Genomic DNA, 56,318 nt, shown 5'->3' with positions numbered 1-56,318 from the left:
GCCCGTTCCGACGACGCCTGGCGGTGGCTCGCCCACGAACTGACCGTGGAGCGGCTGCGCGTGCTCCTCCCGGAGACCGCCGAACTGCCCGTCGTACGGCATGTCCTGCCGAATCTGCGGGCCCTGAACTTCGTGGTCGACAAGATTCTCGGCGAAGGCGTCGCCGCCCAGGCGCGTTTCGACCCGCAGGCCAAGGCGCTCGGCGAGTGGCTGCGCTCGCGGTACGTCGACATCCCGGAGGTGCTGCTGTGATGCCGGAGGTTGTGCTGTGACCGTGTTGGCGTCGGCCGTCGATCCGACGAGCCCCGAATACGCCGCCCACCGCGACGCGATGCTCACCAAGCTCGCCGAACTCGACGCCGAGCACGACAAGGCGCTCGCGGGCGGGGGCGAGAAGTACGTCGCCCGCCACCGGAAGCGCGGCAAGCTGCTGGCCCGGGAGCGCATCGAGCTGCTGCTGGACCCGGACACGCCGTTCCTGGAGCTGTCGCCGCTGGCCGCCTGGGGCAGCGACTACCCGGTCGGCGCGTCCATGGTCACCGGCATCGGCGTCGTGGAGGGCGTCGAGTGCGTGATCACCGCCAGCGATCCGACCGTGCGCGGCGGCGCGTCCAACCCGTGGACGCTGAAGAAGGCCCTGCGCGCCAACGAGGTCGCGTACGTCAACCGCCTGCCGCTGATCTCGCTCGTCGAGTCCGGGGGCGCGGACCTGCCCTCGCAGAAGGAGATCTTCATCCCTGGCGGGGCGCTGTTCCGGGACCTCACGCGGCTGTCGGCGGCGGGTGTTCCGACGATCGCCGTCGTGTTCGGCAACTCGACGGCGGGCGGGGCCTACGTACCCGGCATGTCGGACCACACCATCATGATCAAGGAGCGGTCGAAGGTCTTCCTCGGCGGGCCACCGCTGGTGAAGATGGCGACGGGCGAGGAGAGCGACGACGAGTCGCTCGGCGGCGCCGAGATGCATGCGCGGACCTCGGGTCTCGCGGATCACTTCGCCCTGGACGAGGCGGACGCCCTGCGCCAGGCGCGGCGGGTGGTCGCCCGTCTCAACTGGCGCAAGGCACATGCCGATCCGTCCCCCGCCCAGCCGCCCAAGTATGCCGAGGACGAGCTGCTGGGCATCGTGCCCGGCGATCTGAAGACGCCGTTCGACCCGCGCGAGGTGATCGCGAGGATCGTCGACGGGTCGGACTTCGACGAGTTCAAGCCGCTGTACGGGCCGAGCCTGGTGACGGGATGGGCGTCGCTGCACGGCTATCCGGTGGGGGTGCTGGCCAACGCCCAGGGCGTGCTGTTCTCCGCCGAGTCGCAGAAGGCCGCGCAGTTCATCCAGCTGGCCAACCAGCGTGATGTGCCCCTGGTGTTCCTGCACAACACCACCGGCTACATGGTGGGCAAGGAGTACGAGCAGGGCGGCATCATCAAGCACGGCGCGATGATGATCAACGCGGTGTCGAACTCGCGCGTCCCGCATCTGTCGGTGCTGTTGGGCGCGTCGTACGGCGCCGGTCACTACGGCATGTGCGGCCGGGCCTACGACCCGCGGTTCCTGTTCGCCTGGCCGAGCGCCAAGTCGGCGGTGATGGGCCCCCAGCAGCTGGCGGGTGTGCTGTCGATCGTCGCGCGGGCGTCGGCGGCCGCCAAGGGGCAGCCGTACGACGACGAGGCGGACGCGGGACTCCGGGCGATGGTCGAGGCACAGATCGAGTCCGAGTCCCTGCCCATGTTCCTGTCCGGGCGGCTGTACGACGACGGGGTCATCGACCCGCGTGACACCCGGACGGTGCTGGGGCTGTGCCTGTCCGCGATCCACACGGCACCGGTCGAGGGCGCGCGCGGCGGCTTCGGCGTCTTCCGGATGTGAGGGCCTGATGATTCAGACTGTTCTTGTCGCCAACCGGGGCGAGATCGCCTGCCGCGTCTTCGGTACCTGCCGCGAGCTGGGGATCGCGACGGTGGCGGTGTACTCGGACGCGGATGCCGGTGCGCTGCATGTGCGGGAGGCGGACGCGGCGGTACGGCTGCCGGGGGCGGCGCCGGCCGAGACGTATCTGCGCGGCGAGCTGATCGTGAAGGCGGCGCTGGCGGCGGGCGCGGACGCGGTGCACCCGGGGTACGGATTCCTGTCCGAGAACGCGGAGTTCGCGCGTGCGGTGGCGGATGCCGGTCTGGTGTGGATCGGTCCGCCGCCCTCCGCGATCGAGGCGATGGCGTCCAAGACGCGGGCGAAGGAACTGATGGGCCTGGCGCCCCTGACGGACGTGGCCGAGTCCGACCTGCCGGTCCTGGTGAAGGCGGCGGCGGGCGGCGGCGGCCGCGGTATGCGGATCGTCCGCACGCTCGACGCGCTGCCCGGCGAGCTGGAGGCCGCCCGCTCGGAGGCGGCGTCCGCCTTCGGGGACGGAGAGGTGTTCGTCGAGCCGTACATCGAGCGGGGCCGCCATGTGGAGGTCCAGGTCCTGGCGGACGCGCACGGGACGGTGTGGGCGCTGGGAACGCGGGACTGCTCGCTGCAGCGCCGCCACCAGAAGGTCATCGAGGAGTCCCCGGCGCCGGGGCTCGCCCCCGAACTGGTCGCCTCCCTCCACGATGCGGCGGTCTCGGCGGCACGGGCGGTGGGCTACCGGGGCGCGGGCACGGTGGAGTTCCTGGTGTCCGAGGACGGCCGGGCGCACTTCCTGGAGATGAACACGCGCCTCCAGGTGGAACACCCGGTGACGGAGGCGGTGTTCGGCATCGATCTGGTCGCGCTCCAGATCCTGGTCGCGCAGGGCGAGCCGCTGCCACCGGCGCCGCCGGTGGCGCACGGCCACGCGGTGGAGGCCCGTCTGTACGCGGAGGACCCGGCCACGGGCTGGACGCCGCAGGCGGGGGTGCTGCACGAGCTCTCCTTCCCCGCCCGCCCGCCCGTGAACGTGGAGGGTGGGACCCCCCACGCCCCCGGCGGCGCGCCCTGGGTGCGGGTCGACACCGGGTACACCGGTGGCGACACCATCGGGGTGCACTACGACCCCATGCTCGCCAAGGTCATCGCGTGGGCGCCCACCCGCGAGGCCGCCGTGCGCAGGCTCGCGTACGCCCTGCGGCGGGCGCGGGTGCACGGGCCCGTCACCAACCGGGAGCTGCTCGTACGGTCGCTGGAGCACCCCGACTTCGTGGGCGGGCGGCTCGACACCGGCTTCTACGAGCGCAACCTCGACGAGCTCACCGGGGCCGCGCCCGGTGCCGAGCCGGCCGCCGTCGCGGCAGCGCTGGCCGACGCGGCGGCGCGCACCGGACGGGCACCGGCAGGAGCCCCCGCCCTCGCCCAGCGCCTCGGCGCGTGGCGCAACCTCGCCTCCCAGGCGCAGACCAAGACCTACGGCGACCACGAGGTCCGCTACCGCCCCACCCGCGACGGCGGGTACGAGGTCCTCGACGCGCCCGGCGTGCGGGTCGTCGCCGCCCTGCCGCATCGCGTGGTGCTCGAAGTCGACGGTGTCGTACGGAACTTCGACGTCACCGCCTACGGCGACACCGTGCACGTCGACAGTCCTGTCGGCGCCCACACCCTCGCCGCGCGCCCCCGGTTCACCGATCCCGCCGAACGGGCCGAGCCCGGCTCGCTGCTCGCGCCGATGCCCGGGACCGTCGTGCGCGTCGGGGACGGGCTCGCCGAGGGCGTCCGCGTGACACAAGGACAGCCACTCGTCTGGCTGGAGGCCATGAAGATGGAGCACAAGATCGTCTCTCCCGCCTCCGGCACGCTCATCGCGCTCCACGCCGTACCCGGCCGTCAGGTCGAGGTCGGTGCCCTGCTCGCCGTCGTACAAGAAGTACAGGAGGACGAGGAATCATGAGCACCATCGAGAGCCAGGAGATCAAGTCCCTGCGGGACGCCGTCGCAGCCCTCGGGCGGCGGCACGGGCGGGACCACGACCGGCAGACGCTCTGGGGCGAGGCCGCCAAGCTCGGCTACCTCGGCGTGAACCTTCCCGAGGAGTACGGCGGCGGAGGCGGCGGCATGGCCGAACTCTCCATCGTGCTCGAGGAGCTGGGCGCCGCCGGCTGTCCGCTCCTGATGATGATCGTCTCGCCCGCCATCTGCGGCACCGTCATCGCCCGGTTCGGTACCGACGCGCAGAAGCAGAAGTGGCTGCCCGGCCTCGCCGACGGCAGCCTCACCATGGCCTTCGGCATCACCGAGCCCGACGCAGGGTCGAACTCCCATCGCATCACCACCACCGCCCGCCGCGACGGCGACGGCTGGGTCCTGACCGGCCGCAAGGTCTTCGTCTCCGGTGTCGACATCGCCGACGCGACCCTCATCGTCGGCCGCACCGAGGACGCCCGCACGGGCAGCCTCAAGCCGTGCCTGTTCATCGTGGACCGGGACGCCGAGGGCTTCGGGCGCTCGCAGATAGACATGGAACTGCGCGCGCAGGAAAAGCAGTTCGAGCTCGTACTCGACGACGTACGGCTGCCCGCCGAAGCGCTGGTGGGTGGGGGCACCTCCCACGCCGAAGGCTGTGGGGGAGAGGACGCCGGACTGCTCCAGCTGTTCGCCGGGCTCAACCCCGAGCGCATCATGACCGCCGCCTTCGCGATCGGCATGGGCCGCTACGCCCTGGACCGCGCCGTCGACTACGCGAAGACCCGCCAGGTCTGGAAGGCCCCCATCGGCGCCCACCAGGCCATCGCCCACCCCCTCGCCCAGGCGCACATCGAACTGGAGCTGGCCCGGCTGATGATGCAGAAGGCCGCCGCCCTCTACGACGCGGGCGACGACATCGGCGCGGGTGAGGCCGCGAACATGGCCAAGTACGCGGCGGGTGAGGCCTGTGTGAAGGCTGTCGACCAGGCCGTGCACACCCTCGGCGGCAACGGACTCACCCGGGAGTACGGTCTGGCGTCCCTCGTCACCGCCGCCCGCGTCTCCCGGATCGCCCCGGTCAGCCGGGAAATGATCCTCAACTATGTGTCCCACCAGTCCCTGGGTCTCCCCAAGTCGTACTGACGCACGACATTCTGGCCGTCGACACAGCGTCGATCCACGCAGGGCCGAGGGGGCCGTCATGGTGAAGCACAGCAGCGTGTTCCGCAGCACGTACGCGGATGTACCGGACGTCGTCGAGCCCATCCACGAGGCCGTACTGGGCCGCGCGGCCGAGTTCGGTGACACGGTCGCCCTCGTCGACGGGGTGAACGGCACCACCGTCACGTACCACCAGCTGGATCTGTTCCACCGCCGGATCGCCGCCTCGTTCGCCGCGGCCGGCCTGCGCAAGGGCGATGTGCTGGCGTTGCACAGCCCCAACACGGTGGCCTACCCCGCCGTGTTCTACGGGGCCACGCGCGCCGGCGCCTCGGTCACCACGGTCCATCCGCTCGCCACGGCGGAGGAGTTCGCCAAGCAGTTGCGCGACTCCTCCGCCCGCTGGATCGTGACCGTCTCACCGCTGCTCGAAGTCGCCCGCCGGGCCGCCGAACTCGCCGCAGGCATCAAGGAGATCTTCGTCTGCGACCGGGCCGACGGGCATGTCAGCGTCCTCGACATGTTCGTGTCCACCGCGCCGGAGGCCGAGGTCCCGATCGACCCGTCCGAGGACGTCGCGGCCCTGCCGTACTCGTCGGGCACCACAGGGGTGCCGAAGGGAGTGATGCTCACCCACCGCTCCATCGCCACCAACCTGGCGCAGCTGTCCCCGTTCATACCGATGGGCCCCGGCGACCGCATCCTGGCCGTTCTGCCCTTCTTCCACATCTACGGGCTCACAGCTCTGATGAACGCGCCGCTGCGTCACGGAGCCACCGTCGTGGTGCTGCCACGGTTCGAACTCGACACGTTCCTCTCGGCGATACAGGAACACAGGATCAACGGCCTGTACGTCGCCCCGCCGATCGTCCTCGCCCTCGCCAAGCACCCGGCCGTCGCCCAGTACGACCTCTCCTGCCTGGAGTACATCGTCAGCGCCGCCGCACCGCTCGACGCCCGCCTCGGCGAGGCCTGCTCGCAGCGGCTCGGTCTGCCGCCCGTGCGCCAGGCGTACGGCATGACCGAGCTGTCGCCCGGCACCCATGTCGTACCGCTGTCCGCGACGAACCCGCCCGCGGGCGCGGTGGGTCTGCTGCTCCCGGGCACCGAGATGCGGATCCTCGACCTCGACGGCTCCGGGGCGGACGCCGCCGCGGGCGCCGAGGGCGAGGTCGCAATCCGCGGCCCGCAGGTGATGAAGGGCTATCTCGGCCGGCCCGACGCCACCGCGGACATGATCGACGCGGACGGCTGGGTGCACACCGGTGATGTGGGGCGGGTCGACGAGGACGGCTGGCTGTTCGTCGTCGACCGGGTCAAGGAACTGATCAAGTACAAGGGTTACCAGGTGGCCCCGGCCGACCTGGAGGCGCTGCTGCTCACCCACGAGTCCATCGCGGACGCGGCGGTGATCGGCGTGTACGACGAGGACGGCAACGAGATCCCGAAGGCGTTCGTGGTCAAGCAGCCGTCCGCCACGGAGCTGACCGAGGACGAGGTGCTCGCGTTTGTCGCCGAGCGCGTCTCCCCGTACAAGAAGATCCGCCGCATCGAGTTCATCGGCGGCGTCCCGCGCGCCGCCTCGGGAAAGATCCTGCGGCGGGAGCTGAGGGACCGGGAGACCCGGCGCGCGCAGAGCGCCGGGGAGAAGGAGAACACGTGACGCTGGTCCTCACCGCACACGAACGCGGTATCACCACCCTGACACTCGACTCGCCGGCCAGCCGCAACGCCCTGTCGGCGCAGTTGGTCGGCGAGCTCGCCGAGCGGCTCGCCGACTGCGCCAAGGACGACTCCGTGCGGGCCGTGGTGCTCACGCACTCGGGTTCGACGTTCAGCGCCGGGGCGGACCTGAACAACCCGCCCAACCCGTACACGTTCGTCGCTCTGCTGCGGCAGATCGTCACGCTGCCCAAGCCGGTCGTGGCCCGGGTGGCCGGTCATGTGCGGGCCGGCGGGCTCGGTCTGGTCGGCGCCTGCGACATTGCGGCGGCCACCGCCGGTTCGGACTTCGCCTTCACCGAGGTCCGCATCGGGGTGGCCCCGGCGGTGATCTCGCTGCCGCTGCTTGCGCGTATGGCCCCGCGGGCCGCCGAGCGGTACTACCTCACCGGCGAGCGCTTCGGCGCGACGGAGGCGGTCCGCGCCGGGCTGCTGACGCTGGCCGCGGACGGCGAGGACGTGGACGCGGCGCTCGCGCCGCTGCTCGACGGGCTGCGCAGGGCGTCACCGCAGGGCCTGGCCGCATCGAAACAGCTCGTCGCGGCTAGGGTGCTGGAGACCTTCGACCGGGACGCGGAAGACCTGGTCCAGCGGTCGGCCTCGCTCTTCGCATCGGCCGAGGCGCGCGAAGGGATGACGGCCTTCCTCGAACGACGGGAACCCGCATGGGTGTTGTGAGCCCCACCGCCAAGGAGCCCAAGCAGGACCGCAGCCGGGTCACCCGGCAGCGGCTGCTGGAGGCGGCGGTCGCCTGCCTGGCCGAGGTCGGCTGGGCAGGCTCGACCGTCTCGGTGGTGGCCGAACGGGCCGGAGTCTCGCGCGGCGCGGCGCAGCACCACTTCCCCACCCGGGAGGACCTGTTCACGGCGGCGGTCGAGTACGTCTCGGAGGAGCGCTCCCAGGCGCTGCGCACGCTGCCGACCCAGGACCGTACGGCGGTGGTCGCGGCCCTGGTCGATCTGTACATCGGACCGCTGTTCCGGGCCGCGCTGCAGCTGTGGGTCGCCGCCTCGAACGAGGAGCAGCTGCGCGCGCGGGTCACGGAACTGGAGGCCAAGGTCGGCCGTGAGACCCACCGGATCGCGGTACGGCTGCTGAACGCCGACGAGTCACGGCCGGGCGTACGCGAGACCGTCCAGGGCCTGCTGGACATGGCGCGCGGCCTCGGGCTCGCCAACCTCCTCACCGACGACGCCGCCCGCCGTCAGAGGGTGGTGACACAGTGGGCGGCACTGATCGAGGAGGGGTTGAGCCAGGATGGGTGACAACTTCGAGCGGATCGTCGATGTCGAGGTTTCCCAGGAGGACGCCCCGGCGCTCGCCGAGCGGACGGTCGACTGGATGGTGGCCGAGGGCCTGATCACGCGCGAGATGTCCGGCGACGCGATGTACAGCCTCCGGGTGGAGGAGGGCTATGTGCCCGGCCCCAACTGGGCGCGGGCCGCAGAGGACTGGGGCGACCACATACCGGCGCCGGTGGCCGTGATCGTCGGCCGGAACTACCACGTCGGGGGTCAGGGCGAGGACACGGCGGACGCCGCGATCTGCCCGCGCTGCGACACGAGGACGGTCGTCATCGACTATCCGGAGGAGTTCGAACCGAAGGAGGAGGTCTGGCAGCCCTTCCGGGAGGGCATCGCCGCCTGGATGGAGACGGGCCGGGGGAGCGTGGACTGCCCCGCGTGCCGCGCCTCGGTCCCGGTGACCGAGTGGCGGTTCGGATGGGGCTTCGAACTCGGGGCGCTCGCGTTCGACTTCTGGGGGTGGCCACCGCTCACGGACGAGTTCGTCGCCGAATTCGGCAGGCAGCTGGGGCACCGCGTCGAGCAGCACGGGGGCAAGTTCTGAGATGGGCGACCACTTTCAGACCATCGTCGACCTCGACGCCACGGCCGAGGACGCCCCGGCGCTCGCCGAGCGTGCGGTCGCGTGGCTGGTCGCGGAGGGCATCGTGCGCGCCGAGCAGACCGACTGTGTGCTCGGGAAGCCGCTCGGGCATCCGCCGGGCCCGAACTGGGCCAGGACCGCGGCCCCCGAGGACGCCGACCGGGATCCGTCGGACGGATTGGACGTCACGACCGGCCGGACCGTTTTCTTCGGCGGTCAGGGCGACGCCGACTGGGCCGACTGCCCGAGCTGCGGGGGCCGCACCCTGTTCGGGCCCGGGGACGCGGACCGGTACGACCCGCTGGACGACGACCCGCTGGACGACGACACACCGCCCGGCGAGGGCGGCGAACCTCTGGACGAGGAGTGGGAGTCCTTCTCCCGGGCCATGGACGCCTGGAGCGCCACGGGCGAGGCGAGCGTGGAGTGCCGGCACTGCGGCGTCGACGTCCCGATCACCGACTGGACCTGGCCGCACGACTCCTACGCCTTCGGCTACCTGGGCCTGGAGTTCTGGAACTGGCTGGAGTTCCGCCCGGAGTTCGTGGCCGAGCTCGGCCGGGAACTGGGCGGTCACCGCACCGTCGTGGTGTGGGGCAAGTTCTGACAGCGGCAGCGGACACGGCGGGGGGCGGCGCGGACCGGCCGCCCCCACCGCCACCGGTGGGTCAGCCCGCCAGGTTCGCGATGTCCTCGTAGCCCGCGATCTCGCGCGGGCTGCGCGCGCCGGGGCCCACGTACCGCGCGGACGGACGCACCAGACGGCCCGTGCGCTTCTGCTCCAGGATGTGCGCCGACCAGCCCGCCGTACGGGCACAGGTGAACATCGACGTGAACATGTGCGCCGGGACCTCGGCGAAGTCCAGCATGATCGCCGCCCAGAACTCCACGTTCGTCGCCAGGACCCGGTCCGGGCGGCGGTTGTGCAGCTCCTCCAGCGCGGCCTTCTCCAGCGCCTCCGCGATCTCGAACCGGGGCGCGGCCAGCTCCTTCGCCGTACGACGCAGCACGCGGGCGCGCGGGTCCTCGGCGCGGTAGACGCGGTGGCCGAAGCCCATCAGGCGCTCGCCCTTGTCCAGGGCCCGCTTCACGTACGCGGTCGCGTCACCCGTGCGCTCGATCTCCTCGATCATGCCGAGCACACGGGAGGGCGCACCACCGTGCAGCGGCCCCGACATCGCGCCCACGGCACCCGAGAGGGCGGCGGCCACGTCGGCGCCCGTGGAGGCGATGACGCGGGCGGTGAAGGTCGAGGCGTTCATGCCGTGCTCGGCGGCCGAGGTCCAGTAGGCGTCGACGGCCTTGACGTGCTTGGGGTCCGGCTCGCCGCGCCAGCGGATCATGAAGCGCTCGACGACGGACTGGGCCTTGTCGATCTCCTTCTGCGGGACCATCGGCAGACCCTGGCCGCGCGCACTCTGCGCCACGTACGACAGCGCCATCACGGCTGCGCGCGCCAGATCGTCACGGGCCTGCGCCTCGTCGATGTCCAGGAGCGGCTTCAGACCCCAGACGGGGGCCAGCATCGCGAGCGCCGACTGCACGTCGACCCGGATGTCGCCGGAGTGCACCGGGATCGGGAACGGCTCGGCGGGCGGCAGCCCGGGGTTGAACGCGCCGTCCACCAGCAGGCCCCATACGTTTCCGAAGGAGACGTGCCCCACCAGTTCCTCGATGTCGACACCCCGGTAGCGCAGCGAGCCGCCCTCCCTGTCGGGTTCGGCGATCTCCGTCTCGAACGCGACGACTCCTTCGAGTCCAGGTACGAAGTCGGACATCAGGCGGCTCCTCAAGACGTGTACGACAGAAGCGGGCCGGTCACCCCGGTGATTCCCCCTACGGCCGGGGATCACCCAACCGTCGGGAGGCAGGCACGATATCCCCTGCTGTAGGGAGGCCACAGTGACCCGACGCAAGATTTTGGCGGGTGCTGATGATGCGGGGAAGCGTGACATCCGGCACACTGCCCCATTTCGGTCCAGGAGGATTGACGGCACTCCGCGCCGGGCAAACTCGACCCCTGCGGCAGGATGTTCTTGTGACCGATGACGCCGCACCGCAATCGTCCGAGCCGGATCCGGCCGCCGCCCCGGGATCGCGGGGCCCCGCCGACGTGACCGTCTCCGGTCTCGCCGTACCGGACCCCGCCGCGACCGACCTCGTCGTACCGGACCCCGCCGTCATGCGTGAGCAGTACCGCTCGACGCCGCTCGACGAGTCCGCACTGGCCGAGGGACCCATGGACCAGTTCGCCCGCTGGTTCGCCGAGGCCGCCGCCGCGGCCCTGATGGAGCCCAACGCCATGGTCGTCGCCACAGCCGGCCCCGACGGGCGCCCGTCGACCCGGACCGTCCTGCTCAAGCAGTACGACGAGCGCGGCTTCGTCTTCTTCACGAACTACGCCTCGCGCAAGGGACGGGAGATCGACGCCAACCCGTATGTCTCGCTGCTCTTCCCCTGGCACCCGCTGGCACGCCAGATCATCGTCACCGGAACCGCGTCCCGGATCGGCCGCGACGAGACGGTCGCGTACTTCCGCACCCGCCCGCACGGCTCCCAGTTGGGTGCCTGGGCCAGCGAGCAGTCCTCGGTGATCGCCTCGCGCGAGGAGCTGCTGCGGCGCTACGAGGAGCTGGAGGCCCGCTACCCGGAGGGCGAGCAGGTGCCCGTGCCGCCGCAGTGGGGCGGCGTCCGGGTCGTACCGGACGCGGTGGAGTTCTGGCAGGGGCACGAGAACCGGCTGCACGACCGTCTGCGGTACGTGCGTACCGACGCGGACGCCGAGCCGGGCAAGGGCGGCTGGACCGTGGAGCGTCTGGCGCCATAGGCCCTGTCCGGGCGATCTCGTCGGGCCCGCGGCGGCAACTGCGGCACCTCGCTGTGTTGTCGGAGTCGCCCGAGTACGTCCGGTACGAGGGCGATCTCCTCCGGCCTCCGGGCGGTACCCCTACCGCCTTGCGATGCGTCCCCTCGGCCCTGGCGGCCTGGGGAGACCCCATGCCTCGGCCCTGGCGGCCTGGGGAGACCCCATGCCTCGGCCCTGGCGGCCTGGGGAGACCCCATGCCTCAGCCCTGGCGGCCTGGGGAGACCCCATGCCTCGGCCCTGGCGGCCTGGGGAGACCCCATGCCTCGGCCCTTTCGGGCCTGGGGAGACCCCATGCCCAGACCCTGGCGGGCCTGGGAAGACCCCATGCATCCGACGCCGCAGGCTGATCCTCGAAGATCGCCCGGACAGGGCCTCGGGCCGAGTGGGACGCCTCTCGTACGGACTGCGGCGAGCACCGGGTGGATCCCCGGAGCCGAGGCACGAGGCTCCGGGGCCACAGGGCGGTGCGCGGTCCCGCGGGGAGGGGCCCGCACTCGGGGGCCGACAGGTGGGGCGGTGGCGCGCGGCGAGTGCCGACCCGCACGTCCTGCCTCTTCAGCCTGTCTCAGTCGTCTGCCGCGATGTCGGTTTCGGCGGCGTGCGCCGCCGATTCGGCGTCGTTCAGCAGCTTTTCCATCTCGGCGGCCGGCTCGGTGGGCGTGACGGTCGCCGGTGCGGAACCGCTCGGGACCGGCGCGCTGTCACCGGCCGCCGGTCCGGTGTCCTGACCGCATCCGGCGACCAGGAGTGCGATGGCCACAGCCGCCGCCGCGCGGCCGACGGAGCGAGGCCGGGCCGTTGCCCGCATCAGCCCTTGGCCCCGTCGCCGTTGGCCCGGCACCACGTCTTGACCTTGGCCAGGTCCTTCTGACGCTGCTCAAGCGTGGTGACGTGCGACGTGCGGGCGGTGAGCCGGTTGCGGAGGAAGGTCTCGATCTCCGTGTGGCCGGCGGACTTGGCCGCGGCCACGCGCTTCTCGAGGCGGGCGATCGAACCACGCGTGGCCGCATCGCCGTTCATGCGCTCCAGCGCGTTCCCGATACGCTTTTCGATCTTCGGCAGGCGCTTGCACAGCTTCTTGGCGCCGTCGCCGCTGCGGGTGGCGCCGGGTGCGGGCGTGCCGTCGTCGGCCGCGGCGCTGCCGCCGGCGGCGAGCAGAGAACCGCAGGCTGCAAGGGCGACGACGGCGTTCCTGAGTGTCAACATGACTGTTCCTCCATGCCGGTTCCGGCGGGGTTGCCGTTCCGGTCGGAACGCTAGGGGCCGTCTTTGTGGAAACTCTGTGGCCGTCTGCCCGTCGCAGCGGGGCGGCCCGATGCAGGGCTGCCGCCCGCGCCGTCCACGCGCCGTCGGTCCACCGGACGGTCACCAGGTCCGCTCCGTTCAGGGCCGGCGGCCAACCGGTACGGGCAGGCGGCGTCGACACGGGCCGGACACCCCGTCGACGGCTTCACCGCCTGCTTCTGCCGTATTCCGGATGCGTCGTCGGCGGGTGGTCCGGGGGCGCAGCGGCGACTCCTGCGGCTGTCCCGATCATCCAGTCCCGGCGCAGCGGCAGCGCGACGGCCTTCCCGTCACGTCCTTGCGCCGGCAGACGGACCTCGAAGCGGGTACCGGTGCCGCCGGGCCGGTCCAGCACCCGTACCCGGCCACGGTGCAGCGCCACTTGCTGGGCAACCAGCGTGAGGCCGAGGCCGGAGCCGGGGCTGCCGGGCCTGCGGTGGAAGCGCTCGAACACGGCGTCGCGGGAGCAGGCCGGTATGCCCGGCCCGTGGTCGTCCACCGTGAGGACCGCCGTCGCACCCTGTGGCTCCGGATCTGTCCGCAGGACGAGATCGACCCGAGCGGGCTCCGATCCGCGGCAGCCGTGGAGAACGGCGTTGGCCAACAGATTGTCGAGGACGGTGCGCAGTCCCGGCTCCCAGCCGTGCACGGGGAGGAACTGCTCGCCGGACACGCTGACCCTTGCTCCCGGGTGACTGCGCCGCAGGTCCGCGACCGAGGCCTCGGCCACCTCTGCCAGGTCCACCGGTCCGAACGCGTCGGCTTCGACCAGGTCTCCACGGCCCAGCTCACGCAGCATGACCAGCAGGCCCAGCAGGCGCCTGTGTTCGTGCCGGAGATCGTCCAGGATCTCTTCCCGCTCCGGCTCGGCCAGTGAGGGATGGTCGGTGAGGAGCTCCAGGTTCGTCTGCATGCTCATCAGCGGGGTGCGGAGTTCGTGCGACGCGGCCGCCGAGAAGGACCGTGCCGTGGCCAGCGTCTCGGCCGTGCGGGCGGCCTGCTCGTCGTAGCGGGCCAGTACGGTCTGCAGGGTGCGGGCCAGGTCGTCGACCTCGGTGACCCGGGTCGGGCTGTGATCGAGCCGGGTCGTGGTGGCCCGTGGGTCCAGGCCGCTGGTGCGCTGCTGCAGGCGCCGCAGTGGCCGGCTCGCGCGGGTGGCCACGGCTCCGGCGAGCAGTGCGGCCAGGGGTGCGGTCAGCCCGGCGACGGTGAGTACCCGGGCGCGTACGAGTCCCAGCTGTGCCTCGCTCGTCGTGTCCGGCGAGAACAGCCACAAGGTGCCGTCGACGCCCTGCCGCGGACCGGTGACCTGTACGGACATGGTCCGCCAGCTCGTGCTGCCGTCCCGCACGGTGACAGGTTCAGGGGCGCTGCGGGGCAACGGTACGTCCGCCTTCGGCTGCGGCCCGCCGGACGCCGTTCCCTCGGGGCCGATCAGCCGGATACCGACGTCGAGCGCGGAATTGTACAGGCGGCGCTCGCGGGCACGTTCAACGGCGGGTGGCCGGTCGGCGGCCGCTGCTTGCAGCAGACCGCGGGCGCCCCTGGCGACCGTGGCGGCGCGGTCACGCAGAAGCCGGTCCTGCTGGTCGTGGAGATCGGCCGCCACCAGCCGTATCAGCAGCCAGCCGGAACCGAGCACCAGCAGCACAACGGCCACGCCCACCGCCAGCGCGATCCGGGTGGACAGCTTCACCGCGCCTCCCGACTGCCGGCGGAGGCGCTGTCGTCGCGCAGGACGAAGCCGACCCCACGGACCGTGTGGATCAGCCGGGGCCGTCCACCGGCTTCCAGCTTGCGGCGAAGATAGCTCACGAACGTGTCGACGACACCGGTACGGACGTCGAAGTCGTATCCCCACACGCGGTCCAGCAGCTGATCACGCGTGAGCACAAGGCCGGTGTTGCGTACCAGCACGTCCAGGAGCTCGAACTCGCGCCGGGTCAGCGGGAGCAGGGCACCGTCCACCCGTGCCTCGCGGGCTGCCGGGTCCATCACGAGCGGCCCGATCCGCACCCGGCCGCCGTCGGCGGGCGGGCGCCTGCGCAGCAGCGCCTGGAGCCTGAGCACCAGCTCCTGAAGGGCGAACGGCTTGACCAGATAGTCGTCGCCTCCGGCCTGGAGGCCCGCTATCCGGTCCGAGGTCTCGTCCAGGGCGGACAGCATCAGTACGGGCACCTCGTTGCCGTCGCCGCGCAGAGCCCCGCACACCTCGATGCCGCTGAGGTCGGGCATCGATATGTCCAGCACGATCACATCGGGCGGGTCGTTCCTGACACGGTGCAGCGCGGCCCGCCCTCCGCCGGCGAGCTCCACCGCGAAACCGTTCAGCCGCAGCCCGCGCTCCAGCGACCGGCGGATCGCCGCATCGTCGTCGACCACGAGCACCCGCCCCTGTCGCGATGTCCCGCCCACTCGAACCTCCCTGCCCGCGGGCCCGGCGGACCCGTCCGTTCCACGGCGTCCACCGACAGTGCACCGGACAGCTGTGGAACCCGTGTGAGACCCGAGGATGCGGCATCCCTGCCGTGGAGCCCAGAGCCGTCAGAGCCGTGGCACTAGAGCCGTCGCGCGAGGTCGAGTGAGGTGCCCACCGCCGCCGGGATGTCCGTCACCGGGAACTGCACATGGCGCACCGTGCGCTCCCGGTCGACCACCAGCACCGCGCGCTTGAGCCGCAGGGCCTGGCCCGCCCGGAAGGTGGGCAGCCGCAGCGCCGCGGACAGGCGTGCGTCCATGTCGGACAGCAGCGGGAAGGGGATCTCCTCCGCCGCGGCGAAGGACCGCTGCTCGTCGGGGCGCTGCGTGCTGACCCCGCGGACGGCGACGCCGGCGGCCCTGAAGTCGTCGTAGGCGTCGGCGAACAGGCGGTTCTCGAGGGTGCAGCCGGCGGCTCCCGGGATGTCGGACCAGCCGTCCGGCAGCGGGCTCGGCCGCCCCGTGGCCGGATAGCAGAACAGCACGGTCGCCGCCGCGTCCGCATCGACGGGGTCCAGGCCGTCGCCGGTGTGCGCGGGCAGCGTGATCCGCGGCAGCCGGGTGCCGGGCAGCCCGGTCATCCGCCGTGCCTCGGCGCTGTGATCGTCGGCCGAGGCGGTGAGCGTGCCGTCGCCGAGGAGCCAGCGGTCGGCCCAGTCCTGCAGGGACACCAGTACGGGGAGCAGCGCGCGGCCGGCGGCGGTCAGCCGGTACTCGTGGCGCACCGGGCCCCGCTGGTACGGGACCTTCTCCAGGATGCCGCTGTCGACCAGGTGCGCGAGGCGCTCGGTGAGCACCTTGCGGGAGATGCCCAGCTCGTGCTGGAGCTCGTCGAAGCGGTGCCGGCCGCGGGCCGTCTCCCGTACGAGCAGCAGGCTCCACCAGTCGCCGACCACCGCTGCCGCCTGCGCCACGGCGCAGGCGGCGTCGCGCTCCGGTACTGCTCTCGCCATCGTCCGCTCCTCCCTGACATCGCAGGAACCATCTTGCGTCATGGGGTGAGTTCCCGATAGAAACTTACTTAGTTCCTAATGGGAACTCACTAGTCGTCGGATCTCAAGCTTGTCTCGGATCTCAAGGGGGAGAGGTCGTGCCCACAGCCCGGGCCACCGCATGGCGTACCTGGCAGATGACCAGACGTGCCTATCCATGGACCTACGCCGTCGGCACCGTGCTGCCCGCCGCGCTCACCATCTCGCTCGCGTACCTCGGCTTCCACGCCATCGGCGACGGAGAGGTCGGCGACGACTTCGGCACCGGCGCCGCCTCGTACCTCGCCTACATCGCCGTCGGTGCGACGGCCTTCCAGTTCGCCGTCCGCCTCATCCTCTGGTCGGCCAAGGCACTCATCACCGAACAGCGCCAGGGCACCCTCGCCGCCCTGCTCATCGCACCCGCCGGACGGCTGCCCTACCTGCTCGGCTTCACGGCCTTCGCCGTCCTCAGCAGCCTCGTCGAATTCCTCACCCTCGGCGTCGTTCTCGCCCTGCTCGGCATCGCCGTCCCGGTCGCCTCACCACTCGGCGCACTCGCCGGCGCACTTGCCCTCGTCTGCGCGGTCTTCGCACTGTCCGTCGGACTCGGCGGGCTGATGATCGCCGCGGGCGAGGCGCACATCTCCCAGAACACCGTCTTCATCGTGCTCGGGCTGCTGTGCGGCTTCACCTTCCCCCGCGACTACCTGCCCGCCCCGGCCCAGTGGCTCGCCGAAGCCCTCCCCACCACCGCCGCCATGGACGTCCTGCACGGATCACTCACCGGCGGACACTCCTTCGCCGAACTGGCCCCGCGGCTCGCGGTCTGCGCCGCGCTCACCGCCGTCTACCTGCTCCTCGGCCTGGCGTACCTGCCACGTGCCGAAGCCCGAGCCGTCGAGAGGACCTACTGATGACCACCGGGATCCAGGTCCGCGCCCTGCGCAAGGACTTCCCCGTACGCGACAAGGGCATCTTCGGCCCCCGCACGCTCAAGACCGCCGTCGACGGACTCGACCTCGACATCCCCCCGGGCCGTATCACCGGACTCCTCGGCCTCAACGGCGCCGGCAAGACCACCACCATCAAGACCATCGCCACGCTGCTGCGCCCCACCTCGGGCACGGTCACGGTCGACGGCCTCGACACCGTCGCCGACGCCCGCGCCGTACGCCGCCGCATCAACCTCATCGCCGGCGGCGAGCGCATGGTCTACACCCGTATGACCGGCCGCGAGAACCTCTGGTACTTCGGCCAGCTCTACGACGTGCCCAAGCCGGACCTGCGCCGCCGCATCCACGAACTCCTCGCCCTGGTCGGCCTGACCGACGCCGCCGACACCATGGTCGAGCGCTACTCGCGGGGCATGACACAGCGCCTCGCCATCGCCCGCGGACTGATCAACGAACCCGACTACCTGCTCCTCGACGAGCCGACCCTCGGCCTCGACGCGCCCATCGCGCGCGACCTGCGCCGCGTCGTCGCCCGCCTCGCCGCCGACGGCACCGGTGTCCTGCTGACCTCCCACTACCTCGCCGAGGTGGAGGAGCTCTGCGGCCATGTGTACGTGATCTCCGACGGCCGCCACCTGGCCGAGGGCAGCCCCGCCGAGCTCAAGGCGGCGACCGGCAGCCACCGCACCGTACGCATCACGGTCACCAACCCCGGCGAACGCGTCACCGCCGTCGCCGACTCCTTCGGTGCCACCCGCGAACCCCGCCCCGACGGCAGCGAGGTGATCACCCTGCGACACCCCGACGACATCGCCGGCCCGCTCGCCGCGGCGCTCGTCGGGGCGGGCGGCTCCATCGGCGGTCTCGACATCGCCGAAGCGAGCCTCGAGGACGCCGTCCTCAAGCTCGCCGACCGCACGCACGAGGGCCGCGCGGACGCGGGCCGGGCCCCCGCCGAGGCGGCCTCGGTATGAGCCGCCCGAGCCACGCCTTGCGCGTCTTCGCCGCCGAAGCGCTGAAGCAGCACCGCAGACTCTTCGGCCAGCCCCTGGTCGTCTTCTCCATGCTGGTCTGGCCGGTCCTCCAGCTCGCCACCACCTACTACACGCTGCGCCCGGTCGCGACCGCGTCCCCCGCCGCGGACAACTGGCCGGCGGCCGCCGATCCCGACCGGCTGCTCGCCTTCCTCGCCACCGGCACGCTCGCCTACGCCTTCTTCTTCTCGCTCGTCCAGTCCGCCTGGCACTTCTCCTTCGAGCGCAGCACCGGCACCCTGGAACTCCTCTTCCTCTCCCCTGCGGGCCGTCTGACCCTCATGATCGCCAACGGCACCGGCGCCCTGCTCCAGAACGCCTGGCTGCTGACCTGCTTCACGATCGTGGCCCTCACCGGCTTCGGCGCGCTGTCGGTCGCGGCCTGGTGGATGTGCGGGGTGGTTCTGCTGGCGCTGCTGATCCCCGCGGTCGCGTGGGGAGCGTTCCTCAACAGCCTGCTGGTCTTCTCCCGAGACTCGGCGTTCCTCTACACGATCCTCGACGAGCCCCTCTGGTTCGTCTCGGGCGTGCGCCTGCCGAACTTCGCCCTGCCTGCGGCGATCCAGATCGTGGGCGCGGTCTTCCCGCTGACGGGCAGCCTGCTCGCGGTCCGCGGCGCACTGCTGGAAGGGCGGACGGTCGCCGAGCTGGGCCCGACCCTGGCGGCTCTCGGCGCGCTGAGCGCGCTGCTGCTGGCCGCGGCTGCGGTGATCCTGAAGGCGGGGGAGGCACGGGCGCAGCGGACGGGGAAGCTGAGCCTGGCGTGAGGGTGCCGGGGCCGGGAACGCAGACGACCCGTGGGCCTTTGGTTCCTGCCGTACGGGACGGAGGAAGCCGGCCGGACTTACCGGCGGCCCACGGGTCGGGTGACTGCTTGGTTTCGGCAGACGGCCTGCCGAGGTGCACAGAGTGCGACGGCAGGCCCTAGCCCGCAGTCACCTCGCTGGTCCGGTAAGAAATCACTTCCGGATCACCTCCTTTCGGCGTGCGGCCCACACTAGGAGCCTCTCCGGGGATGCTCAACCCTATTTTCGGGACGAGTGGTGCGGGAGGTGACCGTGCCGCCGCCTCACAGGCCGGCCTGCGCCAGCAGCTCCTCCATCGCCTCGACCGGCAGCGCCGGGGAGCTCGCCGCCGCTGTGACCACGGACTCCTCCTCGTCCCCGTCCGCCAGCAGGGCTCTGAGGGCCGCGACCGGCAGGTTCGGGTGCGGCGCGACCTCGCGGCGGACCAGATGGTCGTCGTCGGCGGCCAGCCGGGCGGCGAGCGCGGGGGGCAGGTCCGGGTCGCGGGGGGCCAGGGCACGGATCCGGGGGTCGGCGTCGGTGGCGAAGCGGCGCAGGGTTTCGGGCGGGAAGGTGGTGTGGTCGGCGGGGCGGCCGCGGACCTTGCTGCGCCGGTGCCGGCGCTCCACACGCTCGGCGGCCTCCGGGGAGAGGGCCGGGGCATGGGACGCCATGGTGTGGCGGACGCTGTTGTCCTCGTCCTCCAGGAGACGGTCGACGGCCTCGGCGGGCAGGTCGCGGCCGGCCGCTGCCGAGCGGCGGAAGCAGGCGTACGGGGAGTCGGCATGCGGGAGCGGGTCGGCCTGTATCCAGGAGATGTTCCGGAACGTGAGCCCGGTCAGGGCGAGTTGGCAGAGAAGATCCTCCTCGGTGACCGCGAACGCGGCGTCGCCGCGGTCTGCGCCGTCTATCAACTCCTTGTAGATGGACGCTCGTTGCTCCTCCGGCGTGTCCTCGCGCACGAAGATCTCGGCACGGACCAGCGGCGACGCGTCCTGGGCGAGCGCGTCGCGAAGGCCGGCCGGCAGGCCGGGGTGGGCGGCGAAGGCGGCGCGTACGTCGTCGTCCGGGTCCTCGGCCAACTCCTTCGCCAGAGCCGCGTCCAGGGCCACATGCCGGACCGCTCCCGCCCTGGTCACCGGGTCGGCGAGCAGGGCGGCGTGCAGGTCGGCGGGCGGAACGGGGTGCGGGGTGCGGCGGAAGTACGTCGAGCAGGCGGCCGCCCGGACCTTCGGGTCCTCGTCCGTCAGCAGCGTGCGCCGCACGTCCTCCGGCGCCTCGACCCACCACTGGGCGAGCTCGATGCGCACGGCGGGGTCGGGGTCGTCGGCGAGGCGGGCGCGGATCGCGGGCGGGGTGTCGCCGTTCCGCGCGACGTCCGTGCGGACCTTGGCGGACGGGTCCTCGGCGAGCGCGGCGAACACATCGCCGGACAGACCGGCGGCGCGGGAGGCGAGGGCGCTGCGCACCATGTCGTCGGCGTGGCCGGCCAGGGTGCGCCGGACGGCCGGCGGCAGCTCCGGGTTGCAGGCGAGCGACAGGGCGCGCCAGTCGTCGCCGAACGCGAGGATCCTGTCCGTGAGTTCCTCGGTCAGATCGGTGCGCCGACGCGCCGCCTCGCCGCACGCCTCCTGGTGGTGCAGCAGTCGCCGCAGCAGGTGCTCGGGGAGTGCAGGGTTGCGTGCCAGGCCTGTCAGCGCCTTGTCGATCAGCATGCCGGGCATGCTAAAGCCTCTTTTCCGGATGATGCCGGGCTCGCGTGCCCTGGCTCCCCCCGCGGCCTTCGGTGCGGGAGGCAGCCCCCGCACCGGGATCCCGCTCACTGTTCCGGCCTGATCCGGAACACAGGCCCAGGCATGGCCGAAATTTCGGCGGGCAGGGATTTCCCCGAACTGTATGTGTCCTGCGTCACGTTCCAGTTGAATGATCTGACGTGCACCGGTACTCGCGGACACGTCCTGCAGGGGGTCCAGGATGACTGCTTCCAGACACAAGACCACCGATGCCGCCGTCGGCGCCGGCGAACCGGGCCGGGGCGGGCCGCCGGGGGCGGACCTGCTGGCCGCCCTGCTGGACGGGATGGATGCCGCGCTCTGCGCCCTGGACGCGGGCGGAACCATCACCCACTGGAACCGCGAGGCGGAGCGGATCCTCGGGTGGTCCGCCGAAGAGGCGGTCGGGCGGCACGGGTTCTCCGGCTGGGCCGTGCGCAGGGCGGACGCCGGGGAGGTCCAGCGGCGGCTGATGGCCGCGATGGAGGCACCGGGACGGCAGGTGCACGAGTTCGCGCTGCTGCGCAAGGACGGCGGGCGGGTGCTCGTGCGGACGCAGTCGGCGCGGGTGGTCGGCGTGGACGGCAGGTCGGCCGGGGTGTACTGCGCGTTCAGCGAAGTGCACGCCCAGATCGATCTGGAGCGGTCCATCGCGCTGAGCGAGGCCCTGTTCGACGACGCGTCGTGGGGTGTCGTCCTGGTCGATGTGGACCTGCGGCCCGCCGTCGTCAACGCCCATGCGGCGCGGGCGTTCGGCGCGGGGCGCAGCTCCGCGCTGGGCCGGCCGCTCGGGGAGGTCGTCGTCCAGGGTGTGGAGGAACTGGAGGGCGCGCTCCATCACGTACTCGCCGAAGGCGCGCCGCGCGGGCTCGTCGAGCTGTGGGTGACCGTCGCCACCGCCGGGGGCGAGCAGCAGCGGCGCTGCTGGCGCAGCGGGTTCCTGCGGCTGGCCTCGCCGCTCGCGGAGGAGCCCGTACCGCTGGGCGTGGGGTGGCTGTTCCACGACGTGACCGAGGCGAAGCTGGCCGAACAGGAGGCGGACCGGATGCGGTTCCGGTCGAGTCAGCTGCACCGGGCGGGACGGGCGGCCGCGGAGTGCGAGGACCCGGTGGAGGCGGCGACCGCGTATCTGGACTTCTCGCTGCCCGGCTTCGCCGACCATGCGCTGATCGATCTGGCGGAGGCGGAGGGGGAGCGTCTGGTGCGCGCGGCGGCGACGCCTGCGGGGGCGCCCGGACCGTGCGCGCCGGTCGCGGGCGGCGGGCTTCCGGTGCGGTACCCGCCGGGCCACCCGGCGTTCCAGTCGGTGGAGCGGTGCGGCTCGGTGCGGGCGAGCGCCGGTGCGGCCGCGGCAGGTGACTGGGCGGCGCAGCGGCAGTGGCCGCCGGATGCGGCGCACGCGCTGTGCACGGTGCTGCGCAGCCGGGGGCGGACGCTGGGTGTGCTGACGTTCCTGCGCGGGCCGGGTCGGCCGGCGTTCGAACGTCAGGACGCGGTGTATGCGGAGAGCGTCGCGGTGCTGGCGGCGGCGTCGCTGGATCTGGCGCAGGTCACGGGGCAGGGCGCCGGGGGCTGAGCCCCGGGCCTCCGGCCTGCCGCCCCTGGGACGGGCCCGCGGGAGACGGGTCCGCGCACCTGCCGGCCGACGGCGGCGCGGCAATGGTGCGCAGACGTCCGGGTCGACGCCCCGGGGCCGCGGTGGCATCGCCGGCCGGTCCCCGTCCGAGCGGCGCGGGGGAGAGCGCACCGACACCCGGCGGCTGCCGTCCGCGCGGGGTCGGCGGCACGGTCGTCGCCGCGGCACCGGACCACGCCGGCCGTTCGCTCGTCGCCGGGGCCGTCAGTGGCGGGCCGTCAGTGACGGAAGAAGATCCGGTCCCGGTACTCCGTCATCACACGGCCGTTCCACTCGTGGCCGCCGTCCACGTTCCCCGAGCGCAGCAGCGGGGGTTCGATGCCGCGCGCCACCAGCTGTTCGGCCGCCGCGGCCATGGTCGCCTGCATCAGCGCGCTGGTGACGACGGTGGACGCGGGCGCGAACGGCGCCGCGATGCCCTCGTGCGTGAGCTCCGCGTCGCCGACGGCGATCTTGGAGTCCAGGACGATGTCGCAGTGGTCCTTCAGGAACGAGTTGGAGGCATGGCGTGACCTGGTCTCCTCGGCGTACGCCACCGAGGTCACGCCGATCACCGTCAGCCCGAGCGCGCGGGCGTTCATGGCCATCTCCACGGGCAGGGCGTTACGGCCCGAGAGGGAGATGATCACGAGTACGTCGCCCTCACCGGCCGGGCTGGAGTCGAGTACCGCGCCGGCGAGCCCGTCCACGCGCTCGAGCGCCGAGCCGAGCGTGGCCGGCATGACGTCGACGCCGACGACACCCGGAACGGCGAGCAGATTCATCAGGGCCAGGCCGCCGGCCCGGTAGACGACGTCCTGTGCGGCGAGGGAGGAGTGTCCGGCGCCGAACGCGAACAGGCGGCCGCCCGAGGCGACGGCCTCGGCGATGGCCGTGCCGGCGGCGGCGATGTTCTCGGACTCCTCGTCGCGTACGCGCTGCAGCAGGCCGATGGCGGCGTCGAAGAACTGACCGGCCAGCTTGCTCTCGCTCATCGCCGAGCCCTTTCCACAGGAGGGGAGGACGACACCGGGAGTACCCGTGTCGCGGATCACGGTGCGGTCTGGACCATTGCCCTGTCAATACGGACCGCGCCGTGCGGGCCTGCCTTACGAGCCCGCAACACAAGGCTGCTGTACTGGGTTCCCCTCGCACGGCACGGTTGTCGGCGGGATGCGTAAGAATTGAGCCGGGACCAGCGCACGACCGTTTTCATGTCACAGCATCGAGGGGCTCGTATGTCCGGACTGATCGACACGACGGAGATGTATCTCCGCACCATCCTCGAGCTGGAAGAGGAGAGTGTGGTGCCCATGCGGGCCCGCATCGCGGAGCGGCTCGACCAGAGCGGCCCGACGGTCAGCCAGACCGTGGCCCGGATGGAGCGCGACGGTCTCGTCACGGTCGCGGGCGACCGGCATCTCGAGCTCACCGAGGAAGGCCGGCGGCTGGCGACGCGAGTGATGCGCAAGCACCGCCTGGCGGAGTGTCTGCTGGTCGACGTGATCGGGCTGGAGTGGGAGCAGGTCCACGCCGAGGCCTGCCGCTGGGAGCACGTGATGAGCGAGGCGGTGGAGCGGCGGGTGCTGGAGCTGCTGCGCCACCCGACCGAGTCTCCGTACGGGAACCCGATCCCGGGCCTGGAGGAGCTGGGAGAGAAGGCGGAGGCCGACCCCTTCCTGGACGACAGCATGGTCTCGCTGGCCGAGCTGGACCCGGGCGCGGACGGCAAGACGGTCATCGTGCGCCGGATCGGCGAGCCGATCCAGACGGATGCCCAGCTGATGTACACGCTGCGGCGGGCGGGTGTGCAGCCCGGTTCGGTGGTGAGTGTGACGGAGTCCGCGGGCGGGGTGCTCGTGGGCAGCGGTGGCGAGGCGGCGGAACTGGACGCGGAAGTGGCGTCGCACGTCTTCGTGGCCAAGCGGTAGGACGGCGAGGACGGCGCCGGCGGGCTCCGCGCCCCTAGGGGCAGCGGCGGCCCGTGGCCGTATTCCGTCCGGAATGGCAGCGGCCGGGCGGATCGCATGCCAGGCTGGCTGAGGCATATGACCCACGACCTGGGGAGGGGATCTGGGTGATGCGCCCGTCGTACGCCTTGCGTGCCCATGGCCGCCGGCCCTGGAATCACCTGCACACCTGGAACCAAAGGGGTCCCGGCGCCCGAAGGCGCCGGGACCTGTCCTCCCCTGTGCTGACCCGGAGCCCCGAGCTCTCAGGGTCAATCCCCTCGGACCGTTTTCCCCGAGCGGCCCGCCTCCCGCAGAAGATCTCCCCTCGGCGGCGGGAGTCAATCCCTGAGCATGGTCACTCGAACGAGGGGTGTTGCGCGCCAGAGCCCCGTTTTCGAATACAGGTTCGATAGTCTGGCGATGCTCGGCAGGACTCGACAGGTGTCAACCCGACCCGGGGGAGAGAAGGGGGTGCCAGGCCAGATGGTGCGGCGCATCGATGTGACCGGAGCCCACGGCGTACGCCTGGCTGCCTGGGAGTTCGCGGACCCGCCCAAGGGACGCGGCGACAGTGACCATGCCCCCGGGGTGTTACTGCTCCACGGCCTGATGGGCCGTGCTGCGCACTGGGCCTCGACGGCGCGATGGCTCGCCGAGCGGCATCGGGCGGTCGCGCTCGACCAGCGGGGCCATGGCCGCAGCGACAAGCCGACCGGCGGCCCCTTCACCCGCGAGGCGTATGTGGCTGACGCGGAGGCCGCGGTCGACCAACTGGGTCTCGCCCCGGTGACGTTGATCGGCCACTCGATGGGCGCACTGACCGCCTGGCAGCTGGCGGCGAAGCGACCGGACCTGGTCCAGGCCCTGATCATCTGCGACATGCGCGCGTCCGCCCTGGGGGCGGCGTCGCAGCGCGAGTGGGAGGACTGGTTCCGTTCCTGGCCGCTGCCGTTCGCGACGCTGGCCGATGTGCGCAAGTGGTTCGGCGAGGACGACCCCTGGGTGGAGCGCCCGAACCCGGCGCGCGGCGAGTTCTTCGCGGAGGTCATGGCGGAGAGCGCGGACGGCTGGCGCCCGGTGTTCTCGCGCCGCCAGATGCTCACGTCCCGCGAGACCTGGGTCCACGACGCCCACTGGGAGGAACTGGCCCAGGTTCGGTGCCCGACACTGGTGGTCCGCGGCCTGGACGGCGAACTGGGGCGTGCGGAGGCCCAGGAGATGGTCCGGGTCCTGCCCCGCGGCGAGTACGGCGAGGTGGTGGACGCGGGCCACCTGGTCCACTACGACCGCCCGGACGGCTGGCGCACGGCGATCGAGTCGTTCCTGGACGGGGTCCTGACACCGTGACAGCAGGCGGGACGAAGTCCTTCGCCTTCGACGACCCGAGCCTGCGCAGAACGTGTGAGGCGTGCGGGGCGAGCATGCACTGCGCCGTCGGGGAGGCGCTCCACGACGGCCGGCGACACTGGCACGTGGAAGCCACCTGCGAGGACTGCGGAAGCGGATGGATCAACTGCGGCGACGATGATCCGCCGCCCGTTGTCCGGGAGGCGCTCATCGCGGCGTACGGATGGTGGACCGTCCGGGTCGGCGCGGAGTCCGGAGGCCGAGGGGCGCTGCTGCTGAAATGCGTTCGGGAGGTGTACGGCGGCTCCCTCGCCGAGGCGAGGCAGAGGGCGGACGCGCTGCGCGCATCGGGTGTCCAGGGGACCCAGGCCGATGCGGAGATCCTGGCCGGGGCGCTGGGACGAGCGGGATTCCCGGCGGAGATCATGTCCGGGAGCAGGGAAGGCGGGGCGAAGTGACCGGCGGCCGGGGCGCGTTGCAGATCCACACCGCCGAGCCCGTTGCGCCCGGTGTCGTCGAGTGTGTCGTGCGCTGTGTCGGCGGGCTCGTGCGGGTCGGGCAGCGGTACGAGGCCGGGCGGTTCACGGTGGACTGGATCAACTGCTACGGGCGGCGGGTCGATCAGATCCCTCCGCCGTACTCCGCGAAGGTGCAGCTCTCCGGAGCGGGTGTGGAGGAGCTGCGCGACTGGATCGTCATCCTGGCCGACGGCCCACGCAGTTACGGGTATGTCGGGCCTCGCGACATCTGGCGCGCCGCGCGGGGAGCGGAGGGCGGACGGGCGGTGGGCAGCGCCGCGGACTTCGAGGCGTGGGTCTCGGAGCAGGAACAAGCCGATCTCACCGAGCCGTTCACCTATGTGGTCGACGTGCAGGGACTGCTGTGGCTGGCCCCGCGGCGCAGTGAGCATGTCGCCTGTGCTGAGCGCGGGCAGGTGCTCGGGGCCGGGGAGGTCGCCTTCCGGCCTGCGGGCGGGGCCTGGGAGGTCGACGAGATCAGCAACCAGTCGACCGGGTACTGCCCCGACCTCGACTCCTGGACCGCCGTCGCCGCCGGCCTCGACCGGGCGGGGCTCGGGCGGCCCGACGGGTTCACGCACGAGGTGCTCTTCAGGCGCTGCCCCGGGTGCGGCGAGGTGAACGTGGTGCGTGAGGGCTGGTTCGTCTGCGCCCTGTGCGGGGACGATCTGCCCGCCGACTGGAACCTGTAGCCCCGCCCGCCCTGTCAGCCGATCGGCTCGCGCATCTCCTCGCGCACCTTGACCGTCGTCTCCGCCACCACGTCCATGTCGACGTCCTGCGGCGACTGGGCCGCCGTCGCCGGGCTGACCATGGCGACCGACCCGTTCGTGTTGTCGTCGGCCCAGGCGCACATCGGGAACGTCATGGTGCTGCCGTCCTGTTGCTTGCCCGTCAGCACCTGGCAGGTGATCGTCACATCCGAACCGGCCGGGGTGGCGTTCCGAGGGGCCACGACCCGTGCCGCCCCCTTCGCCTCGGCCGCGCCCCTCAAAATCGCGTCGCGTGCCTCGTCGGGGTCCTTGATGCTGCCGTAGAGACCCGAGACGGCCAGCACGCCGCCGTCGGACTCCGAGAGCCAGTGCGCCACCGCCGGCTGGGGGTTGCGGATGTTGGCTTCGCTCATGTCCGCCATCTTGGGGCGCTGCTCGGCCGACTTGTCCTCGGCCAGCTCGTACTTGCCGCCGAGCAGGGTGCGGGGGACCGTGAGCCGGTACTTCGCTTCCGGGAAGCCGTCCTTGCTCTTGTCCCCGCTGCTGTCCGCGCCCCGGCCGCTCGTGCTGCCGCTGCTGCTCGATCCGCCGCGGCGGTCCGACCGCAGGTCGACGTTGTTCCCGAACCAAGCGACCGCGAGGAGGGCCGCGGCCGATCCCAGCGCGACGGCCACGGTCAGGACCGTCCTGTTCTTCTTCTGTGGTGGCTGGGGCGGTGGCGGGGGCGCCGGCGGCAGCCCGCCCCAGCCGGGCCCCGGGTACGGCTGGGGCGGCATCGGAGGCTGTTGTGCGTACGGCTGTGGCGCATACGGACCGGGCTGCGCGTACGGCTGCTGACCGTACGGATTCGGCTGCCCATACGGACTCTGCGGCGTGGACATGACCGCCACCATACTTCACGGATGCGAACTCCCGCAGAGCGATGGTCCGTTCAGCCCTTGCTGACCGCCGTCAGGATCTCCGGCAGCCGCCGCGCGGTCTGCGGTGCCGCCAGCCGCACCCCTGCCCAGGCGATCAGCGCGCCGTACGCCGTCCCCACCGGCAGCATCAGCCACGGCGCCGACTCGAAGTCCGACGCATGCAGCCAGATCGTCAGCGCGATCAGCGGGGCGCACATCAGCACCGCCGAGATCATGCCGCCGAAGATGGAGATCCAGGCCAGCCCGCCCTGCCCCGGAGCCACGTTCTTGTACGCGCTGTCCTGCGGGATCGAGTACGGGAAACGCGCCGAGGCCAGCGCACCGGTCGCCAGCATCGCGCCCAGCAGGGCGAACGACAGTCCCATCACCTCCGGCAGCCCCTGCCACTCGCCCAGCACGGCCGCGGTCGTCGTCGACACCAGAGCCATGTACGGGAGCATGATCACCAGCAGGGCCAGTGCCCGGGCCCGCAGTTCGTCGTACGCGTCCTGCGTGGACGAGATCGTCATCGCGACCATCCAGAACGCCGACGTGTCCTGGCCGAACTGGTTGTACATCTGGATACCGAGCATCCAGGCCGCGAAACAGGCCAGATAGATCGAGCCCGTGCCCTGAAGCGCGTTGAACAGCGGCACGATCAGTCCGATCGCCAGCGACGTCACCCACGCCGCCTTGGTCTTCGGGTCCCGCCACACATAGCGCAGGCTGCGGTGCATCACCGTGCCCGTACGCCCCTCGGGCAGCAGCCGGTGCAGCCCGCTCACCGACTCCTTGCGGCTCGGCTCCGTCGCCGCCGCGAGCGTCGAGCCGTCCGGGGCCGTCATCAGCTTGGTGAGGCTGCGTTGCCAGGACCACAGCAGGGCGTACAGCGCCCCGGCCGACAGCGCGAGTTGGGCGACGGCAACCCCGTAGGAGCCCTCGCTCGCGGCTCCCACCGCGCCGATCGCGGACGCCGGCGGCACCCACTGCACGATCTCCGCCACCGGGTCGAGCGCGCCGATGCCACCCGAGGCGCCGATGCGCTGAGCGGCGAAGTTCACGACCTGGAAGCCGATCGCGATCACCAGGCCGCTGAGCACGGCCAGGTCACGGCCCTTGCGCGAGGTGAGCAGCCGGATGTTTCCCGCAGCCACCGCCCGGGCCAGCGCCACGCACACCAGCAGGGTGAGCGGGACGGCGACCACGGCGACGACCAGTGCGAACGCCCCGTGCGCCAGCGCGAACGCCGACCCCACCACCAGGCACAGCGAGAACAGCGGCCCGATGCCCACCAGCGAGGCGCCGAGCAGCGCCACCACCAGCGGGTGCGGCCGCAGCGGCAGCATCACCAGCCGGGTCGGGTCGAGCGTCTCGTCACCGCTGGGGAAGAACAGCGGCATCACGGCCCAGCCGAGCGCCAGCACGGCGGTCAGCAGCACGACGACGGACTCGGCGTGGGCGTTGCCCCGCAGCACCACCAGGCCGATCAGCTGGCCCGCCGCCAGCAGCAGGGTCATGACGAGCGAGGCGACGAATGCCGCCGTGCGGCCGGACGACTGGCGCAGGCCGTTGCGCAGCAGCGACAGCTTGAGGCGTACGAAGATCCCGGTGAGGGCGGCCGTGCTCACCGGCGTGACCGCGGCGGTGCTCAACGTGCACCGCCGCCGAGCCAGTCCAGGGACTCGGCCGTTTTCCGGCCGCTCGCCCCGACCAGCTCCAGGAACGCGCTCTGCAGCGACGGCGCATCCCCGCGCACCTCGGCCAGCGTGCCCTGTGCGCGGATCCGGCCCGCCGCCATCACCGCCACCCAGTCGCACAGCGACTCCACCAGCTCCATCACATGGCTGGAGAACACGACGGTCGCCCCGGAGGCGGTGTAGCGCTCCAGGACCCCGCGGATCGTCTGGGCGGACACCGGGTCGACGCCCTCGAACGGCTCGTCCAGGAACAGCACCTCGGGGTTGTGCAGCAGCGCCGAGGCCAGGCCGATCTTCTTGCGCATTCCCGTCGAGTAGTCGACGACCAGCTTGTGCTGGGAGCCGGCCAGGTCCAGTACCTCCAGCAGCTGGGCGGCGCGCTTGTCGACCTCGTCGCCCGGCAGGCCGCGCAGCCGGCCGCTGTAGGCGAGCAGTTCACGGCCCGACAGCCGCTCGAACAGCCGCAGCCCTTCCGGCAGTACACCGATCCGGGACTTCACCTGGACCGGGTCACGCCAGACGTCGTGCCCGGCCACCTCCACCCGGCCCTGGTCGGGCCGGAGCAGCCCGGTGACCATGGACAGCGTGGTCGTCTTGCCCGCGCCGTTCGGGCCGACCAGGCCGATGAACCTGCCCGAGGGCAGCGTGAGATCGATCCCCGCGACGGCGACCTGCTCGCCGAACCGCTTCCACAGTCCCTCTACATGAACGGCGGGCGGCGTCTTCGGCGACCCGCCCCCGGTGCCAACTGCCTGGTCCGGCATGTGATCTTGCGCCTTTCGGAGTCCCGCATCCACGGGTCCACCCTACGGACGCGTCAAGCGTGGCGCGCCCGGTCGGCGGCCGCCTCCCTGCCGCATGCGTAGGCCAGCGGGCTGATCAGCTCCTCGGCGTCCGGCAGCCAGCGGTTGGCGCGGGTGGGGTGACGCGCCCACTGCACCGCGCCGTGGCCGCCGATCCGGGTCGGCGGGGCCGCGACGTAGTGGCCCTCTCCGCGGCCGGTGAGATCGAGAGCGCTGGGGGCCCAGCCGAGGCTCCGGATCAGGTCGGGAACCTTGAACGCCGCGCCGGGCAGGACGAGGAAGAGCATCCGGCGGTCGGGGGTGCACGTCACCGGGCCGAGCGGAAGACGCATGCGCTCGAGGCGGGCCAGGGCGAGGAAGCCTGCCGATTCGGGGACGTCGAGCGCGTCGAAGGTGCGCCCGGTCGGCAACAGGATCGAGGACTTGGGCTGCTTGGACCACATCCGGCGGACGGCGGTGGCGCTGCCGGTTGCCTGGTTGGCCCAGTCAGGCCTGGTGGGGTGGGCTCCGGGCGCGGGGCAGTCCGCGGCGCCGCACGAGCAGTGCTCGGCGCCGTGCGAGGCCTCCAGCCAGGTGCCGGGGAACACGTCCCAGTGCCGCTCTTCGGCATATCGCACGGCGACGTCCACCAGGTGCTCCCCTCGCTGCTTGGGGATCTGCGCGGCCTCCGTGACTCCCATGGTCTCTTCCACGACACACTCAACTACGGCCACCACCCCGGGTTACGGGCCTGCCACGGCGCGGCGGTGGAGCATCGATCCTGCACGCGGGGCGCACTGATGCACGGGCGGGGGCGCGCAGGGGGCCGCACCCTGACCGGTGGGTAGTCCCTGGCAGGGGGATGCGCAGGGGGCTGTGCACGACCTGTGTGGACGGGCCGACATCCCGTACGGCATCCGGCAAAAGCGACCAGTGCAATGAATCAGACCAACCATGCATTCTCCGTATTTCCGCCGGGCAGTGATCAAGGCGTTGATCGTGCGTCGATGACGTCGTTCATCACGTCGTCCATCACGTCGTCCGTCGCGGACCGGCGGTCACCGTGGCATCAGGGGGTAGTTCATGGCAGCCAGGCCTCTCGTCGCCCGTCAGCCGAACGAGCGGTTGCAGTCACTCATCCAGGAAGCGGGGTGTTCCAACGCCGGGCTCGCACGCCGCGTCAACATGGTCGGCGCGGAGCGGGGCATGGATCTGCGCTACGACAAGACGTCGGTGGCCCGCTGGCTGCGCGGGCAGCAGCCACGCGGCCGCGCACCCGGGATCATCGCCGAGGCGCTCGGCCGCAAGCTCGGTCGTACGGTCACGATCGACGAGATCGGCATGGCCAACGGCAAGAACCTCGCCACCGGCGTCGGTCTGCAGTTCGCGCCGACCGTGCTCGGCGCGATCGAGCAGGTCTGCGAGCTGTGGCGCAGTGATGTGGGACGCCGCGAATTCCTGTCCGGGTCGGCGGTCGCCGCCTCCGCGCTCGTCGAGCCCAGCCGCGACTGGCTGATCACGGGCGCGGACAGCCAGGTCGCGCGTACCGCGGGGGCGCGGGTCGGACCCGCGGACGTCGAGGCGGTCCGGGCCATGACCTCGGCGCTGAACGCGCTGGACCACCGTTTCGGCAGCGGCCATGTCCGGCCCGTCGTCGTGCACTACCTGAACAGCGTGGTCTCCGGGTTGCTCTCGGGGTCCTACCGCGAGGCCGTGGGACGTGAGCTGTTCGCGGCGGTCGCGCGCCTCACCGAACTCGCCGGGTACATGGCGGTGGACACCGGCCAGCCGGGCCTCGCCCAGCGCTACTACATCCAGGCGCTGCGACTCGCCCAGGCGGCCGGCGACCGTGCGTACGGCGGGTATGTGCTGGCTGCCTCCATGAGTCATCTCGCCGCCGAGCTGGGCAACCCGCGGGAGATCGCCCAGCTGGCACGAGCCGCGCAGGAAGGCACCCGAGGGCAGGTCACCCCGCGGGTCGAGGCGATGTTCCAGGCCGCAGAGGCGCGCGGGCACGCGCTGCTCGGGGACACCCGCACGTGTGAGGAGGTGATGGGCAGGGCGGTGGCCTCGCTGGAGCGGGCCGAGCCGTCGGCGGGCGACGACCCCGACTGGATCGCGCACTTCGATCACGCGTATCTCGCCGACGAGCTGGCGCACTGCTACCGCGACCTGGGCCGGGCGGAGGCCGCCGCCAGCCATGCCGCGCAGGCGCTGGAGGGGCATCCGGAGTCACGGGCCCGGCGGCGCGCCATCGGACTGGTGCTGTTGGCTTCGGCACAGGTGCAGCAGCGCGAGGTGGAACAGGCCTGTTGCACGGGCACGCGGGCGGTGGAGCTGCTGGGCACGCTGCGCTCCAGCAGAGGGGCCGAGTATCTGGAGGACCTGCAGCTCAGGCTGGAGCCGTACGCGAACGAGCCGGCGGTCCGCGAGTTCGGGACACGGGTGCACACCATGGCCGCCTGACGCCCGCGTCCCGCTGGTGTGGGGCATCTAACAGCGCTGTACGTCCGCATCTTGTTACTGGTTTCACACGTGTGTGCGCGGTCCTCGGGGCACCCGGTAGCGTGAACCGACGATTCCGTAGGTCCACATGTAGGAGTGTCCCGGTGACGCACAGCGGACAGGGCGGCGAGCAGCAGATACCTGCTGCACAGCCCACGCACGAAGGCATCGTGCTGCCCGCCGACGGCAGTGAGCCCTGGATACCCGGCACTCCTGGTGCCCACGGTGTTTCCGGTGCGCCAGGTGCCCCCGGTGCCGGCGCGGCGCATGCGGCTCCGGCAGGCGGGCAGCCGTGGGGCGACCCTTGGGGGCCGCAGCAGGCCCAGCAGGCCCAGCAGGCCCAGCCGGGTCCGCTGCCGCAGCAACCGCAGGCCCAGGCGGCTCCACCGCACCCGCCGGTACAGCAGCAGCCGACGCACGGCTACGGGTATCCGGCGCAGCCCGCCCAGGGAGCGCCCGCCGGATACGACGGTCGGCCGCTGCCGCAGGCCGTGCCGTCCTACGCGGCTCCCACCGGCGACGCGGACGCGACCCAGTACATCCCGCCGGTCGCCCCCGGCGCCCCGGCCGGAGCCGTGCATCCCGGCGCGCTGCCGCCGGAGGTTCCGGCCGAGTCGACGCAGTTCCTGGGCGCCCGTCCGCTCCAGGCCGCCGCGCCCGGTGGCGACGCGGACGCCACCCAGTACATCGCGCCGGTACCGGGCGGGGCGGTGCCCCCGGCACCCTCCGGGGCTCCGTTCGGGATCCGGCCCGGCGCTCCGGGCGACCGGCAGCCCCCGGCCGAGTTCGACAGCCTCTTCCGTGCGGACGGGCCCGCGGACCAGTTCCCGGACTCCACGCAGCAGATGCCGCGCTTCGACACAGGGCCGTCCGCCCCGTCCGGCCATCAGCAGCCCGGCCGTCAGCAGCAGCCCGGCTACCAGCAGCCGTCGTACCAGCAGGCCCCGTACGACGACCCCGAGCCCGAGCCCCGGCGGCGCTCCACCGCACCGGTCGTGGCCGCTCTTGTCATCGGGTGCGCCGTGCTCGGGCTCGGTCTCAGCGCCGTGATGTTCGGTGGCGACGACGAGAAGGAGCCGGATGCCGGCCCTGTCGCCGCGAGCTCCGAGGGGCCGAGCGCGAAGTCCAGCCCGTCGTCCGACGCCCCGGTGGACCCGGCCGAGACGCAGGCCAAGGAGCTCGACAAGCTCCTCGCGGACAGCAACAGCAGCCGCGCCGCCGTCATCCGCTCGGTGGAGAACATCAAGGTCTGCCAGAACCTGGACCAGGCCGCCGCGGATCTGCGGGACGCGGCGGCGCAGCGCCGTTCGCTGGTCACCAGGCTCGGCGGCGTGAGGGTGGACAAGCTGCCGAACAACGCGGCGCTGACGGCGGCGCTGACCAAGGCCTGGCAGGCGTCGGCATCGGCCGACGACCACTACGCGTCCTGGGCGGTCCAGGTCAAGGGCAAGAAGGGCTGCAAGAACGGCAAGGCCCGCAACACCGGACAGACGGCCCAGGCCACCCGGGCGAGCGGTGAGGCGACCAGGGCGAAGAACGAGGCGTCCGGGCTGTGGAACTCCATCGCCCGCACCTACGACCTGACGGAGCGTCGCAGCGACCAGCTCTGAACCGGGAAAGGGGCGCGTCCGTCAGGACGCGCCCCTTTCGCGTTCTCGCGTTCGGCGGCCCGGTGAAAGGCCTTAGACGGACGATGTCCGGTTCAGTGTCCGGCCCACGTCCACGAAGGCGTTCTGCTGGTCCACCAGCCGTCCCTTGCGCACCACTTGGAAGGTGACACTGCGGTTGACGATCCGCGGATAGCTGGACGCGCCGAGCATGTCCTCGTACCCCCAGCGCAGTGGGGGCGTGAGGCCGCCGGTCGTCACCTCCACACCCTGGTCGAGCGCGTGCGAGATGCGGCCGGGGGTGATCCGGTCGCTGTCGAGCGAGCGGATCACGGCGTTGAGCACGGTGTACGCGATCCACGTGGTCTGTACGCCCGCGTCCGCCGGGTCGATGCTGTCGTCGTCGAACGCGTGGTCGCGGATCACCCTGCGCATGTCGGCCCAGCGCTGGTCGGCGGCGTCCGGGTACCAACTGGTGATGAACGCGCCCTCGAAGGGGCCTTCGCGTCCGCCGGTGCGGTCGATGAGGGGCTGGTCGACGCTGCCCGTGACCGAGGAGATCCGTATGTTCCGGCCGTCTTCGGGCAGGCGGCGGAAGGAGTCGAAGAAGGTCTCCGTCCGTTCGCCGAGCGCGGCCGTGACACAGCCGGGCCGCTCGCCCTCGGCGACCTTGGTCCAGGTCTGGTCGGCCGCCCTCTTGCGTGCCTGCATGGCCCGCTCGGTGTAGTCGGTGGCGTCCTCGGCAGCCGGGACGTCGGCGGAGCTCTTCCGGCTGCCTTCGGTGAGGCCCGCGTTGAGGAGTCCCGGCAGTTCGTCACCGGCCACGGTGTCGGGCCGTACGAGGGAGACACGGTCGCAGGCGCGGGCGAGCTGCTTGCCGTTGCCGGCGAGAAGCGCGGCCTGGCCGCCGTTGACGGGGTAGGACAGATAGCTGGTGAACTCCTCGTCGGATATGCCGTATCCGCCGATGAAGGGGATGCCCGCGGCCTCGAGCGGGGCCATGAACGCGCCGCCGTGCTGGCTGTACGAGCCGACGACCGCGACCACGTTCTCCTTGACGGCGCGTCGGGCACAAGCGGCCGCGCCGGTGGGGGTGTTCCGCTCGTTGCAGGTGATCACGCGCAGCTCGTGGCCGTTTATGCCGCCGACCGACTCGGCCCACCGGGCATACGCCTTGGCCATCGCCGGCATGCCGGGCATGTTCGTCGCCTGGGTCTCTTCGGGCGCGAAGGTCATCACTGTGACGGGCTCCCTGGAGCCCCCCGGACCGCCGGGGAGTACGCCGCAGCCGGCGATCAATGTCGCTCCGGCCGCCACCGCCGTCACACACACGGAGCGGACTTGCGTGGTCCTGGAGGGGCGGGGGGAGGAGGAACGACGCCAACCGGTCATGGCTCTGCACACTTCCGCCTCCCAGGGAACGGGGGAGTGAGCGATGGTCAACGATAAGTGACGAGAAAGTGAATTGCCGGGGTGGGAATGTGTGGGCGGTGAGAGAACGTACGATCGACGGCGTGCAGCAAGGTTCGGTCCCCCCTTCCCGTCGCGGCCGCCGCTCCTCCACCATGGGCGGCATGCCGCTCAATGACATGCCCTGGTGGCGCTGGCGCGCCAATGTGCGCTCGGCGCTGCACATGCTTTCCGACCCCGTCTTCCACCACGAGTGCTGGCTGGCCGGACTGGAGGGGTACGGCGACGTCACGGACGCCGTCTACCGCCTGGTCGAGGACACCTGGCTGGACAACTGGTCCGCCGAGAAGTACGTGGGGACGATCTTCCGGGACTCCGGCGAGGCCGCCCTGGTCGACGTCGCCGTTCTGCGCGTGCTCCGGATCATGCACCAGGTGGGGGCGGACGCTCCCGTCTCGGCGTACATGGAGCACCACGGCTGGCCGGAGGCCGTACGGGCCGCGCGGGACGCGCATGTGCGCCTCGCGGCCAACGACGGCGAGGACCCGGACGTGCCGCCCCGTTCGCTGGACGTGCTGCGGATAATGACCCGGTCCGCCTGACGGACTCCTTCTGGGCCGGCGCGCCGTATGTGGCAGGCTACGAGGATGACCGACCAGTACGTCCTCACGCTTTCCTGCCCGGACAAGCAGGGCATTGTGCACGCCGTGTCGAGCTATCTCTTCATCACCGGCTGCAACATCGAGGACAGCCGGCAGTTCGGGGACCGGGACACCGGCCTGTTCTTCATGCGGGTCCACTTCTCGGCCGATTCTCCGGTGACCGTGGAGAAGCTGCGGGCCAGCTTCGCCGCGGTCGGCGACGCCTTCCAGATGGACTGGCAGATCCACCTCGCCGATGAGCGGATGCGGATCGTCCTCATGGTCAGCAAGTTCGGGCACTGCCTCAACGACCTGCTGTTCCGGTCCAGGACCGGTGCGCTGCCCGTCGAGATCGCGGCGGTCGTCTCCAACCACGAGGACTTCGCCGGGCTGGTCGGCTCGTACGGCATCCCGTTCCATCACATGCCGGTCACGAAGGACAACAAGTCCGCCGCCGAGGCGCAGCTGCTGGAGCTGGTGCGGGCCGAAAGCGTCGAGCTGGTGGTGCTCGCCCGCTACATGCAGGTGCTCTCCGACGATCTGTGCAAGCAGCTGAGCGGCCGGATCATCAACATCCACCACTCGTTCCTGCCGAGTTTCAAGGGCGCCAAGCCGTACCACCAGGCGCATGCCCGGGGTGTGAAGCTGATCGGTGCGACCGCGCACTATGTGACCGCGGACCTCGACGAGGGCCCGATCATCGAGCAGGAGGTCGAGCGGGTCGGCCACGAGGTCACCCCGGAGCAGCTGGTGGCGATCGGCCGTGACGTGGAGTGCCAGGCGCTGGCGCGTGCGGTGAAGTGGCACGCGGAGCACCGCATCCTGCTCAACGGACGCCGCACGGTCGTCTTCGCCTGACGGGCCCGGACGGCGGACCGGCGGCCGGAACGGGCGCGGCGTAATCCGTCACACCGGGCTGTCGCACAGATCGTCGAGGACGAAAGCCTCCTCCTTCCTCTGCAGCACGCGTTCCGCCTCCAGCCGGTCGAGCAGCCGGTCCAGCAGTGCCTTGTCGTCCAGGTCGCCGACGAACTCCAGCACGGCCCGGTGGAAGGCGTCCCGCAGGGTCGGCGGCATCGCGTCCGAGGCGTCCATGCAGATCTGGCCCGCCGAGTCGAACAGATCCTGCAGATCGCGTGTGCTGCGCGACAGAGGGACGGAGCCGGCCGTGCCGCCCGGGAAGAACGGACGCTCGCCCGGCAGGGCGGTGTTCGCCCAGTCGGTGCGGGCCTGCTTCGAGCTGAGCCGCCCCAGCAGGTCCCAGGCGGCGGCACTCGGCTTGAACACCGCCGCCATGTCGCCGGAGACCTCGAACGCCCCGCTGCTCGCGGAACGGCCGCGCGGCGCGGCGAGATGGCGAGCGGTCGGCAGCGGGCGCACATCGTCGCCGTAGTGACGGCGGATGAACGAACCCTGGTGCTCATGGGTGCAGTCGCCGCGGTTCAGCAGCCCGTAACGGCCGTCGTCGAGCAGCTCGAACGAGTCCGACACGCCCCGAGGCCCGGGGTCCTGGCCGTCCGCGGTCAGCATCCGGCCCCACTCCCGCCACACCGGGCCGGTGTCCTGCCACTTCATGCCGCCCGTCGCCCAGCGCTCGTACTCGCCCGGACCCATCCGCTGCAGCAGCAGATCCTCCACCCAGTCGGTTCCCGGCCAGCCCGACGTCGCGCCCGACGCCATGCCCAGACACCAGCGCGGCACCTTGCCGGCCGTGTCCTCGCGGCTCCACACCACCGACTTCAGATCGACCCGCACCGGCACCCAGTACGCCCGTGTCCGCAGCTCGCCGTCCGCGTCCTCGACGGTGACCGCCGGCGACCACGGGGGGACGGCGGCCCCGGCCACCTGCTCGGGCAGCGGCTGCAGATGTCCGGCCCTGGCGTACTCGACGAGTTCGCCGGGACTGTTGAGTATCGCCACGTCCGGTGGCGCCCCTGCCTGCAGCTGCGCGACCAGCGTCTCGCGCAGCGAACGCGTGCCTGTGTAGACGTATCTGCGGCCGGTCTTCTTCCCGATGCCCCGCAGCGCCTCCACGAACGGCTTCTCCTCACCGTCCGTCCACGGCCCCAGCACCACCAGGGTCCGCTCCTCCCCGGAGTCCGCGCAGCCGCCGCCGGCCACGGCCGACACGGCGAGCAGGCACCCCGCCAGCACAACCCTCAAGCTCCTCATACGTCTGCGTCCGCGTCCTTCCGGCGGGGGAGGCGGGCCGCCGGGTACGGCCTGCCGTAGAGATAGAGCGTCACGCCGCAGGCCAGGGCCCCGAGGATGCCCGCGGGCACGGCCACGCCCGCGGTCAGCGACCAGCCGTCGGGATGGGCCGCACGCATCGCGTCCGCCGCGTCCGCCGCGGCGCCCTCGATCTCGCGCGGGGCTTTCACGCCCACGGGGATCCCGGTGAGACCCACGACCTCGGCCCGCACGTGCTGTTGTGCGGCATGCTCCTCGGCGCCGCCGGCCGCCAGCAGTACGGGGGTCAGCAGCACCGGTACGCAGGCGGCGGAGAGCTGCAGGCTGACCAGCCGCAGCCGGTCCCGAAGGAACACCGACGTGCCGACGGCCACGAACGCGAACAGGCCCGTCACCAGCGCGGCGGCCGCCGCGGCGGCCAGCGTCAGCGGGCTCCAGGCCGCGAGCTCGCCGCTCTCCCGGCGCAGCTGCCACTCCAGCTCCGCGATCCGGTCGAGCACGGTGGTGGGCTGCGGATGCCGGCCGGCCGCGGGCTTGCCCAGCATGTCGTCGGCGTACTCGATCCCCGCTGTGCGCAGCACATCGCTCGTGCGGTTGCGCTCCGCCCAGGCGATCTTGTCGTCGTAGGCGACAACCAGCCCCGACACCACCCGCAGCTCCTGCTCCTGTCCCTTGCTCAGGGCGCCGGACGCGGCCACCCCGTGGAGACTCTGGGAGGCCTCGGTCAGCCGCGAACGATACGTCTCCCCGAGTTCGACCAGCTCGACCTGCGGGCCCTTCAGCAGCCGCAACTCGGCCTGCTGCTGCGCGAGCTGGAGCGATGTGCGGGCCTGCGCGAGGCCGACGAGCGCGGGGACGCACCGGTCCCGCAGCCGCTCCGAGCGCCCGTGCACATCGCTGTAGGCAGCGGCACAGAGCGCGAGCGCGACGACGGCGAGCGCGGGCAGCACCACCATGCGCCGCCGCAGGAACGCGGCGGTGGCCCGTCCCCCGCCGCCCTGCCCGGTGGCACGCCGCCACAGCGCGGGCAGCACCGAGTGCGCCCTCCGTGCGAGCCGCCGTGTCCGCCTGGCCGGCCCGCGCACGATCCGGGCGGGGCTTCTGCCACGGGTCATGCCCGGCCACCCCGTCCCCCGAGCCAGACAGGGCGGGGGCGGCGGTCGGGGCGGCGGTGGTGGCGCAGTCCCAGGGGGCGGGTGCGGTAGGCGTTGTCGAGCAGGGACTCCACGAGGGCCGCGCCTTGCGGCCGGTCCGTGCGCGCGACCTGTTTGGCCAGTTGGCGGTAGCTCGCCGAGAGCTGCTCCCGCAGTGTGCGTTCGGTCGCCGGGACGGGGATCGCCGGTGGCAGGGCGGCGCGCAACTCGGCCAGCGGGTCGCCCGTGCCCTGCTCCCGCGCCGCCACGACCAGGTTCAGCAGCAGCTCCCGCAGCTCCGCCGTGAGGCGCTCGTACGCATGCCGGTCCGTGAGGCCCTCGTAGCCGGCCAGCCGGTGCAGAGCCGTGAACGCGCGGGCGGCCGATCCCACCGTCGGCACGTCCCCGTCCGGCGGCGGCCCGGCGTGGATGCGGACCATCGCCGTACGCGCCGCCGTCCGGTGCCGGGAGTCCGGCGGGACCCCGTCGAGGGATGCCAGCGCCAGGTCCGGGCGGCGGCGGGCCAGTTGGATCCGGGCGAGCCCGAACGCGGCCGCCCCCAGCGCATGGTTGCGCCGCCACACCGCGTCGTAGAAGCGCATGGCCTGTTGCTCGTGCGCCTTCCGCTGCGCGGCGGCGTCCGGTACGGCGGCCGGATTGCCGCCGCGCCACTGATCGGCAAGCTTCTCGTGGCAGTAGCCGAGCGCGAGCTTGGGCGCGTACTCGCCGGGGATCGCGGCGTACACGTCGTCGAATCGGCCGAGCGCCTGCGGCAGGCGGCCGTGCGCGAGTTCGGTGAGCCCCTCGTGCCAGTCCAGCCGCCAGTCGTACGAGGCCCGCTCGCCGAGCAGCCGGCGTGCCTTGTCCAGTTCCATCGCCGCCGTCACGAGCTCCTCGTCCCGGCTGCGCCGCCGCCCGCCGGCCAGCTCCAGATGCAGCCGGCAGCGCAGCAGATGCAGCTCCGGCGACGGCAGCCAGTCGTCGCTGAGCTGCAGCAGACCGGCCGGGTCCTCGTACGACGTACGTTGCAGCTCCTTCCAGTTGAGGTCCTCCTCGTCCGGTTTCGGCACCGGCAGCGCGACCGCCGCCTCGGCCGGGCCCGGCACCTGCGCGCCCAGCCCGTCGCCGGAGCCGTCCGCCCGCCAGCGCTCGAGCGGCGGGGCCTTGCCCAGCCGGCCGTCCAGGGCGATGGCCGCAGGGTCGAACAGCGGGGACGGCTGGAACGTCTCCTCACCCAGGCGCAGCGACCGCAGCTCGCGCAGCACCCCGCGCAGCTGGACGGCCATCTCCTGCGCGGACGCGTAGCGCAGCCGCGGGTCGGTCTCCATCGCCCGCCGCAGGGCCCGCTGAAGCGACTCGGTCCCGAGGTCGGCGGGCGGCGCCGGATCCTTGTCCAGCAGCTCGGTGAGGAGCGCGCCGACGGTGTACAGGTCGCCCGCGGTTGTCATCTCACCGGCCGGCCCGGCCTCCGGCGGCCGGTGGCTGACCGGGCCGGGTGCTCCCGGCCTGCGTACGCCCGCGACATCGATGAGCTTGATGCCGTTGCCGCAGTGCAGGACGTTGGTGAGGGACAGATCGCCGTAGACGAACTGCTCCTGGTCGTGCAGATAACTGAGCGCGTCCAGGACCAGCAGCCCGTACGACACGATGAACTCCCGCACCCGGGGCCCCGCGAACGGCGGGTGCTGCTCGGCCACCCGGGCCGCGACCCAGGACAGCGGTGCCCCGTTGGCGAACTCCATCACGATGAACTCGGCCGAAGTCGACGGGTGACGGGCATAGTTGACCACGCGGATGACGGACGGATGGTTGAGGCTGACCAGCCTGAGGCGCTCCTGATGGGCCTGGCGCACGGCGGCCGGGTCGTCGGGGTCGAGGATGCCCTTGAGGGCCACGGGCCGCATCTCCAGCAGCAGATCGCGGGCCAGATAGACCTGGCCGTGGCTGCCCTGACCGATCGGACCGACCACCTCGTACTGCTGGTGCAGCCGGTCGCCGCCGGTCAGATGAGGGCCGGCCGGTGCGGTGACGAGCGCGTCCGGGTCCCGGACGGCGACGACGGGCAGATCGGTGAGCCTGTCGCCGGGCGGTTCGACCACGAACTCGCGCGGGCCCATCGGCCCGGCCAGCTCCTGCTCGGCGCTTTCCACGTCGAGGAGGGCCGTCTCGATGTCGACGGCGAGTTTGAACTGTGCCTGCGGCAGGGTGGGGTCGCCCGCGCGTGTGCCACCGGGGCCGATCTGCCGGAGCCTCTCGCGCAGCGCCTGGGCCCGTGCCTCGGGTCGGCGCGGGTGGCCGGCGGCCGGGGTCCCGGGGCCCGGAAGCTGCCGTAAGCGCAGCTCGGCGTCGGAGAGCCGCTTCACCCGCGCCGCGAGCCGCTCGGCCCGGTGCTCGGCCCAGTCGGGCCGCAGCAGTTCGGCGCGGATGCGGCCGACGAGCGGGGAGTTCGGATCGCTGAAGACGAGCAGGAGTCTGCTGTCCCCGCGGGCGAGGAGGGCGCGCAGCAGCTCCACGATCTCGGTGTCGGTGGAGGCGGCCCGGTCGATGGACAGGAAAGCGGCGATGAGCGGCGGGCTTTCGTGCGCGATCCGGTCGAGCAGGGCGGTGTGGGCGGCGTCGGGGGACGAGCAGCTTGTCCCGTCGGGGAGGCGGGACGGGGTGGGGCTGTCGGGCCGGGCGGTGGCGCCGGCCTGGGCGGCGTGGCCGTCGGAGTGGACGGGTTCTTCGGAGTGGACGGGTTCGCCGGGCCGGGTGGTGCCGGCCCGGGCGTCGCGGTACGCAGCGGACGCGGGGCCCTGACTCGGGGCAGCGCTCTGATGCTGAGCGGTGCTGTCGGCCGGGGCGGAGGGGCTGATCCGGGCGGAGGCGTCTGAGGCGTCTGTCCGGGCGGGGCGGTTGCCCCGGGAGGTGCCGACGGTGCGGACGGTCCCGCTGGGTCGGGCGGAGCCGCTGGTCGAAGCGCTGCCGTTGGCACGTGAGGCAGGACCGTCCGGGGACCCGGCCGGGTCCCGGGCGCCTCCGGCGAGGCGCGGCACGCGCAGTCCGCGACCCTCGGACGCATCCGGTCCGCGCTCCGGACGGTCGTCCTCGGCATGGGCGGCGGAATCGTCCAGGCCCATCCGGTCGGCCAGTTGACGGGCCAGGTCCGCCGCCGTCCGGTTGGTCGCGTCGACCGCGATGTCGATGCTGCCGATCTGCGGCTCGCCCGCCGATGTGCCCGACGGCGGCGCCGGATCGGGCGGGCTCTGTTCCCGGTCGGCGAGGGTGAGGACGGATCTGATCGTGTGCAGCAGCTCGTGCTCGCCCTCCCCGGCGAAGGCCAGCTCCACCGGATCGGTCCCCGGCTCGCCGTCCAGCCAGCGGGTCAGCCTGCGATGCAGCCCGGGGACCCGCCCGGACGCCGTCCGGGCGGTCGCGACGACCACGTCCCGGGAGATCGCGCGGGACCCGGTCACCGTCAGCCCCAGCCGTTCCAGCGGCAGGTGCCTGAGCACCGTCTCCGTCGAGATCATGTACGCGTGGTCCTGCCGCACCGGCGCGTTCGGGGTGCCGAACTGGTGCGCCACGATGCCGATCACCCGGCCCGATCTGTTGTCCACCACGCCGCAGCCGCTGTACCCGTGCCGTACCACGTACGGCGGGCCCTGCGTGTCCAGCTGTACCCACTCCGACCGCGGACCGGGGCCGCCCTGGCTCATCAGGCGGGCGTTGACGTCCTCGCCGCCCGGCAGGTCGCCGGGGTAGCCGATGACATGCACCATCGCCCCCCGTGCCGGAATCTGCCGGTGCAGCACCGCATACGGCACATCCGGCTCGTGATCCAGCTTGAGCAGCGCCAGGTCACCGCTGAAGTGCCCGGTGGGCGGGACCAGATACTCCCGCAGCACCCGTGCCGGGACCGGCTGCCATCCGTCGTCGGACAGGGCGACGCGCGGCAGGTCCACGTAGACGGTGTCGAGAGGGATGCGCGCGCCCGACTGGTCGGGGCGGGACAGCACCGTGTGCGCGCAGGTCAGTACGAGACCCCCGGGCAGCAGTACGCCCCCGCCCAGCGGTTTGCCCGCGCGGTCGGGGGTGCGGAGCAGGCAGACCCGCCAACTCTCCTCCTGTGACAAGGAGTTGGATGTGCGACGCAGCACGCTCATACTGCTCAACGATAACTACGGGAGACGGGGTGCGCGATGGCTGAGCGTGACGAAACCGCGGTGGCGGGGCTGGCCGAGGTGATCGGACAGGTCCGGGACGAGCTGGAGCAGGCGCAGCGCGTGGGGGCGGGGCGCGATCTCCGGTTCAGTGTGGAGAGCGTGCATCTGGAGTTCGCGGTGCAGGTGCGCAAGGAGGGCAGCGGCAGGGCCGAGCTGCGGATCGGGGTGCTGACGGCGGGCGGTGGTGGGTCGGCGGCGCGCGATGCGACGCACACCATCAAGATCGAACTGAAGCCGCACGGCGCCAACGGTGACCCGAACATCAGCGTCGGCGGGCCGTGAGCGGGAAACCGTGACCCGGCCCGGCGGGACCGGCCCCGGGCCGCGCCCGGCGCCGGACGGCCGTGCCCGGCGTCGGGCCGGACACCGCCTCGGACCGGTCGTCGAATACGACGTCAGATACGGCTCAGCGAGGCCGCCGCGAACAGCACGTCCCGGATCGCCTCCCGGTCCCCGTCCTGTCCCGCTGCGGCCTCCTCCGGCGATACATGGCCGGCGACGAGCCGGCAGAACTCCACGCCGTCCAGCGCCACTTGCGCGACCGACCGGTCCGGTGACCCGACGGCGGCCGGGGAGTCCAGTGCGATGTACCAGTTGCCGCCGCCCGAGCCCTCCACCTCCAGATGCAGCGAGCGTCCCGGCGAACCGGCCGTGACCAGCTGCTTGGGCGGTGCGGCGAGCCCGGCGCGTCTGCGTTCGGCGAGTGCCGCGGGCAGCAGCCGCGCCGCCAGGTCGATCATCCGGTTCAGATGCTTTCCGCTCGGCGGCTCGTACGGATAGTCCACCGCGTCCGCGATGTCCTCCGCATGGATCCAGCACTCGAAGGCGCGGTCGAGCAGCGAGTCCTGCAGCGGCAGCGCGAACCCTCCATAGGAGACGGACAGTTCGGCCACGCCGCGGTCCGCGAAGGAGACGGTGCGGACGAGGGCATGACTCTGCTCGCGCCATGGCTTGCGGACGGTACGCGTGGGCGGCCGGTCCGCAGTGCTCCAGTACGCCTCGGTGCGCTCGGCCGGCAGGCGCGGTGCGCCGCTCCCCAGCGGGTCGGCGAGCCCGAGTGCGCTCGCGACGAGACCGTCGACGCTCATCAGATGCCCGATGACCCCGGCGACGGTGGTCCGGCGGTTCACCTGGCGGTTGCCCTCGAACCACTTGAGCCGTACCGGCGCGTGCCAGTCGGAGTCTCCGATGTCCCGTAGCAGTGCATCGAGCCGGGCGGTCTCCGCGTCGTAGGGATCGGCCCAGGCCGGCACCGGGATACGGGCGGGCCGGCGGCCCAGGCAGTTCTCCAGGACCCGGAAGCGCAGCAGCGGGTCGAGATCGAGGTCGCGGTCGGTGTGCAGCAGCGCGACCGCGTCACGCAGCCGCAGTGCCTCGTCCGCGCAGGGCGCGCAGTCGCCGAGGTGCTCCTCGACGGCTGCGGTCTCCGCGGCGGAACAGGCGGACAGGGCCCAGGCACCCAGCAGCGACTTCAGCACGGTGTGTGACGGGGCGGCCTCCGGAGGCGTCCCGTCGCCGGAGGCCGTGGACCCGGACCCGGACCCGGACGAGGGTCCGCCACCGGCGGCGCTCTCGGCACCGGCGGCGCCGCTGCCGGCATCTGCGGCGCTCCCGGCGCCGGTCGCCGTCGTGGCGGGGTCGTTCCCGGCGCGCGGCCCGGGCCCGGGCCCGGGATCGGGAGGCGACGCAGGACGGTACGCGCCCGGCCCCAGGTCGTCCGCCGCCGGCCGTGGTCCCGGTATCCGCGGAACGCCCCGTACCTCGTCGTGACCGTTCCCGCGCCCGCCGTCGCCACGGCCGCCGCCCGGACCGCCGTCCAGCGGCCCGTTCACAGCGACCGTCCGTAGCCGGGTGGTGACGAGCCTTCCAGCGACCGGGTCTGCGCGGTGGACAGCAGCTGCAGGCCCAGGCGCAGCCGGCGTCTGGCCTCGTCCTCGGTGACCCCGAGATCCGCCGCGGTCTGGCGGTAGTCCCTGCGCTCGAAGTACGCCAGCTCCAGCGCGGCCCGCAGCGGTGCCGGCATGGAGGTGCGGATGTAGTCGGCGCGGGCCGCGACGGCTGCCCTGCGCACCTTCTGCTCCAGCTCCTCCGAGGTGCCCCCGCCGCCCTGTGCCAGCGCGGCGGCCTCGGTCTCGCGCAGCCGGTGCACGGCCTGGCTGTTGGTGAGTTTGGCCACCCAGGAGCGCATCGAGCCCAGCTTGGGGTCGTAGGCGTCCGGGTTCTCCCAGATGTAGCCGAAGACCTCGCGGGTGACCTGGTCGGCGGCGTCCTCGTCGTCGAGCACCCGGTGGGCCTGGCTGTGCACGAGCGCCGCGAACCTGTCGTACAGCTCTCCGAGCGCGGCGGCCTCGCCCCGCGCGAGCCGCTGCTGCATCCTGCGGTCCCAGCGCGGTGGTGTGTCCTTTGCCATGCGGCCCCCAAGCCCGACGCCCGTGCCTGCCCTGCTCCCGTCCTGCCTTCCATCGAATGTAGTGCGCCTAACGACGTAGGCACTCCCCTTTGCGGCAAGTACATCCCCCGGAGCCGCCCCAGGTGGTAGAGCCCCGCGGCCTGGGTGTCGGGTATCGCGTTTCAGCGGAGAACGGTGGGGCAGGCGGCGGTGGAAGTACGGCTTCCGGTCGCGCGCGGCCGGCCCAAGGAGAGGTCCGGACGTGGTGATGCTCAATGTGGCAGAGACCCGGCAGGACGGGTGGACCGTGCTCCACGTGTGCGGCGAGCTCGATCTCGTCTCGTCCCCCATGGTCCGCCAGCATGTCCATGATGTGGTCGCCGCCGGGCGGCACGATCTGGTGCTCGATCTGTCCGGGGTGTTCTTCTGCGACTCCAGCGGTGTCGGCGTACTGATCGCCACCCGCCGGCTGCTGCGCTCCTGCCGCGGCCGGCTGCGCCTGATACTGCCCGCACAGGGCGCGGAGGACGGCTCGCACGTCAACCGGGTGCTGGGCGCGCTGGGCGTACGCCGCCTCTTCGAGGTGTACGCGGACGCCGGTTCGGCCACCGACGAGGGGGCCCGGCCGCTGTCCGCCTGACGTTCGGCGGAGGTCCCGCACGCCCGTCACCTGCCCTTCGCCGGGATGTCGTCACCATGCAATTAGCCGGGTACGTGCACGCGTCAGCTCGCGGGGCCGTACTCTCCCCGCATGGACAGCGCAGAGTATGAGCGGAAGATCGCTTCCCGCTTCGCCGCTTTCGATCAGGACGGCAACGGCTACATCGACCGTGAGGATTTCAGCGGGGCCGCGGCAGCCCTGCTGGCGGAGTTCTCCGTCACCGCACGGTCCGACAAGGGCCAGGCTCTCTACAGCGGCGCCGAGGCGTTCTGGCAGGGCATGGCGGGCATCGCCGACGTGGACGGTGACCAGCGGGTCACCCGCCAGGAGTTCGTCACGGGCGCGGTGAAGCGGCTGCGCGACAATCCGCACCGGTTCGGCGAGATCGCCCGCCCGTTCCTGCATGCGGTGATCGCCATCGCCGACGAGGACGGCAACGGCGTGACACCACAGGCGGCGGCGCGGGTGCTGCGTGCCCTGGGCGTGGAGGCGCCGGCCGCGGACCAGGCCGCCGCGGCCCTGGACGCGGACGGTGACGGCCGGATCTCCGAGGAAGAGGTCCTGAGCGGCTTCGCCTCGTACTACGTCACTCCCGAGCAGCCGAAGTAGCCCCACGCGCACCACCGGCACGCGGCCTCACGTGTACCGCTCCCTGAGCTTGTACTTCAGCACCTTGCGCAGGGTGTCGTTCCGGGGGAGGGCATCCACCACCTCGAGCTGCTCCGGCAGTTTGTGGACGGACAGGCCCTCCCCCCGCAGATACGCGGTCACCGCGTCGAGCGTGAGGTCTTCGGCTCCCGCCGCCCGTTCGACGACCGCGCAGACCCGTTCGCCGCGTTCGGGATCGGGCAGCCCGATCACCGCGGCGTCGCCCACCGCCGGGTGCCGGTGCAGCAGTTCCTCGATCTCCTGCGCGGAGATGTTCTCGCCCTTGCGGATGATGACGTCCTTGAGGCGCCCGGTCAGGACCAGATGACCGCTCTCGGTGATCCGGCCGAGGTCGCCGGTGCGCAGAAAACCGTCGGAGTCGAAGGCGTCGGCCGACCGGCCACCGTCGAGGTAGCCCTGGCAGACGGCTTCGCCGCGCAGCCGCACCTCGCCGTCGACGATGCGTATCTCCATCCCGGCGGGCGGCCTGCCCTCGGTGGTGGCGAGGTTCTCGGGGGTGTCGTCGGGCGAGCCCATCGTGATCATCGGGACCTCGGTCATGCCGTAGCCGTGGGTGAGCAGACAGCCCATCTCGCGGACGACGGCGTGATAGAGCTCCGGAGGCTTGGGCGCGCCGCCGCCGGCCAGCAGCCGCAGCGTGGGGATCAGCCTCTCGCCGGGCTGTTTGCGCTGCTCGGCGAGGAACATGGAGTAGAAGGCGGTGGACCCGCCGGCGGTCGTCACCCCGTGTCTGCGGTACTCCGCCAGTGCGCCGGGCAGCGCGAACTGCTCGAACAGGACCGCCGGGAACCCGTACAGGAGCAGCATCACCAGATAGTCCGGACCGCCGATGTGGGCGAAGGGGAACGCGATCGAGCCGATGTCGTCCGGCGACAGGCGCAGCGCGTGCGCGAGGCACGATCCGCCCGCGATCAGTGAACGGTCGGTGTGCAGCACGCCCTTGGGGTCGGACGTGGTGCCCGAGGTCCAATAGATCCAGCGTACGTCCGTGCCCCGGGCGGGGGGCGCAGGGAGCGTCGAGGGATCGCCGTCGGGGAGCGAGGCGTACGCCTCGAAGACACCGCGCGCCCCGATCCGGTCCGCCATCGCGGTGTGGTCGAAGCCCCGCCATTCGCCGGGCACGGCGAAGAACTCGGCCTTCGACTCGCGCAGTGCGAAGCCGGCCTCGCGGTCCCGGTAGAACGGGATGACCGGCGACTGCACGGCGCCGAGCCGGGCGAGGGCCACGGAGAGCAGGACCGTCTCGATCCGGGTGGGCAGTTGCCAGGCGACGACCGTGCCGGGCCGTACCCCCATGGCGTACAGGCCGGCGGCGGCCCGTTCGGCGCCGTCCCGCAGGCCGCCGAAGGTGAGGGTGCGGTCGCCTTGGAGGAGGACGGGGCGGCCGGGGGTGAGGGCGGCGCGGCGGTCGACGAGCTCCCAGAGTGTGCGGGCCTCACCCAGTGCGTGTGCGGTCTCGTGCATGCCGGACCCCCTTGGCGAGAGATGGCTATAACTGACGGGCAGTCAGATCGTGCGGGGAGAGCGTAGGGCCCGCCGCCTTGTCGGTCCAGGGGTGCGGGGCTAGCCTGATTTCTGACGACCCGTCAGAAATAAGTCGGCAGCGGAGGCCTCGATGGAACAGGAACTGCCCCGGATCGTGAGCGTCGACGACCATGTGATCGAGCCGGCGCATCTCTTCGAGACCTGGCTTCCGGCGAAGTACCGCGACCGCGGGCCGAGGCCCCTCACCGCCGGGATCGGCGAGCTCGCGTACATCGGCGGGAAATACCGGATCACGATGGACCCGGACGGGCCGCCGGCGGACTGGTGGATCTACGAGGACCTGAAGTTCCCGTACAAGCGCAACATCGCCGCCGTCGGCTTCGACCGCGACGACATGACGCTCGAGGGCATCACCCGCGAGGAGATGCGGCGCGGCTGCTGGGACCCGGTGGAACGGCTCAGGGACATGGACCTCAACCATGTCGAGGCGTCCCTGTGCTTCCCCACCTTCCCGCGCTTCTGCGGCCAGACCTTCGCCGAGGCGAAGGACAAGGAGGTCGCGCTCGCCTGCGTGCGCGCCTACAACGACTGGATGGTCGAGGAGTGGTGCGGCGACAGCGGCGGACGGCTGATCCCGCTGTGCATCATCCCCCTGTGGGACATCGGCCTGGCGGTCGCCGAGATCCACCGCAACGCCGCGCGCGGCGTGCGCGCCGTGACGTTCTCCGAGATCCCCACCCATCTCGGACTGCCGTCCATCCACTGCGGCTACTGGGACCCGTTCTTCGCGGCCTGCCAGGAGACCGGCACGGTCGTCAACATGCACATCGGTTCGTCCTCCCAGATGCCGGCGGCGTCCCCGGACGCGCCCCCTGCCGTGCAGGCGTCCCTGTCCTTCAACAACGCGATGGCCTCGATGATGGACTTCCTCTTCAGCGGGGTGCTGGTCAGGTTCCCCCGGCTCAAGCTCGCGTACAGCGAGGGCCAGATGGGATGGATCCCGTACGCCCTGGAGCGCGCCGACGACGTGTGGGAGGAGCACCGGGCCTGGGGCGGCGTACGCGACCTGATCCCCGAGCCCCCGTCCACGTACTACTACCGGCAGATCTTCTGCTGCTTCTTCCGCGACAAGCACGGAGTCGCGTCGCTGGACGTGGTCGGCCGGGACAACGCCACCTTCGAGACCGACTACCCGCATGTCGACTCGACCTTCCCGCACACCAAGGAGGTCGCGCTCGACCATGTGAAGGATCTCGACGACGAGACCGTCTACAAGCTGATGCGCGGCAACGCGATCCGGATGCTGGACCTGGATCTGGACCGCTAGTGGACCTCACGTACACGGCCGAGGAGGAGGACTTCCGGGCGAGGCTGCGCGCGTGGCTGGCGGTGGCGCTGCCCACCCTGCCGCCGAAGCCGTCGCCGGACGACTGGCCGGGACGCCGGAAGTACGACACCGCCTGGCAGCGGGCGCTGTTCGACGCCGGGTACGCGGACGTCCACTGGGACGCCTCCCCGACCCTGCGGCTGATCTTCCTGGAGGAGACGGAGACGGCCGGAGCGCCGTATGTGGGCGCCAACTTCGTCGGGCTGCTGCACGCCGGGCCGACGATCGACGCGGAGGGCACGGCGGAGCAGCGGGAGCGCTGGCTGCGGCCGATCCTCACGGGCGAGGCGGTCTGGTGCCAGGGCTTCAGCGAACCGGACGCCGGCTCCGACCTCGCCGCACTGCGCACCCGCGCCGTGCGGGACGGCGACGCGTACGTGGTGACGGGGTCGAAGATCTGGACCTCGCACGCGGAGGTGGCCGACTGGTGCGAACTGCTGGTGCGCACGGACCCGGACGCGCCGAAGCACCGCGGTATCTCCTGGCTGGCCATGCCGATGGACGCCGCCGGCATCACCGTACGGCCGCTGCGCACGCTGGCCGGGTCCACGGAGTTCGCCGAGGTCTTCCTGGACGAGGTCCGCGTCCCGGTCGCGAACCGTGTCGGCGCGGAGAACGACGGCTGGCGCGTCACCATGGTCACCCTCTCCTTCGAGCGCGGCACGGCCTTCGTCGGCGAGGTCGTCGCCTGCCGCCGCACGCTGGGCGAACTGGCCCGCACGGCTCGCGCGAACGGCCGCTGGGACGATGCGGTGCTGCGCCGCAGGCTGGGCCGTCTGCATGCCGAGTTCGCGGCGCTGTGGCGGCTCATCCAGTGGAACGTCAGCGAGGCCCAGGCGACGGGCGGCGTCCCCGGGACGGGCGGCTCGGTGTTCAAGCTCCGCTACTCGCACGCGCGCCAGGAGCTGTACGACACGGCCGCCGAGGTCCTCGGGCCCGACGCGCTGGACCTGTCGCGGGACTGGACGCTGGACCGGCTGTCCTCGCTGTCGTACACGATCGCGGCCGGCACGTCCCAGATCCAGCGGAACATCGTCGCCGAGCGGATCCTCGGCCTTCCGAAGGACCGGTGAGCGCGCGCCATGCACTTCCAACCGACCGAGGACCAACGGGCATTGCGGCGTGCCGTGCGCGAACTGCTCGCGGCCCGCTGGGACCGCACCGCGCTCCGGGCGGCGCTGGACCCCCCGGCCTCCCTTCCTCCCGAGGAGCAGGACCCGGCCCGCCGGGCCGCGCCGGCATCCCGCGGCGGGGACAGGGGGACGGGGGCCGGCTCCCGGGAGCAGGGTGGGTCGACGTCGTCACCCCCGCTCGACCGGGAGCTGTGGCGCGTGCTCGGGGAGGCCGGCGTGTTCTCGTTGCGGCTGCCGGAGGCCGACGGTGGGGTCGGGCTCGGGCTCGCCGACGCCGCCGTCGTCTTCGAGGAACTCGGGCGGGCGCTGGTGCCCGGCCCGGTCGTGGCCACCCATCTCGCCGCGGGACTCGTACCCGGCGCCGCCACCGGGGAGACCGTGGTGACCGCGGCCGCGGGTGCGCTCGTGCCCTGGCTGGACGCCGCCGACGTCGTGCGCGGCGAGGTCGTGGACGCCGTGGCCGTACGGTCCGTGGACCCGCTCACACCCCTGCACCGGGTGCGGCCCGCGCCCCCGGATCCGGTCGGGACGCTGCTGACCGCCGCGGAGCAGGTGGGCTCCGCCGCGCGGACCACCGAGATGGCCGTGCGGTACGCGGGGGAACGCACCCAGTTCGGCCGGCCCATCGGCGGCTTCCAGGCCGTCAAGCATCTGTGCGCGGGGATGCTGGTACGCGCCGAACTCGCCCGCACCGCCGTCTACGCCGCCGCCGTCACCGCCGACCCCGTCGAGACGGCCGGCGCCAAACTGCTCGCCGACGAGGCGGCGGCCGGCAATGCCCGCGACTGCCTCCAGATCTTCGGCGGCATGGGCTTCACCTGGGAGGCCGACGTCCATCTCCACCTCAAACGGGCCTGGCTGCGGGCCGAGATGTGGCTGACCGCGGACCGTGCGGAGGAGATCCAGGCCGAGGCCTTGGCCTTGGCACTCTGATCCGTCACCGTGCGTTGATATCGGGTTGTGTCCTTCGTCCGACTTGTCACGGCCCGGAGTTGCGACCTGCCTCGGGTACGCTCCGTGGGATGGGAGTCGCTGTGAGTACGGGAAGCCTCGCGGGGCCTCACCGTGCTGCCGACGCGGTCGCTCCGGGCCGGGGGACGTATGCCTTCCGGCCTGTGCGGACCGGCTTTGCGTACCCGTTTGGCGTCTTTGTTCGATGCTCCGCGATGTGCGTCGCACAGTATGCACCATGGGTACTCCGTCCCGCTGGAATATGCCCGAAGCGCTTGTTGCGGTGACTGTACGTCAACCATGCTGTCTCGTAAGGGAATCACATTCCGTGATGGTGTTGAGGCGCGAGGCGATGTGTCCGCCGGTTCGGATGGTGTGAGCGGTGCAGGTGCTTCAGGTGCAATTGGAAGTCGGGCCTGATCCCGCGGAGGTGGGGCGCGCTCGCAGATGGGCACGTTCGCGGCTCGTCGGTTCCGGGGTCCCGGACGACGAGCCACTGGCCGAGACGTTGATCCTGCTGATCTCGGAGCTGGTCACCAACGCCGTGGTGCACACCGGTTGTCCGGCCGTGCTGCGGATGCTCTTCGGATCGGGGGCGTCGGAGGCCGGCACCGTGCGGGTGGAGGTCGTCGACATCAGCGCCAGCCCGCCGCAGCGCCGTCGCGCGGACGGTGACGACACCAACGGGCGGGGCCTGGCTCTGGTCGACGGGCTCGCGGACCGCTGGGGCTGGCAGCGCGAGGGCGTCGGGAAGTCCATCTGGTGCGAGGTGGACAGGTGTGCCCCGACGGTCGTCCCGCCGGTGTACGAGCCGGGGGCGTACGCGATCACACGCGGCGCCTGACGTATCCGGTCCAGGCCGGCTCACAGGACCGCCACCGGGGCGACCGGCGTACCGGTGCCGCCGACGAACGGCTCGGGCATCGCCGACAGCAGGAACGCGTACCGCTGCTCTTGTGCACAGGCTGTGGACAGCGTCTCCAGATTCCAGTTCTGCCCCTGGAGCATGCCCATCTCGACGAGATCGAGTGCATGCACGGGCAGCCACAGGTTCTCGATCTCCGGCGGAAAGATCTCGAAGGTGAGGGTGTCGTTCGCGACGGCGGCGACATCGCGGGCGTGGAACCACTCCGGGGTGCGGACGGACAGTCCGGGGGACGGGTAGCCGTAGCCGTGCTTGTCGCCGCCCAGGCAGAGCTGCATCTGCCCCGTCCGTACGAGCACGATGTCACCGGCGCGGACCGTCACACCGCCGAACTCCGCGGCCTCGTCGAGGTCCTCGGGCGTGACGGCATGGTCTCCCGGCAGCCGCTCCAGGCCCTTCGCGCGGGCCACGTCGAGAAGCACCCCGCGTGAGATCACCGGTGTGGCCTTGTCGATGCCGCTGAAGCGGGACCGGGTGTGCGCGGTGATCGTGCCGGCGGGGCGGCCGTTGTAGATACGCCCCGAGTGCGAGACATGGGTGAGAGCGTCCCAGTGGGTGGCGGCCTGCAGGCCCATGGTGACGGCGTCGTCGCTGGTGGCGACGGTGCCAGGACCGAAGAGCTCCTGGTTGATCTGGACCATGGTGTGCAGGGGGTTCACCCGGCCCGGGATCATGCCGGTCTGGAGGCCGTCCTGGTGCAGGGGCAGCGCGAGGGGGATGCGCAGACCGCGGCGCACCTGGGCGGCGGCGTCCCTGACCACGGTGCCGGTGATCAGGTTGAGTGTGCCGATCTCGTCGTCCTCGCCCCAGCGCCCCCAGTTGTTCACGCGCTTGGCGATGTCGTGGAACTCGGCCGGCAGGGACATCGGGCCTCCTGGGGCTTGTGCGCGGGTATCTGACTGACCGTAGAATCTAACGGTCCGTCAGAAACTGCGGGAAGGGGCCGGGCGTGGGGAACTTCTTGTCGGGCAAGGTCATCGCCGTGACGGGTGCCGGGCGCGGCATCGGCCGGGCGGTGGCGCTGGCCGCGGCTGCCGAAGGAGCGAAGGTCGTCGTCAACGACTACGGCGTCTCGATCGAGGGCGGCGAGCCGACGAGCGAGATCGCGGCGGCGGTCGTCAAGGAGATCGAGGCGGCCGGAGGTTCGGCGGTCGCGGTCGCGGACGACATCGCCACGATGGCCGGCGGGCAGCGGGTGGTCGATGTCGCACTCGCGGAGTACGGGCGCATCGACGGGGTCGTGTGCGTGGCGGGCATTCTGCGCGAGCGGATGCTCTTCAACATGTCGGAGCAGGAGTGGGACCCGGTCGTCGCCACCCATCTGAAGGGCACGTTCACGGTGTTCCGGGCGGCGTCGGCGGTGATGCGCAAGCAGGGGTCCGGGACACTGATCGGCTTCACCAGCGGCAACCACCAGGGATCGGTGGCCCAGGCCAACTACGCGGCGGCGAAGGGCGGAATCATCTCGCTCGTGCGGAGCGCGGCGCTGGGCCTGCACAAGTACGGCGTCACGGCGAACGCGGTCGCGCCGGTCGCGCGGACCCGGATGTCGGCGAACGTCCCCATGGAACTCAAGGAGATCGGCGAGCCGGAGGACGTGGCCGCGCTGGTGGTCTACCTGCTCTCCGACCGGGCCCGCGAGGAGCGGATCACGGGCCAGGTCTACACGATTGCGGGCCCCAAGATCGCGGTGTGGGCGCAGCCGCGGGAACTGCGCGCCGGGTACGCTGAGGGCGGTGCGTGGACGCCGGAGCGGATCGCGGACTTCCTGCCGGGCACGGTGGGGACGGACCCGATGCCGATGCTGGCGCGGCTGTCGGAGATGTCCGCGGCGGCGGCGCGCGGTGACCGGCCGAACGGGTGACGCGGGGCAGGGGTCGCACCGAGGGTTGTTCTTCCGGTGCGGGTCGCTCCCGGGCACCGGTCCTGCCCGGTGGGTGGTGCGCCCACTGTGCGCGGGCGTGGCAGCACCGCCCACCCGCCCGATCGCTGCAGGTGACAACCGCGGCGCCGGTCTGCGACCCGGCACGGGTGCCACATCAGGGCGCCGGGGTGGGACGAAGAAGTTCCCCGGACGGTGCGTTGCCCGAGTGGCGGCGCGCGGCGCCCGCCCCGGCGGACGTGCGGGCAAGCGTGCACGCGGGGGTCTTGGCGCGCAGCGCCGTGGCGAGCTCGCTGACCGGTCGTGCCGCCGGGGGCGCGGAGCGTCCGCTCGGCAGGGTGCGCACCTTCTGCAGGAGGCGTCGGGGGCACCCCGTACCTCCGACATCAAGGGCGGTGGGTGGGAGAAGAAACCACCCCCGGACAGGAGGCGAAGGGTGGACTTCGGGCTCGAGGACGCCGACCTCGCATTTCGGCGGGATGCACGCGAGTGGCTCGCGGCGCACCCGGTCGGCGGGCGCTCCGCCCGCGACTGGGAGCGTGAGCTCGGGCGCGGGGGATGGATCGGACTCGGGTGGGGCGACGGGACGTACGGGAACCGGACCGGGACGCTCACCCAGCAGGTCGTATGGGGCGAGGAGTACGCGCGCGCCGGCGGCCCCGCCCGGATCGGGCACATCGGCGAGAACCTCCTCGCCCCCACCCTGATCGCCTACGGCAGCGCGGCACAGAAGGGCCGGTATCTGCCCGCCGTCGCCCGTGGGGAGGAGATCTGGTGCCAGGGTTACAGCGAACCAGGCGCCGGCTCCGACCTCGCCGGGGTCAGGACCGCCGCCGTCCGTGACGGGGA

At 72.1% G+C, this 56,318-nt stretch carries 51 protein-coding genes (2 of these 51 cut by a window edge); 31 read left to right on the top strand and 20 right to left on the bottom strand.

Translation table 11 applies throughout. The features are described 5' to 3' along the window. The 9 genes in view from ABZ208_RS04845 to ABZ208_RS04805 are tightly spaced (at most 58 nt apart) and all read left to right on the top strand, a layout consistent with a single transcriptional unit that may run on beyond the window. A protein-coding gene (locus ABZ208_RS04845) for an acyclic terpene utilization AtuA family protein (protein ID WP_356908178.1) crosses the window boundary here: on the top strand, positions 1-252 show its 3' end. Its footprint begins 1,461 nt before the window's first position; only the last 252 of its 1,713 coding nucleotides appear in the window; its start codon lies off the left edge, out of view; the stop codon is at positions 250-252. 16 nt (positions 253-268) lie between these two features. Beyond that, positions 269-1,867 (top strand): carboxyl transferase domain-containing protein, encoded by a 1,599-nt coding sequence (locus tag ABZ208_RS04840; RefSeq protein ID WP_356908143.1) that lies wholly within the window; start codon positions 269-271, stop codon positions 1,865-1,867. Between the two features lie 7 nt (positions 1,868-1,874). Then, positions 1,875-3,842 carry a biotin carboxylase N-terminal domain-containing protein gene (locus ABZ208_RS04835; RefSeq protein WP_356908142.1) on the top strand — a complete coding sequence of 656 codons (1,968 nt, stop codon included), beginning with the start codon at positions 1,875-1,877 and terminating at the stop codon, positions 3,840-3,842. Further along, on the top strand, positions 3,839-4,999 hold the full coding sequence (locus ABZ208_RS04830; RefSeq protein WP_356908141.1) for an acyl-CoA dehydrogenase family protein: 1,161 nt from the start codon (positions 3,839-3,841) through the stop codon (positions 4,997-4,999). Before ABZ208_RS04835 ends, ABZ208_RS04830 begins: the two co-directional genes overlap by 4 nt. 58 nt (positions 5,000-5,057) lie before the next feature. Then, positions 5,058-6,680, top strand: a complete 1,623-nt coding sequence (locus tag ABZ208_RS04825) for a 4-coumarate--CoA ligase family protein (RefSeq protein WP_356908140.1) — start codon at positions 5,058-5,060, stop codon at positions 6,678-6,680. After that, positions 6,677-7,417, top strand: coding sequence for an enoyl-CoA hydratase family protein (locus ABZ208_RS04820; RefSeq protein ID WP_356908139.1), 741 nt, complete (start codon positions 6,677-6,679; stop codon positions 7,415-7,417). Before ABZ208_RS04825 ends, ABZ208_RS04820 begins: the two co-directional genes overlap by 4 nt. Continuing rightward, positions 7,405-8,004: a TetR/AcrR family transcriptional regulator gene (locus ABZ208_RS04815; RefSeq protein ID WP_356908138.1), complete on the top strand. Its 600-nt coding sequence runs from the start codon at positions 7,405-7,407 to the stop codon at positions 8,002-8,004. Before ABZ208_RS04820 ends, ABZ208_RS04815 begins: the two co-directional genes overlap by 13 nt. Beyond that, entirely contained in the window at positions 7,997-8,587 is a 591-nt protein-coding gene (locus ABZ208_RS04810; protein ID WP_356908137.1) for a hypothetical protein, read from the top strand. Before ABZ208_RS04815 ends, ABZ208_RS04810 begins: the two co-directional genes overlap by 8 nt. Position 8,588: 1 nt before the next feature. Continuing rightward, on the top strand, positions 8,589-9,233 hold the full coding sequence (locus ABZ208_RS04805; protein ID WP_356908136.1) for a hypothetical protein: 645 nt from the start codon (positions 8,589-8,591) through the stop codon (positions 9,231-9,233). A 61-nt stretch (positions 9,234-9,294) separates the two neighbouring features. On the opposite strand, the gene ABZ208_RS04800 is transcribed toward ABZ208_RS04805, so the two are convergent. Then, positions 9,295-10,404, bottom strand: a complete 1,110-nt coding sequence (locus ABZ208_RS04800) for a citrate synthase 2 (RefSeq protein WP_356908135.1) — start codon at positions 10,402-10,404, stop codon at positions 9,295-9,297. Positions 10,405-10,808: 404 nt separating this feature from the next. Between ABZ208_RS04800 and pdxH the strand changes: the two genes are divergently transcribed. After that, positions 10,809-11,453: a pyridoxamine 5'-phosphate oxidase gene (gene pdxH, locus ABZ208_RS04795; RefSeq protein ID WP_356908177.1), complete on the top strand. Its 645-nt coding sequence runs from the start codon at positions 10,809-10,811 to the stop codon at positions 11,451-11,453. 605 nt (positions 11,454-12,058) lie between these two features. On the opposite strand, the gene ABZ208_RS04790 is transcribed toward pdxH, so the two are convergent. The 5 genes from ABZ208_RS04790 to ABZ208_RS04770 all read right to left on the bottom strand — a co-directional run bounded on the left by ABZ208_RS04790 (position 12,059) and on the right by ABZ208_RS04770 (position 16,208). Next, on the bottom strand, positions 12,059-12,253 hold the full coding sequence (locus ABZ208_RS04790; protein WP_356908134.1) for a hypothetical protein: 195 nt from the start codon (positions 12,251-12,253) through the stop codon (positions 12,059-12,061). A 47-nt stretch (positions 12,254-12,300) separates the two neighbouring features. Further along, positions 12,301-12,699: a hypothetical protein gene (locus ABZ208_RS04785; protein WP_356908133.1), complete on the bottom strand. Its 399-nt coding sequence runs from the start codon at positions 12,697-12,699 to the stop codon at positions 12,301-12,303. A gap of 244 nt (positions 12,700-12,943) precedes the next feature. Continuing rightward, positions 12,944-14,473, bottom strand: coding sequence for a HAMP domain-containing sensor histidine kinase (locus ABZ208_RS04780; protein ID WP_356908132.1), 1,530 nt, complete (start codon positions 14,471-14,473; stop codon positions 12,944-12,946). Then, a complete protein-coding gene (locus ABZ208_RS04775; protein ID WP_356908131.1) occupies positions 14,470-15,192 on the bottom strand; it encodes a response regulator transcription factor in 723 nt (240 codons plus the stop codon). Before ABZ208_RS04775 ends, ABZ208_RS04780 begins: the two co-directional genes overlap by 4 nt. A gap of 143 nt (positions 15,193-15,335) precedes the next feature. Continuing rightward, complete coding sequence (locus ABZ208_RS04770; RefSeq protein ID WP_356908130.1) at positions 15,336-16,208, bottom strand: winged helix-turn-helix transcriptional regulator; 873 nt, start codon at positions 16,206-16,208, stop codon at positions 15,336-15,338. A gap of 137 nt (positions 16,209-16,345) precedes the next feature. Here ABZ208_RS04770 and ABZ208_RS04765 point away from each other — a divergent pair, with 137 nt between their 5' ends. From ABZ208_RS04765 to ABZ208_RS04755, 3 genes are read left to right on the top strand one after another with little or no spacing between them, the layout of a single operon-like run. After that, positions 16,346-17,143 carry an ABC transporter permease gene (locus tag ABZ208_RS04765; protein WP_356908129.1) on the top strand — a complete coding sequence of 266 codons (798 nt, stop codon included), beginning with the start codon at positions 16,346-16,348 and terminating at the stop codon, positions 17,141-17,143. After that, entirely contained in the window at positions 17,143-18,156 is a 1,014-nt protein-coding gene (locus ABZ208_RS04760; protein ID WP_356908128.1) for an ABC transporter ATP-binding protein, read from the top strand. The genes ABZ208_RS04765 and ABZ208_RS04760 overlap by 1 nt, the downstream gene beginning before the upstream one ends. Then, on the top strand, positions 18,153-18,983 hold the full coding sequence (locus tag ABZ208_RS04755) for an ABC transporter permease (RefSeq protein ID WP_356908127.1): 831 nt from the start codon (positions 18,153-18,155) through the stop codon (positions 18,981-18,983). The genes ABZ208_RS04760 and ABZ208_RS04755 overlap by 4 nt, the downstream gene beginning before the upstream one ends. 302 nt (positions 18,984-19,285) lie before the next feature. Here ABZ208_RS04755 and ABZ208_RS04750 read toward each other — a convergent pair whose 3' ends face one another. Next, on the bottom strand, positions 19,286-20,716 hold the full coding sequence (locus ABZ208_RS04750) for a hypothetical protein (protein WP_356908126.1): 1,431 nt from the start codon (positions 20,714-20,716) through the stop codon (positions 19,286-19,288). Between the two features lie 259 nt (positions 20,717-20,975). Here ABZ208_RS04750 and ABZ208_RS04745 point away from each other — a divergent pair, with 259 nt between their 5' ends. After that, a complete protein-coding gene (locus ABZ208_RS04745; protein ID WP_356908125.1) occupies positions 20,976-22,349 on the top strand; it encodes a PAS domain-containing protein in 1,374 nt (457 codons plus the stop codon). Positions 22,350-22,627: 278 nt separating this feature from the next. Here the strand turns inward: ABZ208_RS04745 and ABZ208_RS04740 are convergent, their stop codons facing one another. Continuing rightward, the gene (locus ABZ208_RS04740) at positions 22,628-23,383 is read right to left on the bottom strand and encodes an SIS domain-containing protein (RefSeq protein WP_356908124.1); all 756 of its coding nucleotides are present in this window, start codon (positions 23,381-23,383) and stop codon (positions 22,628-22,630) included. 243 nt (positions 23,384-23,626) lie between these two features. On the opposite strand from ABZ208_RS04740, the gene ABZ208_RS04735 reads away from it, so the two are divergent. From ABZ208_RS04735 to ABZ208_RS04720, 4 genes are all read left to right on the top strand, one after another. Continuing rightward, on the top strand, positions 23,627-24,319 hold the full coding sequence (locus tag ABZ208_RS04735; RefSeq protein ID WP_328399264.1) for a metal-dependent transcriptional regulator: 693 nt from the start codon (positions 23,627-23,629) through the stop codon (positions 24,317-24,319). A 504-nt stretch (positions 24,320-24,823) separates the two neighbouring features. Next, positions 24,824-25,687 (top strand): alpha/beta hydrolase, encoded by an 864-nt coding sequence (locus ABZ208_RS04730; protein WP_356908176.1) that lies wholly within the window; start codon positions 24,824-24,826, stop codon positions 25,685-25,687. Beyond that, positions 25,684-26,145, top strand: coding sequence for a hypothetical protein (locus ABZ208_RS04725; RefSeq protein WP_356908123.1), 462 nt, complete (start codon positions 25,684-25,686; stop codon positions 26,143-26,145). The genes ABZ208_RS04730 and ABZ208_RS04725 overlap by 4 nt, the downstream gene beginning before the upstream one ends. After that, entirely contained in the window at positions 26,142-26,897 is a 756-nt protein-coding gene (locus tag ABZ208_RS04720; RefSeq protein WP_356908122.1) for a hypothetical protein, read from the top strand. Before ABZ208_RS04725 ends, ABZ208_RS04720 begins: the two co-directional genes overlap by 4 nt. 14 nt (positions 26,898-26,911) lie before the next feature. Here ABZ208_RS04720 and ABZ208_RS04715 read toward each other — a convergent pair whose 3' ends face one another. The 4 genes from ABZ208_RS04715 to ABZ208_RS04700 are packed head-to-tail and all read right to left on the bottom strand — an operon-like array spanning position 26,912 to position 30,997. Next, positions 26,912-27,799, bottom strand: a complete 888-nt coding sequence (locus tag ABZ208_RS04715; protein WP_356908121.1) for a hypothetical protein — start codon at positions 27,797-27,799, stop codon at positions 26,912-26,914. Positions 27,800-27,849: 50 nt separating this feature from the next. Further along, complete coding sequence (locus tag ABZ208_RS04710; protein ID WP_356908120.1) at positions 27,850-29,469, bottom strand: transporter; 1,620 nt, start codon at positions 29,467-29,469, stop codon at positions 27,850-27,852. Further along, entirely contained in the window at positions 29,466-30,278 is an 813-nt protein-coding gene (locus ABZ208_RS04705; protein ID WP_356908119.1) for an ABC transporter ATP-binding protein, read from the bottom strand. Before ABZ208_RS04705 ends, ABZ208_RS04710 begins: the two co-directional genes overlap by 4 nt. A gap of 53 nt (positions 30,279-30,331) precedes the next feature. Next, on the bottom strand, positions 30,332-30,997 hold the full coding sequence (locus tag ABZ208_RS04700; protein ID WP_356908118.1) for a bifunctional DNA primase/polymerase: 666 nt from the start codon (positions 30,995-30,997) through the stop codon (positions 30,332-30,334). Between the two features lie 382 nt (positions 30,998-31,379). On the opposite strand from ABZ208_RS04700, the gene ABZ208_RS04695 reads away from it, so the two are divergent. Beyond that, a complete protein-coding gene (locus ABZ208_RS04695; protein ID WP_356908117.1) occupies positions 31,380-32,762 on the top strand; it encodes a transcriptional regulator in 1,383 nt (460 codons plus the stop codon). 143 nt (positions 32,763-32,905) lie between these two features. Continuing rightward, positions 32,906-34,411: a hypothetical protein gene (locus ABZ208_RS04690; protein WP_356908116.1), complete on the top strand. Its 1,506-nt coding sequence runs from the start codon at positions 32,906-32,908 to the stop codon at positions 34,409-34,411. Positions 34,412-34,483: 72 nt separating this feature from the next. On the opposite strand, the gene ABZ208_RS04685 is transcribed toward ABZ208_RS04690, so the two are convergent. Next, entirely contained in the window at positions 34,484-35,800 is a 1,317-nt protein-coding gene (locus ABZ208_RS04685) for an ABC transporter substrate-binding protein (protein WP_356908115.1), read from the bottom strand. 173 nt (positions 35,801-35,973) lie between these two features. On the opposite strand from ABZ208_RS04685, the gene ABZ208_RS04680 reads away from it, so the two are divergent. Together ABZ208_RS04680 and purU are read left to right on the top strand one after the other, a co-directional pair. Continuing rightward, complete coding sequence (locus ABZ208_RS04680; protein WP_356908175.1) at positions 35,974-36,420, top strand: hypothetical protein; 447 nt, start codon at positions 35,974-35,976, stop codon at positions 36,418-36,420. 45 nt (positions 36,421-36,465) lie between these two features. Beyond that, positions 36,466-37,317, top strand: a complete 852-nt coding sequence (gene purU, locus ABZ208_RS04675; RefSeq protein ID WP_356908114.1) for a formyltetrahydrofolate deformylase — start codon at positions 36,466-36,468, stop codon at positions 37,315-37,317. Between the two features lie 48 nt (positions 37,318-37,365). Here the strand turns inward: purU and ABZ208_RS04670 are convergent, their stop codons facing one another. From ABZ208_RS04670 to ABZ208_RS04660, 3 genes are read right to left on the bottom strand one after another with little or no spacing between them, the layout of a single operon-like run. Further along, a complete protein-coding gene (locus tag ABZ208_RS04670; protein WP_356908113.1) occupies positions 37,366-38,631 on the bottom strand; it encodes an extracellular solute-binding protein in 1,266 nt (421 codons plus the stop codon). Next, positions 38,628-39,764: a hypothetical protein gene (locus ABZ208_RS04665; protein ID WP_356908112.1), complete on the bottom strand. Its 1,137-nt coding sequence runs from the start codon at positions 39,762-39,764 to the stop codon at positions 38,628-38,630. The genes ABZ208_RS04670 and ABZ208_RS04665 overlap by 4 nt, the downstream gene beginning before the upstream one ends. Further along, complete coding sequence (locus tag ABZ208_RS04660) at positions 39,761-43,927, bottom strand: tetratricopeptide repeat protein (RefSeq protein ID WP_356908111.1); 4,167 nt, start codon at positions 43,925-43,927, stop codon at positions 39,761-39,763. The genes ABZ208_RS04665 and ABZ208_RS04660 overlap by 4 nt, the downstream gene beginning before the upstream one ends. Positions 43,928-43,963: 36 nt before the next feature. On the opposite strand from ABZ208_RS04660, the gene ABZ208_RS04655 reads away from it, so the two are divergent. After that, positions 43,964-44,269 carry a trypco2 family protein gene (locus tag ABZ208_RS04655; RefSeq protein ID WP_356908110.1) on the top strand — a complete coding sequence of 102 codons (306 nt, stop codon included), beginning with the start codon at positions 43,964-43,966 and terminating at the stop codon, positions 44,267-44,269. Positions 44,270-44,382: 113 nt separating this feature from the next. On the opposite strand, the gene ABZ208_RS04650 is transcribed toward ABZ208_RS04655, so the two are convergent. Further along, positions 44,383-45,729, bottom strand: coding sequence for a maleylpyruvate isomerase N-terminal domain-containing protein (locus ABZ208_RS04650; protein WP_356908174.1), 1,347 nt, complete (start codon positions 45,727-45,729; stop codon positions 44,383-44,385). Positions 45,730-45,815: 86 nt separating this feature from the next. After that, a complete protein-coding gene (locus tag ABZ208_RS04645) occupies positions 45,816-46,397 on the bottom strand; it encodes a sigma-70 family RNA polymerase sigma factor (protein ID WP_328399280.1) in 582 nt (193 codons plus the stop codon). 244 nt (positions 46,398-46,641) lie between these two features. On the opposite strand from ABZ208_RS04645, the gene ABZ208_RS04640 reads away from it, so the two are divergent. After that, a complete protein-coding gene (locus ABZ208_RS04640; protein ID WP_328405787.1) occupies positions 46,642-47,016 on the top strand; it encodes an STAS domain-containing protein in 375 nt (124 codons plus the stop codon). A 111-nt stretch (positions 47,017-47,127) separates the two neighbouring features. Further along, a complete protein-coding gene (locus ABZ208_RS04635; protein ID WP_356908109.1) occupies positions 47,128-47,646 on the top strand; it encodes an EF-hand domain-containing protein in 519 nt (172 codons plus the stop codon). Positions 47,647-47,673: 27 nt separating this feature from the next. Here ABZ208_RS04635 and ABZ208_RS04630 read toward each other — a convergent pair whose 3' ends face one another. Then, positions 47,674-49,170: an AMP-binding protein gene (locus ABZ208_RS04630; RefSeq protein WP_356908108.1), complete on the bottom strand. Its 1,497-nt coding sequence runs from the start codon at positions 49,168-49,170 to the stop codon at positions 47,674-47,676. 151 nt (positions 49,171-49,321) lie between these two features. On the opposite strand from ABZ208_RS04630, the gene ABZ208_RS04625 reads away from it, so the two are divergent. From ABZ208_RS04625 to ABZ208_RS04610, 4 genes are all read left to right on the top strand, one after another. Continuing rightward, a complete protein-coding gene (locus ABZ208_RS04625) occupies positions 49,322-50,518 on the top strand; it encodes an amidohydrolase family protein (RefSeq protein ID WP_328399283.1) in 1,197 nt (398 codons plus the stop codon). Continuing rightward, positions 50,518-51,651 carry an acyl-CoA dehydrogenase family protein gene (locus ABZ208_RS04620; protein ID WP_356908107.1) on the top strand — a complete coding sequence of 378 codons (1,134 nt, stop codon included), beginning with the start codon at positions 50,518-50,520 and terminating at the stop codon, positions 51,649-51,651. Before ABZ208_RS04625 ends, ABZ208_RS04620 begins: the two co-directional genes overlap by 1 nt. 9 nt (positions 51,652-51,660) lie before the next feature. Next, positions 51,661-52,644 (top strand): acyl-CoA dehydrogenase, encoded by a 984-nt coding sequence (locus ABZ208_RS04615; RefSeq protein ID WP_356908106.1) that lies wholly within the window; start codon positions 51,661-51,663, stop codon positions 52,642-52,644. A gap of 400 nt (positions 52,645-53,044) precedes the next feature. After that, positions 53,045-53,506: an ATP-binding protein gene (locus ABZ208_RS04610; RefSeq protein WP_356908105.1), complete on the top strand. Its 462-nt coding sequence runs from the start codon at positions 53,045-53,047 to the stop codon at positions 53,504-53,506. Positions 53,507-53,526: 20 nt separating this feature from the next. Here the strand turns inward: ABZ208_RS04610 and ABZ208_RS04605 are convergent, their stop codons facing one another. Then, positions 53,527-54,453, bottom strand: coding sequence for a cyclase family protein (locus ABZ208_RS04605; RefSeq protein WP_356908104.1), 927 nt, complete (start codon positions 54,451-54,453; stop codon positions 53,527-53,529). Positions 54,454-54,536: 83 nt separating this feature from the next. Between ABZ208_RS04605 and ABZ208_RS04600 the strand changes: the two genes are divergently transcribed. Beyond that, positions 54,537-55,451 carry an SDR family NAD(P)-dependent oxidoreductase gene (locus ABZ208_RS04600; protein WP_356908103.1) on the top strand — a complete coding sequence of 305 codons (915 nt, stop codon included), beginning with the start codon at positions 54,537-54,539 and terminating at the stop codon, positions 55,449-55,451. Positions 55,452-55,905: 454 nt separating this feature from the next. Next, positions 55,906-56,318, top strand: the beginning of a protein-coding gene (locus tag ABZ208_RS04595) for an acyl-CoA dehydrogenase family protein (RefSeq protein ID WP_356908102.1). It continues 718 nt past the right edge of the window; the window shows 413 of its 1,131 coding nt (coding positions 1-413); it begins with the start codon at positions 55,906-55,908; its stop codon lies beyond the right edge, outside the window.

It is taken from the genome of Streptomyces sp. NPDC006208, assembly GCF_040613775.1.
GTDB lineage: Bacteria > Actinomycetota > Actinomycetes > Streptomycetales > Streptomycetaceae > Streptomyces.
The sequence above is the reverse complement of the archived record's forward strand: the minus strand, read 5'-3'. Positions and strand labels throughout refer to the sequence as shown.

Excerpts from the sequence above, each read along its gene's own strand:
- ABZ208_RS04835 (WP_356908142.1), top strand. The coding sequence starts at position 1,875 with ATGATTCAGACTGTTCTTGTCGCCAACCGGGGCGAGATCGCCTGCCGC.
- ABZ208_RS04830 (WP_356908141.1), top strand. The coding sequence starts at position 3,839 with ATGAGCACCATCGAGAGCCAGGAGATCAAGTCCCTGCGGGACGCCGTC.
- ABZ208_RS04825 (WP_356908140.1), top strand. The coding sequence starts at position 5,058 with ATGGTGAAGCACAGCAGCGTGTTCCGCAGCACGTACGCGGATGTACCG.
- ABZ208_RS04815 (WP_356908138.1), top strand. The coding sequence starts at position 7,405 with ATGGGTGTTGTGAGCCCCACCGCCAAGGAGCCCAAGCAGGACCGCAGC.
- ABZ208_RS04810 (WP_356908137.1), top strand. The coding sequence starts at position 7,997 with ATGGGTGACAACTTCGAGCGGATCGTCGATGTCGAGGTTTCCCAGGAG.
- ABZ208_RS04805 (WP_356908136.1), top strand. The coding sequence starts at position 8,589 with ATGGGCGACCACTTTCAGACCATCGTCGACCTCGACGCCACGGCCGAG.
- ABZ208_RS04800 (WP_356908135.1), bottom strand. The coding sequence starts at position 10,404 with ATGTCCGACTTCGTACCTGGACTCGAAGGAGTCGTCGCGTTCGAGACG.
- pdxH (WP_356908177.1), top strand. The coding sequence starts at position 10,809 with ATGCGTGAGCAGTACCGCTCGACGCCGCTCGACGAGTCCGCACTGGCC.
- ABZ208_RS04785 (WP_356908133.1), bottom strand. The coding sequence starts at position 12,699 with ATGTTGACACTCAGGAACGCCGTCGTCGCCCTTGCAGCCTGCGGTTCT.
- ABZ208_RS04770 (WP_356908130.1), bottom strand. The coding sequence starts at position 16,208 with ATGGCGAGAGCAGTACCGGAGCGCGACGCCGCCTGCGCCGTGGCGCAG.
- ABZ208_RS04760 (WP_356908128.1), top strand. The coding sequence starts at position 17,143 with ATGACCACCGGGATCCAGGTCCGCGCCCTGCGCAAGGACTTCCCCGTA.
- ABZ208_RS04755 (WP_356908127.1), top strand. The coding sequence starts at position 18,153 with ATGAGCCGCCCGAGCCACGCCTTGCGCGTCTTCGCCGCCGAAGCGCTG.
- ABZ208_RS04750 (WP_356908126.1), bottom strand. The coding sequence starts at position 20,716 with ATGCTGATCGACAAGGCGCTGACAGGCCTGGCACGCAACCCTGCACTC.
- ABZ208_RS04745 (WP_356908125.1), top strand. The coding sequence starts at position 20,976 with ATGACTGCTTCCAGACACAAGACCACCGATGCCGCCGTCGGCGCCGGC.
- ABZ208_RS04740 (WP_356908124.1), bottom strand. The coding sequence starts at position 23,383 with ATGAGCGAGAGCAAGCTGGCCGGTCAGTTCTTCGACGCCGCCATCGGC.
- ABZ208_RS04735 (WP_328399264.1), top strand. The coding sequence starts at position 23,627 with ATGTCCGGACTGATCGACACGACGGAGATGTATCTCCGCACCATCCTC.
- ABZ208_RS04730 (WP_356908176.1), top strand. The coding sequence starts at position 24,824 with ATGGTGCGGCGCATCGATGTGACCGGAGCCCACGGCGTACGCCTGGCT.
- ABZ208_RS04715 (WP_356908121.1), bottom strand. The coding sequence starts at position 27,799 with ATGTCCACGCCGCAGAGTCCGTATGGGCAGCCGAATCCGTACGGTCAG.
- ABZ208_RS04705 (WP_356908119.1), bottom strand. The coding sequence starts at position 30,278 with ATGCCGGACCAGGCAGTTGGCACCGGGGGCGGGTCGCCGAAGACGCCG.
- ABZ208_RS04700 (WP_356908118.1), bottom strand. The coding sequence starts at position 30,997 with ATGGGAGTCACGGAGGCCGCGCAGATCCCCAAGCAGCGAGGGGAGCAC.
- ABZ208_RS04695 (WP_356908117.1), top strand. The coding sequence starts at position 31,380 with ATGGCAGCCAGGCCTCTCGTCGCCCGTCAGCCGAACGAGCGGTTGCAG.
- ABZ208_RS04685 (WP_356908115.1), bottom strand. The coding sequence starts at position 35,800 with ATGACCGGTTGGCGTCGTTCCTCCTCCCCCCGCCCCTCCAGGACCACG.
- ABZ208_RS04680 (WP_356908175.1), top strand. The coding sequence starts at position 35,974 with ATGGGCGGCATGCCGCTCAATGACATGCCCTGGTGGCGCTGGCGCGCC.
- purU (WP_356908114.1), top strand. The coding sequence starts at position 36,466 with ATGACCGACCAGTACGTCCTCACGCTTTCCTGCCCGGACAAGCAGGGC.
- ABZ208_RS04670 (WP_356908113.1), bottom strand. The coding sequence starts at position 38,631 with ATGAGGAGCTTGAGGGTTGTGCTGGCGGGGTGCCTGCTCGCCGTGTCG.
- ABZ208_RS04665 (WP_356908112.1), bottom strand. The coding sequence starts at position 39,764 with ATGACCCGTGGCAGAAGCCCCGCCCGGATCGTGCGCGGGCCGGCCAGG.
- ABZ208_RS04660 (WP_356908111.1), bottom strand. The coding sequence starts at position 43,927 with ATGAGCGTGCTGCGTCGCACATCCAACTCCTTGTCACAGGAGGAGAGT.
- ABZ208_RS04655 (WP_356908110.1), top strand. The coding sequence starts at position 43,964 with ATGGCTGAGCGTGACGAAACCGCGGTGGCGGGGCTGGCCGAGGTGATC.
- ABZ208_RS04645 (WP_328399280.1), bottom strand. The coding sequence starts at position 46,397 with ATGGCAAAGGACACACCACCGCGCTGGGACCGCAGGATGCAGCAGCGG.
- ABZ208_RS04635 (WP_356908109.1), top strand. The coding sequence starts at position 47,128 with ATGGACAGCGCAGAGTATGAGCGGAAGATCGCTTCCCGCTTCGCCGCT.
- ABZ208_RS04630 (WP_356908108.1), bottom strand. The coding sequence starts at position 49,170 with ATGCACGAGACCGCACACGCACTGGGTGAGGCCCGCACACTCTGGGAG.
- ABZ208_RS04625 (WP_328399283.1), top strand. The coding sequence starts at position 49,322 with ATGGAACAGGAACTGCCCCGGATCGTGAGCGTCGACGACCATGTGATC.
- ABZ208_RS04615 (WP_356908106.1), top strand. The coding sequence starts at position 51,661 with ATGCACTTCCAACCGACCGAGGACCAACGGGCATTGCGGCGTGCCGTG.
- ABZ208_RS04605 (WP_356908104.1), bottom strand. The coding sequence starts at position 54,453 with ATGTCCCTGCCGGCCGAGTTCCACGACATCGCCAAGCGCGTGAACAAC.